This window comes from Chryseobacterium sp. 14P4.3.2 (assembly GCF_057799275.1).
In genome coordinates, this window is sequence record NZ_JBYOKO010000015.1 from 57,672 (window position 1) to 115,342 (window position 57,671).

51 protein-coding genes are annotated in these 57,671 nt (G+C 36.5%); 29 read left to right on the top strand and 22 right to left on the bottom strand.

The features are described from left to right. The first annotated feature begins 165 nt into the window (after window positions 1-165). A complete protein-coding gene (locus tag AC27VX_RS18825) occupies window positions 166-2,292 on the top strand; it encodes a type IA DNA topoisomerase (RefSeq protein ID WP_488697279.1) in 2,127 nt (708 codons plus the stop codon). A 219-nt stretch (window positions 2,293-2,511) separates the two neighbouring features. On the opposite strand, the gene AC27VX_RS18830 is transcribed toward AC27VX_RS18825, so the two are convergent. The 3 genes from AC27VX_RS18830 to AC27VX_RS18840 form a co-directional block, all read right to left on the bottom strand. Beyond that, window positions 2,512-5,121: a TonB-dependent receptor gene (locus AC27VX_RS18830; protein ID WP_300687233.1), complete on the bottom strand. Its 2,610-nt coding sequence runs from the start codon at window positions 5,119-5,121 to the stop codon at window positions 2,512-2,514. Window positions 5,122-5,755: 634 nt separating this feature from the next. Next, a complete protein-coding gene (locus AC27VX_RS18835; RefSeq protein ID WP_488697281.1) occupies window positions 5,756-6,181 on the bottom strand; it encodes a hypothetical protein in 426 nt (141 codons plus the stop codon). 19 nt (window positions 6,182-6,200) lie between these two features. Further along, window positions 6,201-7,070, bottom strand: coding sequence for a helix-turn-helix domain-containing protein (locus AC27VX_RS18840; RefSeq protein WP_300687236.1), 870 nt, complete (start codon window positions 7,068-7,070; stop codon window positions 6,201-6,203). A 103-nt stretch (window positions 7,071-7,173) separates the two neighbouring features. Between AC27VX_RS18840 and AC27VX_RS18845 the strand changes: the two genes are divergently transcribed. The 4 genes from AC27VX_RS18845 to AC27VX_RS18860 all read left to right on the top strand — a co-directional run bounded on the left by AC27VX_RS18845 (window position 7,174) and on the right by AC27VX_RS18860 (window position 11,167). Further along, complete coding sequence (locus tag AC27VX_RS18845) at window positions 7,174-8,580, top strand: aldehyde dehydrogenase family protein (protein WP_488697283.1); 1,407 nt, start codon at window positions 7,174-7,176, stop codon at window positions 8,578-8,580. Between the two features lie 18 nt (window positions 8,581-8,598). After that, window positions 8,599-10,149: a GMC family oxidoreductase gene (locus AC27VX_RS18850; protein ID WP_236855254.1), complete on the top strand. Its 1,551-nt coding sequence runs from the start codon at window positions 8,599-8,601 to the stop codon at window positions 10,147-10,149. A gap of 136 nt (window positions 10,150-10,285) precedes the next feature. Then, on the top strand, window positions 10,286-10,708 hold the full coding sequence (locus AC27VX_RS18855; RefSeq protein ID WP_236855253.1) for a PaaI family thioesterase: 423 nt from the start codon (window positions 10,286-10,288) through the stop codon (window positions 10,706-10,708). Window positions 10,709-10,822: 114 nt separating this feature from the next. Beyond that, window positions 10,823-11,167, top strand: a complete 345-nt coding sequence (locus tag AC27VX_RS18860; protein ID WP_236855252.1) for a phage holin family protein — start codon at window positions 10,823-10,825, stop codon at window positions 11,165-11,167. Window positions 11,168-11,272: 105 nt separating this feature from the next. Here AC27VX_RS18860 and AC27VX_RS18865 read toward each other — a convergent pair whose 3' ends face one another. Next, the gene (locus AC27VX_RS18865; RefSeq protein WP_488697286.1) at window positions 11,273-12,139 is read right to left on the bottom strand and encodes a T9SS type A sorting domain-containing protein; all 867 of its coding nucleotides are present in this window, start codon (window positions 12,137-12,139) and stop codon (window positions 11,273-11,275) included. Window positions 12,140-12,341: 202 nt separating this feature from the next. Between AC27VX_RS18865 and AC27VX_RS18870 the strand changes: the two genes are divergently transcribed. After that, a complete protein-coding gene (locus tag AC27VX_RS18870; RefSeq protein WP_488697288.1) occupies window positions 12,342-14,336 on the top strand; it encodes a S9 family peptidase in 1,995 nt (664 codons plus the stop codon). 117 nt (window positions 14,337-14,453) lie between these two features. After that, window positions 14,454-14,945, top strand: a complete 492-nt coding sequence (locus AC27VX_RS18875; protein WP_300687245.1) for a DNA-deoxyinosine glycosylase — start codon at window positions 14,454-14,456, stop codon at window positions 14,943-14,945. Between the two features lie 65 nt (window positions 14,946-15,010). On the opposite strand, the gene AC27VX_RS18880 is transcribed toward AC27VX_RS18875, so the two are convergent. The 7 genes from AC27VX_RS18880 to AC27VX_RS18910 form a co-directional block, all read right to left on the bottom strand. Beyond that, complete coding sequence (locus tag AC27VX_RS18880) at window positions 15,011-16,045, bottom strand: phosphotransferase enzyme family protein (RefSeq protein WP_488697290.1); 1,035 nt, start codon at window positions 16,043-16,045, stop codon at window positions 15,011-15,013. After that, window positions 16,036-16,944, bottom strand: a complete 909-nt coding sequence (locus AC27VX_RS18885; protein WP_488697292.1) for a nucleotidyltransferase family protein — start codon at window positions 16,942-16,944, stop codon at window positions 16,036-16,038. Before AC27VX_RS18885 ends, AC27VX_RS18880 begins: the two co-directional genes overlap by 10 nt. After that, window positions 16,934-18,331, bottom strand: a complete 1,398-nt coding sequence (locus AC27VX_RS18890) for a Gfo/Idh/MocA family protein (RefSeq protein ID WP_236855246.1) — start codon at window positions 18,329-18,331, stop codon at window positions 16,934-16,936. Before AC27VX_RS18890 ends, AC27VX_RS18885 begins: the two co-directional genes overlap by 11 nt. 191 nt (window positions 18,332-18,522) lie before the next feature. Continuing rightward, complete coding sequence (locus AC27VX_RS18895) at window positions 18,523-19,596, bottom strand: serine hydrolase domain-containing protein (protein ID WP_488697294.1); 1,074 nt, start codon at window positions 19,594-19,596, stop codon at window positions 18,523-18,525. Between the two features lie 233 nt (window positions 19,597-19,829). Next, on the bottom strand, window positions 19,830-21,365 hold the full coding sequence (locus AC27VX_RS18900) for a M61 family metallopeptidase (protein WP_488697296.1): 1,536 nt from the start codon (window positions 21,363-21,365) through the stop codon (window positions 19,830-19,832). A 57-nt stretch (window positions 21,366-21,422) separates the two neighbouring features. Beyond that, a complete protein-coding gene (locus AC27VX_RS18905; RefSeq protein WP_488697298.1) occupies window positions 21,423-21,935 on the bottom strand; it encodes an AIM24 family protein in 513 nt (170 codons plus the stop codon). Window positions 21,936-21,938: 3 nt separating this feature from the next. Then, window positions 21,939-22,115: a hypothetical protein gene (locus tag AC27VX_RS18910; RefSeq protein WP_488697300.1), complete on the bottom strand. Its 177-nt coding sequence runs from the start codon at window positions 22,113-22,115 to the stop codon at window positions 21,939-21,941. 594 nt (window positions 22,116-22,709) lie between these two features. Between AC27VX_RS18910 and queA the strand changes: the two genes are divergently transcribed. From queA to AC27VX_RS18935, 5 genes are all read left to right on the top strand, one after another. Beyond that, window positions 22,710-23,759 (top strand): tRNA preQ1(34) S-adenosylmethionine ribosyltransferase-isomerase QueA, encoded by a 1,050-nt coding sequence (gene queA / locus AC27VX_RS18915; RefSeq protein ID WP_236855239.1) that lies wholly within the window; start codon window positions 22,710-22,712, stop codon window positions 23,757-23,759. A gap of 113 nt (window positions 23,760-23,872) precedes the next feature. Continuing rightward, entirely contained in the window at window positions 23,873-24,907 is a 1,035-nt protein-coding gene (gene rlmN / locus AC27VX_RS18920; protein WP_236855237.1) for a dual-specificity RNA methyltransferase RlmN, read from the top strand. Window positions 24,908-24,981: 74 nt separating this feature from the next. Next, on the top strand, window positions 24,982-25,932 hold the full coding sequence (locus tag AC27VX_RS18925) for a sterol desaturase family protein (protein WP_488697303.1): 951 nt from the start codon (window positions 24,982-24,984) through the stop codon (window positions 25,930-25,932). A 172-nt stretch (window positions 25,933-26,104) separates the two neighbouring features. Next, window positions 26,105-26,980 (top strand): hypothetical protein, encoded by an 876-nt coding sequence (locus AC27VX_RS18930; protein ID WP_236855235.1) that lies wholly within the window; start codon window positions 26,105-26,107, stop codon window positions 26,978-26,980. A gap of 76 nt (window positions 26,981-27,056) precedes the next feature. Continuing rightward, a complete protein-coding gene (locus AC27VX_RS18935; protein WP_236855234.1) occupies window positions 27,057-28,034 on the top strand; it encodes a polyprenyl synthetase family protein in 978 nt (325 codons plus the stop codon). Window position 28,035: 1 nt separating this feature from the next. On the opposite strand, the gene AC27VX_RS18940 is transcribed toward AC27VX_RS18935, so the two are convergent. Further along, entirely contained in the window at window positions 28,036-28,329 is a 294-nt protein-coding gene (locus AC27VX_RS18940) for a hypothetical protein (protein ID WP_236855232.1), read from the bottom strand. 136 nt (window positions 28,330-28,465) lie between these two features. Between AC27VX_RS18940 and AC27VX_RS18945 the strand changes: the two genes are divergently transcribed. Further along, window positions 28,466-30,898, top strand: coding sequence for an alpha-ketoacid dehydrogenase subunit alpha/beta (locus AC27VX_RS18945; RefSeq protein WP_236855231.1), 2,433 nt, complete (start codon window positions 28,466-28,468; stop codon window positions 30,896-30,898). 133 nt (window positions 30,899-31,031) lie between these two features. Here AC27VX_RS18945 and AC27VX_RS18950 read toward each other — a convergent pair whose 3' ends face one another. The 3 genes from AC27VX_RS18950 to AC27VX_RS18960 all read right to left on the bottom strand — a co-directional run bounded on the left by AC27VX_RS18950 (window position 31,032) and on the right by AC27VX_RS18960 (window position 32,596). Beyond that, window positions 31,032-31,412 carry a carboxymuconolactone decarboxylase family protein gene (locus AC27VX_RS18950; RefSeq protein ID WP_488697306.1) on the bottom strand — a complete coding sequence of 127 codons (381 nt, stop codon included), beginning with the start codon at window positions 31,410-31,412 and terminating at the stop codon, window positions 31,032-31,034. 100 nt (window positions 31,413-31,512) lie between these two features. Further along, complete coding sequence (locus tag AC27VX_RS18955) at window positions 31,513-32,121, bottom strand: hypothetical protein (RefSeq protein WP_488697308.1); 609 nt, start codon at window positions 32,119-32,121, stop codon at window positions 31,513-31,515. 91 nt (window positions 32,122-32,212) lie between these two features. Next, complete coding sequence (locus AC27VX_RS18960) at window positions 32,213-32,596, bottom strand: winged helix-turn-helix transcriptional regulator (protein WP_236855228.1); 384 nt, start codon at window positions 32,594-32,596, stop codon at window positions 32,213-32,215. 166 nt (window positions 32,597-32,762) lie between these two features. On the opposite strand from AC27VX_RS18960, the gene AC27VX_RS18965 reads away from it, so the two are divergent. Continuing rightward, window positions 32,763-33,824: an NADH:flavin oxidoreductase gene (locus AC27VX_RS18965; RefSeq protein WP_236855227.1), complete on the top strand. Its 1,062-nt coding sequence runs from the start codon at window positions 32,763-32,765 to the stop codon at window positions 33,822-33,824. Window positions 33,825-34,009: 185 nt separating this feature from the next. On the opposite strand, the gene AC27VX_RS18970 is transcribed toward AC27VX_RS18965, so the two are convergent. Beyond that, window positions 34,010-34,171, bottom strand: coding sequence for a bacteriocin-like protein (locus AC27VX_RS18970; protein WP_236855226.1), 162 nt, complete (start codon window positions 34,169-34,171; stop codon window positions 34,010-34,012). Between the two features lie 198 nt (window positions 34,172-34,369). Further along, window positions 34,370-35,572, bottom strand: a complete 1,203-nt coding sequence (locus AC27VX_RS18975; RefSeq protein ID WP_236855225.1) for a C1 family peptidase — start codon at window positions 35,570-35,572, stop codon at window positions 34,370-34,372. A gap of 166 nt (window positions 35,573-35,738) precedes the next feature. Here AC27VX_RS18975 and AC27VX_RS18980 point away from each other — a divergent pair, with 166 nt between their 5' ends. The 11 genes from AC27VX_RS18980 (at window position 35,739) to AC27VX_RS19030 (ending at window position 50,193) form a co-directional block, all read left to right on the top strand. Beyond that, a complete protein-coding gene (locus AC27VX_RS18980; protein ID WP_236855224.1) occupies window positions 35,739-36,257 on the top strand; it encodes an RNA polymerase sigma factor in 519 nt (172 codons plus the stop codon). A 12-nt stretch (window positions 36,258-36,269) separates the two neighbouring features. Further along, window positions 36,270-38,651: a vWA domain-containing protein gene (locus tag AC27VX_RS18985; protein WP_488697311.1), complete on the top strand. Its 2,382-nt coding sequence runs from the start codon at window positions 36,270-36,272 to the stop codon at window positions 38,649-38,651. Between the two features lie 64 nt (window positions 38,652-38,715). Next, window positions 38,716-41,484 carry a hypothetical protein gene (locus AC27VX_RS18990; RefSeq protein ID WP_488697313.1) on the top strand — a complete coding sequence of 923 codons (2,769 nt, stop codon included), beginning with the start codon at window positions 38,716-38,718 and terminating at the stop codon, window positions 41,482-41,484. Window positions 41,485-41,487: 3 nt separating this feature from the next. Then, window positions 41,488-46,005 carry a TonB-dependent receptor plug domain-containing protein gene (locus AC27VX_RS18995; RefSeq protein ID WP_488697315.1) on the top strand — a complete coding sequence of 1,506 codons (4,518 nt, stop codon included), beginning with the start codon at window positions 41,488-41,490 and terminating at the stop codon, window positions 46,003-46,005. Between the two features lie 156 nt (window positions 46,006-46,161). After that, window positions 46,162-46,665 (top strand): GbsR/MarR family transcriptional regulator, encoded by a 504-nt coding sequence (locus tag AC27VX_RS19000; RefSeq protein WP_300685975.1) that lies wholly within the window; start codon window positions 46,162-46,164, stop codon window positions 46,663-46,665. A 76-nt stretch (window positions 46,666-46,741) separates the two neighbouring features. After that, window positions 46,742-47,086: a hypothetical protein gene (locus AC27VX_RS19005; protein ID WP_236855219.1), complete on the top strand. Its 345-nt coding sequence runs from the start codon at window positions 46,742-46,744 to the stop codon at window positions 47,084-47,086. A 7-nt stretch (window positions 47,087-47,093) separates the two neighbouring features. Then, window positions 47,094-47,495: a hypothetical protein gene (locus AC27VX_RS19010; protein ID WP_488697318.1), complete on the top strand. Its 402-nt coding sequence runs from the start codon at window positions 47,094-47,096 to the stop codon at window positions 47,493-47,495. A gap of 78 nt (window positions 47,496-47,573) precedes the next feature. Then, window positions 47,574-47,945 (top strand): hypothetical protein, encoded by a 372-nt coding sequence (locus AC27VX_RS19015; RefSeq protein WP_488697320.1) that lies wholly within the window; start codon window positions 47,574-47,576, stop codon window positions 47,943-47,945. A 108-nt stretch (window positions 47,946-48,053) separates the two neighbouring features. After that, the gene (locus tag AC27VX_RS19020) at window positions 48,054-48,530 is read left to right on the top strand and encodes an SRPBCC family protein (protein ID WP_488697322.1); all 477 of its coding nucleotides are present in this window, start codon (window positions 48,054-48,056) and stop codon (window positions 48,528-48,530) included. A gap of 17 nt (window positions 48,531-48,547) precedes the next feature. Beyond that, complete coding sequence (locus AC27VX_RS19025) at window positions 48,548-49,252, top strand: YqjF family protein (RefSeq protein ID WP_488697324.1); 705 nt, start codon at window positions 48,548-48,550, stop codon at window positions 49,250-49,252. A 41-nt stretch (window positions 49,253-49,293) separates the two neighbouring features. Continuing rightward, complete coding sequence (locus AC27VX_RS19030; RefSeq protein WP_300685970.1) at window positions 49,294-50,193, top strand: TIGR01777 family oxidoreductase; 900 nt, start codon at window positions 49,294-49,296, stop codon at window positions 50,191-50,193. Window positions 50,194-50,373: 180 nt separating this feature from the next. On the opposite strand, the gene AC27VX_RS19035 is transcribed toward AC27VX_RS19030, so the two are convergent. Continuing rightward, a complete protein-coding gene (locus AC27VX_RS19035) occupies window positions 50,374-51,255 on the bottom strand; it encodes a hypothetical protein (protein ID WP_300685969.1) in 882 nt (293 codons plus the stop codon). 92 nt (window positions 51,256-51,347) lie between these two features. Then, entirely contained in the window at window positions 51,348-51,722 is a 375-nt protein-coding gene (locus AC27VX_RS19040; protein ID WP_488697327.1) for a hypothetical protein, read from the bottom strand. A 233-nt stretch (window positions 51,723-51,955) separates the two neighbouring features. Here AC27VX_RS19040 and AC27VX_RS19045 point away from each other — a divergent pair, with 233 nt between their 5' ends. From AC27VX_RS19045 to AC27VX_RS19060, 4 genes are all read left to right on the top strand, one after another. Next, a complete protein-coding gene (locus AC27VX_RS19045) occupies window positions 51,956-52,219 on the top strand; it encodes a hypothetical protein (protein WP_236855210.1) in 264 nt (87 codons plus the stop codon). Between the two features lie 227 nt (window positions 52,220-52,446). Continuing rightward, complete coding sequence (lpdA, locus tag AC27VX_RS19050; protein ID WP_236855209.1) at window positions 52,447-53,835, top strand: dihydrolipoyl dehydrogenase; 1,389 nt, start codon at window positions 52,447-52,449, stop codon at window positions 53,833-53,835. A gap of 63 nt (window positions 53,836-53,898) precedes the next feature. Next, complete coding sequence (locus AC27VX_RS19055; RefSeq protein ID WP_236855207.1) at window positions 53,899-54,489, top strand: hypothetical protein; 591 nt, start codon at window positions 53,899-53,901, stop codon at window positions 54,487-54,489. Window positions 54,490-54,649: 160 nt separating this feature from the next. Continuing rightward, window positions 54,650-55,450, top strand: a complete 801-nt coding sequence (locus tag AC27VX_RS19060) for a patatin-like phospholipase family protein (protein WP_236855206.1) — start codon at window positions 54,650-54,652, stop codon at window positions 55,448-55,450. 89 nt (window positions 55,451-55,539) lie between these two features. On the opposite strand, the gene AC27VX_RS19065 is transcribed toward AC27VX_RS19060, so the two are convergent. The 3 genes from AC27VX_RS19065 to AC27VX_RS19075 form a co-directional block, all read right to left on the bottom strand. Further along, window positions 55,540-55,980 (bottom strand): hypothetical protein, encoded by a 441-nt coding sequence (locus AC27VX_RS19065; protein WP_236855205.1) that lies wholly within the window; start codon window positions 55,978-55,980, stop codon window positions 55,540-55,542. Between the two features lie 212 nt (window positions 55,981-56,192). After that, on the bottom strand, window positions 56,193-56,897 hold the full coding sequence (locus AC27VX_RS19070) for an ABC transporter ATP-binding protein (RefSeq protein ID WP_488697330.1): 705 nt from the start codon (window positions 56,895-56,897) through the stop codon (window positions 56,193-56,195). 80 nt (window positions 56,898-56,977) lie between these two features. Next, the gene (locus tag AC27VX_RS19075; protein ID WP_488697332.1) at window positions 56,978-57,544 is read right to left on the bottom strand and encodes a hypothetical protein; all 567 of its coding nucleotides are present in this window, start codon (window positions 57,542-57,544) and stop codon (window positions 56,978-56,980) included. Window positions 57,545-57,671 lie beyond the last annotated feature (127 nt).

Consider the following 57,671-nt stretch of genomic DNA (forward strand, 5'->3'; position numbering starts at 1 on the left):
CATAAACGGTGCAGAAAAAGTAATGTCTGTCAGCTCATAATTATTAATATTGCTGGCAGGCTTATGATATTCGTGCCTATAACTTATCAAAGATCAACTCCCAACTAAATTAGTTAAAGTCAAAAAAAATCCCGATTTTTGCAGCCCTACAATAAACCCGAGTTCATGAAATTATGTATTGCCGAGAAACCCAGTGTTGCCAGAGATATCGCCAAAGTATTAGGCGCTACCACGCCTAAACAGGGCTATATGGAAGGGAACGGCTATTGCGTGACATGGACGTTCGGACACCTTTGTACCCTGAAAGAACCTCACGACTACGGACCTCAGTACAAATCCTGGAATTTATTTCTGCTGCCTATTATTCCAAGCAGCTTCGGTATAAAGCTGATCCCGAATAAAGGCGTTGAAAATCAGTTTAAAGTGATTGAAAGATTAGTCGAAGAATGTGATGAGGTCATTAACTGCGGGGATGCCGGGCAGGAGGGAGAATTGATCCAGCGTTGGGTACTGCAGAAGGCAAAATGCAACAAGCCTATTCAGCGTTTGTGGATTTCCTCTTTGACGGAAGAAGCAATCAAAGAAGGTTTTGCCAGTTTAAAACCCGCGGAAGATTATAAAAATCTTTATCTGGCCGGAAATGCCAGAGCTATAGGAGACTGGTTATTGGGAATAAATGCCACAAGACTTTTTACTAAAAAATTTGGTGGTAATAAAGCTGTTCTTTCCATTGGAAGAGTTCAGACCCCCACATTAGCCATGCTGGTTCAGCGTCAGAAAGAAATTGATGCTTTTAACACAGAAGAATATTGGGAACTGAAAACGAAATACCGTGACGTTATTTTCAACGCAGCGATTGACCGTTTAAAAACCCTTGACCGTGCCGAAAAAGGACTGGAATACCTTAAAGTAAATCCTTTTGAAATTGTTTCTTTTGAAATTAAAGAAGGAAAAGAGAAAAATCCAAGACTTTTTGATCTTACCGGACTTCAGGTAGAAGCCAACAAAAAATATGGGTATTCAGCTGAAAATACGCTGAATTATATACAGAGTCTTTACGAAAAGAAACACGTAACCTATCCACGTGTTGATACTACCTATCTATCGGAAAGTTTATATCCGAAAATAGGAGGGATTCTTCAGAAGATGTATCCTTATCAGGATTTGATTGCACCATTGCTGGAAGCACCGATTCCTAAATCAAAGGCTGTTTTTGATGATGCAAAAGTAACCGATCACCATGCAATTATTCCTACCGAAATTCCACCGTCTCAAAACCTGAGCAGGGAAGAAAAGCTGATCTATGATCTTATTGCCAAACGCTTTATTGCTGTTTTCTATCCGGAATGTAAAATTTCAAATACTTTGGTGGAAGGGAAAGTGGGAACCATTCCTTTTAAAACCAGTGGAAGACAGATTCTGGAACCGGGATGGAGAGCCGTTTACGCAAAAGAGCCTAAAGAAGAATCTACAGATAAAGAAAAAGAAAAGGAAGAAGAGCAGACTATTCCTGAATTTATTGTAGGAGAAACAGGACCTCACGATCCCATGATCCATCAGGGAAAGACCACCCCGCCAAAACCTTATACGGAAGCAACCTTGCTGAGAGCAATGGAAACAGCCGGAAAACAGGTAGAAGACGAAGAACTGCGTGAAATGTTGAAGAATAACGGTATCGGAAGACCATCTACCCGTGCCAACATTATTGAGACCCTTTTCAAAAGAAAATACATCGAAAAGAAAAGGAAAAACCTGATCGCTACACAAACAGGAATCCAGCTTATTGATACTATTGAAGATGAGCTTTTAAAGAGCCCGGAACTTACAGGAGAATGGGAATCTAAACTTCGCAGAATTGAAAAAGGAGAGTATGAAGCCAATCTTTTTAAAGAGGAGCTGATCCAAATGGTGACAGAGCTTACTGACAAAGTAGTGTATGGGAAAGGAAAAGTGATCACCCTTCAGGAAGAAGAAAAAGAAGTGGTGAAGGAAAAGAAAAAAAGAGAACCCACACAGAAAAAAGAACTTCAGTCCTGGGAAGAAACAAAATGTCCGAAATGCAAAGAGCATAACCTGATCAAAGGTAAAACCGCTGTGGGCTGTTCCGATTTTAAAAACTGTGGCTTTAAAATCACTTTTGATATTTTCGGTAAAAAACTGTCTGATAAACAGCTTTTAGATTTGGTTTTAAAAGGAAAAACTTCAAAACTGAAAGGATTCAGCACCCATTCGGAAAGCATAACAGAAGGAGTATTGTCATTAACTGATGATTTTCAGGTACTGCTTTCGTAATGTTTTGACTCTAAAATCTGCTAAATAAGGAAGAGATTGTCATATCTAAATTCATTTGTCCATCACAGCTAATCATTGATACAGAAGAGTTTTTAAATGCCTAAGATATTGAAGTTTTAAACATTGTACATATAAAATATGAGTTGATACATTAGATCAACATAAGAAAACCCGCCATGAAAGGCGGGTTTGATTGTTTCAGTACTTATATGGATTCTATCAGAATCTCAACGTGGCTGCAATAGACCAGGTTCTTCCAAAGCCTAAAAATCCTGTATTCCCATCAGCAATTCCCTGATAGACTCTACCTGCGTCCTGGTATGTTCTTCCTGCATCCGGACCACTGGCAATCTTATCACTGGTGAAAATATTAGAACTTAGCTCAGAAATATAATATTTATTGAATAAATTGTAGACGTTAGCTCTTAATGTTAAAGATTTTTTCGCGTCAATCGTGAATTTATAAGTAGCACCTACATCAAATAAATGATAGCTTGGCAATCTTACAATCCCTTTTTCTCTTGCTGCTTCAGTAAGGAAGTTGATCGGGTTGAATTGTGCATATAGTTTGTCATAATATTCCCAGTTGGCATCAATGCTGAAAGCTTTGGTAATATTGTAGTCAGCACCAATGCTTGCTGTTGTTTGTGCAGCATCTCCTACCTTCAGATCCTTAATGTTGATCATTCCCGTTGCTCCGGAAACCTCCTGATTGTTCTGAATATCAATGATGTTGAAATTTGCATTTCCTTTGTATTTCCAGTTTCCTAATGATACCATTCCTCTAAGCCTAAGATTAGTAAGAGGTCTTGCTTTTGCTTCCAGCTCAATTCCCTGGTGAACCTGCCCTACATTCAGAGCATTGTAGAAATAAGCATTACCAAGTTTTAATTGGGAGAAGTTGGCAATATCTGCTGGAGTAGCATTGAATGTTCTTGAAATAAACCTGTCATCCCATTGTGTCCTGTAGGCGTTGACATTAATATCCAGATAACGCGATTTGAAACCATATCCCAGCTCCAGAGAGAAGATTCTCTCATTCTTTGCATCATTGTAGATGTTTTGGTTAGATGGAAATAACGCATTGAATAACGGCTGTCTTGAAATAACACCAGTATTGAAAAATACATTATGATGCTCGTCTATATTATAATTGGCACCACCCTTTACAATATAACCTGTTTTATGATACCATTTGGTTTCCTGGTTTCCAGGAGTATACAGCATATAGTCTCTTCTCTTGTAATATTGCTCGGAAACTGATCCCTGAACGGATGCACTTAATTTTTCAGAGCTATATTCAACCATTCCATAGATACCGGCCCATTTTACTAAACCTTCATTATAGATTGATACTTTCTGTGCATTATTGAGCTTCGTGAGAGGTTCCGGTTTTACGGTACGGTCTATATAATAACCCTTTGGAGCATTTACCGTATTAGGTACAAATAATGCATCTGAGCCCAGCATATCAGTAACGATGTCATAAAGAGCTCCTTTGTATGTTTTAAGGTCAATACCTCCGTTAAAGGTCCAGTTATTTTTTTTGTAATTAAGATCTGCAATTACTCCATACCAGTCATGAGAATTGATGCTTTGTTTTCTCACGATACCATTGGTACCGTTCAGAGTAGCTACATATTGTCCGTTGTAGTCACCAGGAGAACCTGCAGGAGCAGTAAAGGTTGATTTCTGGAAAGTATTTCCGTTATAATCTGTTACCATACCTCCTCTGTTATAACGGTAGATCATATCCCAGTTGATAGTTCCGTCTCCACCCGCACCATAATTCATGAAGTTCATGGTTTGTCCGCCGGCATTTTTAATGGAACCATTAAGTCCCGTACCACCGCCGCCACGTCCCCATGAGCCATAAACAACTGTGGATAGTTTCAGATTATCATTAATATTCCAGTCCCAGTTCAATGAGGCAATAGGCTTATGATAGAAGTTGGGGGCTAAATTGAATTCAGAACCATTCAGCATTCCTGTTTGTGGATTGTATCTTCTTCCGTAGCTGTCAAGCTGGCGTAAAGTGGCTACATTAGCTCCGGTTGCAGAAGATCTTCTTGTATCGTGTACCTGTGGTGCTCCGGTTGCAATCAAATTGAATGCATGCTTCTCATTCGGCTTAAATCCTGTAGAGAAAAACCATGAATACCCTTCTCCTTTGGTTCCGTTAATATAACCGTCACCCTGCCAGCGGGATAGTAATACCGTTGTTCCCCATTTGTTTTTTAACCCTGAAGAATACATTGCTGATAGTCTGGAGTAATTGTCGTTGCCCACTTCTCCTTTTATCATTGCTTTTTGCTCAGAATCGGTAGCTTTGGTTACAATATTGATGGTTCCCCCTACAGACGGAACTACAAATTTAGAGGCTCCCAAACCTCTTTGAATCTGAATAGAGCTCGCAATATCTGCTAACCCGGTCCAGTTAGACCAATATACAGTACCTCCCTGCATATCGTTAACAGGCTGTCCGTTGATGATAACCGCAATATTGGCGCCATCAAAACCTCTCATGTTAATTCTGCTATCTCCAAATCCGCCACCTACTTTGGTAACGTACACGGATGGAGTAGACTTCATAATTTCTGGGAACTCTCTATTTCCCAATTTCTCCTGAATTTCAGCTGCCTTAATGTTGGAAACTGCAACAGGGGTTTTTCTTTCTTTGGCGGTCTGGGAAAGGTTTCTTCCCACTAACATCACCTCATCAATGGATTTAGACTTTTCTAATGAATCCTTCGTACTCTGCCCGTAATATAAGGCTGCCGTTGGTAATACAAGCGCTATGAATAGTCGCTTTTTGAAAGTAATGCTCATGAAATAAACTAGCGTTTTTGATTTTAAGGCTGCAAAGATGGATATTTATTTTTGAATAGAGTATTAAATCTTTTTGAAGTGACTTAACAAACAATGTAATCAATGGGTAATACAGCGTTTTTTCAACTATATTAATTTATTTTAATCTATTCATTTAGATGCTATTGTGTCGGTAAATTAATAAAAAAACAAAGCATTAAAACTGATGAAATTTATTTTACAGGTATAGTTATCCCATTTTCTCAACCACATAGGATAATGAATTTGCGATGCCTGTGTGTCCAGCTTTAGAATTTCAGAAAAGGCTCTTTACAATTCTTTTGATTAATGTATTCCTATGTTTTCTCTCAGATCATAGATAATACAATAACTATTTCGAATGTTTGTCAGTAGGTGCTTGTGATGATATGCAAGATCTACATGATTATTCATGTGAATGCGTTCCAAATAAGAAATAAATTTTAATCCCTCAGTTAGAGTGATTTTTATGTCTTTTAATAATTGCTTTCTCCGGATTGAGCGTATGGCATTCAGGTTTTAGTGAAGACTTACCTTGATCTTAGAGTTCCTTTTTAGGATATAATTTGCGTACTTGTGCTTAGCCAATTATTAAAAAAGTTGAAACAGATTCAATTTACCGGAACAATTTATCATACCATCTGTCAATATCTGTTTTGATATCTTCATGGTATTTACATAAAATGATAGCCAGTTCCAGTTCTGACCTTTCAGATTTATAGGTATTCAGGGTAAGATATCCATAGAAGTTGCCATCCTGATCAACAATAGCGGGAGGGTAGGACGCATAGCTGCTCCATGGCGAATAAGTGCTGTAAGAGCTTCCATAATTTCCATAAGAATTCCAGATCGATTTTGAACTGAATGCATTCCCATAATCACTATACTTGTTCCAGACTGAGTTTTTATCAAAAGTATCACAATTTAAACATCCCAGATATTGATTCTGATCAGCGCCTCCATACAAATGAAGGGTTTGTGCCTGCAAAAGGCAGCATACCAGAGAGCTTACAATCGTGAAAACTTTTTTGATGTTCATCATGAAGGCTTCTTTTACAGATTTAATTTATTTTGAATTTTTTCGGAGATTTTCCGGTGATCTGAGTGAATTTTCTGTAAAAATATTCCAGCGTATTAAATCCGGATTCGAAACATATATTTTTAATCCCAATTTCCGGGTTACTGATCAATAACTGCTTAGCATGTTCTATTCTTAATTGGATAATATATTCTACAGGAGTACAGTTGTAAGAATGTTTAAACTTTTTAAACAGATTCGCTTCGCTCATTCCTGCAACCCCGGCCAGCTTTTTTATCGTAATAGGTTCTTTGTAGTTCTGTTTGATAAAATGAACCACCTCCTGAAGTCCGTTTTGCATATTTTCAGCTTTATCAGTTTGCAGCAGAATATGTTTGGCATTGGTCTTCATCAGTTCATAGATCAGTTCTTTAAGGCTTAAGCTTAAAAGAAAATCCGATGTTCCGGAGATACTTCCGTCTATTCTTCTGTTATAAAGATTCGTAAGGCTTCTCCATAAAGACTCATCCGAACTTACAAATTTTTTCACTGCATTCTCTTTCATCATAATTCCTGTTCTGTCCCAGTCAGGATGCCAGCTCTCAATAACTTCAGAAAAAACACTGTCAATATACTCCTGCTCTATATCCAATACCAGACACTTCGTAGGCTCCCGGAAAACAGGATGGATGTCTATGCTCAGCTCTTTATTGCAGGGCGGAATAAACACACTTCTCTCATTAAACTCAAAAGTTTCTTCCTCACTTCGAATAATCTTATTACCACTCAGCATAAGAGTGATCACAGGTTTTTCAAAAAAGAAAGGGAAATCATGGCATACTACGTTCGTTTCGAATACATTCAATTCTCCGAAAGGAATACTGAAAACAGTTCTTTCTTCGATCTTTTCCATTATAGCATAGAGTTTAGGTTAAAAAATATAGAGAATAAGCAAATGATTTATATCATGTTTTCGTCATTTTCGGGGTATGTAAAATACAAAATTATTTAGAACAATGGAAAATACATCATTCATAGAAAAAGCCAATACCGTAGATACTGCTTTTTTATCCTTAAACCCCTCTACTTTAGAGGTTATTGGTGAAGTTGCCAATACTTCCGTGGAAGAGATAGAAGCCAAAATCGGAAAAGCAAAAAAAGCCCAAAAGCTATGGTCAGCAAGGCCAGATGAGGAAAGAAAGGAAATCTTACTGAAAGTGGCGGAAGCCTTACAAAACAATTCAAAACATCTTGCAGAATGGATCACACGAGAACAGGGAAAACCTCTCAGCGGTCCGGGAGCCAATTTTGAAATGCAGGCTTGTGTAGGCTGGACGCAGGTTCCGGCCTCTCTGGATTTACCGGAAGAAATTGTTTTTGAAGACGAAACCAGAAAAGACATTCTATACAGAAACCCAATTGGCGTTGTAGCAGCCATTGCTCCATGGAACTGGCCCTTGATGATTGCGATCTGGCAGATCATTCCGTCTCTGAGAATGGGGAATGCCGTGATTATAAAACCCTCAGAATATACAACGTTCTGCAGTCTGGAAATGATCAGAGTGATCAATACTGTACTTCCGGAAGATCTATTACAGGTCGTTACCGGCAGAGGTGAAGTGGGAGGTTACCTTACCTCACATCCGGAAATCGGAAAAATCATGTTTACAGGCTCTATTGCCACAGGGAAAAAAGTAATTGAAGCTTCTGCTAAAAATATGGCACGCTTAACACTGGAGTGCGGCGGGAATGATGCAGGAATTATTGTACCGGGACTGGATGTGGCAAAGCATATAGAAAATCTTTTCTGGGGTGCCTTTCTAAATATGGGCCAGACTTGTGCCTGCCTGAAAAGACTCTATGTACATCAAGATGACTATGAAAAAGTCGTGAATGCACTGGCAGAATATTCTTCTCATATTCCAATGGGGAACGGAGCAGAGGAAACTTCTGTTTTGGGGCCTATACAGAATAAAATGCAGTACGATAAAATCCAGGATCTTATCCTTGATTCCGAAAACATAGGGGCAGATTTCCTATTTAAGGGACAGAAGCCGGATCTGGAGGGGTATTTCATTCCGGTAACCCTTGTTGGAAATGTTGATAATGGTGACAGAATCGTAGATGAAGAGCAATTCGGGCCGGTTCTGCCAATTATTAAATACAAAACGCTGGAAGAAGCGATCAGCAAAGCTAATGATTCGGAAAATGGATTGGGGGCCTCAGTATGGAGCGATGATCTTGACCAGGCACAGAAAGTGGCTGCTCAACTGGAAGCAGGAACGGTGTGGATCAATCAGCACGGTGCTATTAACCCTTTTGTACCCTTTGGGGGTGCAAAAAAATCCGGTTATGGAGTAGAGTTCGGAATCGAAGGCTTAAAAGCGGTAACGGTTCCTAAAGTAATCAGTATCAAAAAGTAACAAATCAAATTAAAACTCATGAAATACGATTTTATAGTTGTCGGATCCGGTTCGGCAGGAGCTGTAGTAGCCAATAGATTAAGTGAAAATGAAAATATAAATGTACTCCTGTTGGAAGCAGGACCGGATGATCAGGTATCTGAAGTTCAGGACCAGTCAGGCTGGCCTGCCATATGGAATACCGAAAGAGACTGGGCCTATCAAACCGTTGCGCAGGAAAGTGCGGGAGGAAATTCCCGGTATTGGCCTCGCGGTAAAACATTGGGAGGTTCAAGCTCTATCAATGGAATGATCTATATCAGAGGCCACCAGCAGGATTATGACCACTGGGCCTATAACGGATGTGTGGGCTGGGACTGGGAAAGTGTTTTGCCTTATTTTAAAAAATCAGAAACTCATGAAGACGGTGAAGATCAGGTGCATGGAGGGGAAGGACCGCTTTTTGTAAGCCGTATCAAGCATCCGAACGCAATTTCAATAAGTGCGATCGAAGCCTGTAAAGAACTGGGATACCCTTTAACAGATGATTTTAATAAAGAAATCTGGGGAGCCGGGCTTAATCATCTGAGCGTAGGAAAAGACGGCAAAAGATGCTCTACAGCAAAAGCATTTTTAGATCCTGTTAAATCCCGCCCGAATTTGGATATTCAAACCAATGCCATGGGGCAAAAGTTATTGTTTGAAGGAAACCAGTGTGTAGGAATTCAGTACCTAAGAAATGGAGAAGTACTGGAAGCAAGAGCAGATAAAGAAGTCATTGTATCCTGTGGAACTATAGAATCTGCCAAACTTCTGATGATTTCAGGGATTGGAGATAAAGAAGAGCTGGAATCAGTGGGTATTTCAGTAATAAAGGATTTGAAGGGAGTAGGTAAAAATCTTCAGGATCACCTTTTGACGAGCGTTATTTTTAAAGCTAAAAAAGAAATTCCAGCTCCGGAAGCCAATTTGCTGGAAGCACAGCTATTCTGGAAAAGCAGAGAAGAAATGGTTTTCCCTGATCTGCAGCCTTTGTTTATGGGACTTCCTTATTACAGTCCCGGATTCACAGGTCCTGAAAATGCGTTTACTTTCTGTGCCGGATTTATCAGACCTGCCAGTAAGGGATATATTAAACTGACCTCTTCCGATTCTTCTGCACCACCGGAAATTAATCCGATGTATCTTTCTGAAGAATCCGATCTTGAAGCCCTTTACCGCTGTGTAGAAATCTGTCGTGAAATGGGAAGGACAGAAGCGATGAAAGAATGGAATGACGGTGAAATTTATCCGGGGGAAGGTAAAACCAAAGAAGAAGTGATTGATTATATCAAAAAATCATGTTCTACCTATCATCATATGACCGGAACCTGTAAAATGGGTATAGACAGCCATTCCGTGGTTGATCCCAGGTTAAAAGTATATGGTGTAAAAGGACTCCGCGTAGCAGATGCTTCCATTATGCCGGATGTAGTTTCCGGAAATACCAATGCGCCCGCAATTATGATTGGAGAAAAAGCTGCTGATATGATTAAAGAAGATTATCATCTGAAAACTTCAACCGCCTCTGAAGAGTTATTGTTAGTTTGAGATAGCGTGTGAAAACGCAGATGAAGAGCCGTTTCCGTGACTTGTGAAACGGCTCTTTTGTATAATTTTTGCTTATATTTCCAAATATAATTGAGTGAAAATACTATAGCACTTACCTTTGTTTAAAAATAAATTCATGACACCAGAAAAAATAAAACTCATTACAGACAGCTTTGAACGCTCAGAAACCCTGAAGTTCTATAAAGCAGAATTACTGGAAGTAGAAACGGATTTTATCTCCATGAAAATTCCCAAAATGGAACTGATGACCCGAAAAGCAGGGATGTTCAATGGAGCTATGATTGCATCATTGGTGGATGTTTCTTCCGGATATGCCGCAGTAAGCCACTATCCCGAAGACTGTTATGTAGTAACCGTGGAGCTGAAAGTAAATTACCTCCGCCCTGCAATAGGAGATGCTCTTATTTCCAGATCGTATGTCATAAAAGGTGGAGCAAAGATCAGTGTAATAAGGACAGAAATTTATGTTTTGGATGAAAAAACATCTTCAGAAAGTCATGTTGCTACTTCTCTGGTTACAATGATGAAAATAAAATAAAGTCATGGTATTACCGAACAAATATCCATGAATAAAGGGTTTTGTGAAAAAAAAAATATTGAAATGGAATGGCTTTTGCTCAACAAACCCCATAAACATTAAAAAATTAACGAAATGAACTTAATTATCAGATTGTTTGTGACAGCCATAGTTGCATACCTTTTAACCAAAATTTTACCGGGAGTACATTTTGAAGCATTCTCTTCAGCAATCATTTTTGCCATTGTACTGGGGGTCCTGAATATATTTGTGAAACCTGTTTTAAGTCTTTTCGGACTTCCATTGACGATTATCACCTTAGGATTCTTTGCATTGGTGATCAATGCCGCGATTGTTCTGATTGCAGACTACTTCATAGACAGTATGGTTGTGGATGGCTTCTGGTGGGCATTTATCTTTAGTATACTATTATCTCTTGTCACTTCTCTGGCCAACTCAATGTTTTCAGATGGAGATTAGAAAAAAATAAATAATATTTTAAAAAGAAAGAGTTCTGTACTGTACAGAACTCTTTCTTTTTTATTAAATATAATCCCTCATTGCTGTAATAATGGATGTATTCTTTTATTTCTTAATGAATTTCAGTAAAACCAAATCGCCCTGTGCATCTTTAAGTTTTAGGAAATAATTTCCTGAAATAAGATGATTGATAGAGATTTCTTTTGTAAACTGATCCTTTGATACTGTTTTTCCGTTAACATCTATAATCTCGTATTCCTGGAAAGGCCTGTCTGTATTTACTTTTAAAATATCTGAAACAGGATTTGGATAAACCTTGATCAAAACATCTTTACCTTTGGGTAGAATTTCCTTACTTCCTAAAAACAAGCATGAAGGCGGAGTAGAGATAATTCCATCCGTAAAATCATAGTACAAAGTACTTCCCGCCGGGATCATACCGGTACTGATCGCTTGAGGAAAATTTTCATAAGGGAAGCAGTTATTAAAACTTACATTGGCATTTTCAAAATTTCTGTTGATCCTGTACCAGCCTTCGCATCCTGCAGGCTGCATTGTCACTCCCGGCCAAAAAGCATCTATTACAAATCCGTTAATTGAATTTGGGTTAACCATATCAATCATTACACAGCTTCCGGATGTCCATGTAGTAGGAGCTTTAAAATAAATATCCGCACTAGGAATACTTCCGGTATAATATTTTTTACTGATTACAGCTGAAGATGCCCCCTGTCCGTTAACGAGAAATGCCTTGATCTCTTTATTCTGGTTAATAGGAATTTCCACACTGTTGGTTGCTGAACTTGAACTTAGTGTTGGTGTGCTTCCGTCAGTCGTATAATAAATCGTTCCGTTTCCCGTAATAGTGGCCTGATAAGAAGTATTATAATGATTGGCATAAGGACTTATCGTTATCTGCGAAAAAAACAATGATGATAAAAAGAATGACACAAGAAGAGAGATTTTTTTCATGAAAATGGGTATTAGTTTAGTTTTTATAAAATTATAAAAATTTACCAGAGCATAAATCATTTATTTCATTTTTAGAAAACTTAAATGTTAATTCTTTCGTTCATTTTATTTTAATAGTTAACTTTGGCAATCTTTGAATTTAATAAAAGGATTTATGAAATCACTCGCATCTCATAGCTCCGTTAAAAATGAATAGCAACATATGAAACTTAAGTACAGTCTGCTGGCTCTGGCAGCTCCGCTTTTAATGAACGCACAACAACTAATGACGCCTGAAATTCTTTGGACTTTGAAAAAAGTAGGAGTACAGGCAGTTTCACCGGATCAGGCTTCCCTTATTTATAAAGTTGGACAGGTAGATCTGAAAACAGAGAAAACAAAAAGTGAGAACTATTTTCTAAATGTTCTTAATAATCAGTCCTCTAAAATCGATTTCGGCAAAAAAGCGCTGATTCAGTGGGATAAGAACGGTATTTATGCGCAGGAAGGGGACAAGATCTATCTTTCTAAAGATACCGGAAAAACCTGGACAGAATTTTATACAATCGGAGAAGCTGACAATATCGTTATCTCTCCGGATGGTAAAAAAATAGCGTTCAGCAAGCAGGTTTTGGTAGAAAAATTAATGGGAAAAGATAAATATGCTGATACTCCTAAAACCACTGCTCAGGTATATACAGATCTGAACCACAGACATTGGGATTACTACAACGAAGGAAAATACAACCATGTATTTGTAGTGAATATTTCCGATAAAGCAGATGCAGCCAAGGATCTTTTGGAAGGAAAAACATGGGATTCACCTCAGAGACCTTTCGGGGGTGCTGAAGATTTTATCTGGAGCCCGGATTCTGCACAGCTTTTATACGTTACAAAACCTAAAAGCGGTAAAGAATACTCAACCAGTACAAATACAGACATCTTTGCTTATGATATGGCTTCAGGAACTACTAAAAACCTGACAGAATCAAACAAAGGCTATGATGTTAACCCTAAGTTCAGCCCGGATGGGAAATCTTTGGTGTGGCAAAGTATGGCAAGAGACGGCTATGAGGCGGATAAAAATGATGTGAAAATCATGGATTGGAAGTCTGGGAAAACAACAAATCTTACTTCCGCCTGGGATGAAAGTGTTTCAGGAGATGTTCTTTGGGGAGCAGATTCAAAAACAATCTACTTCACTGCTGCATACAGAGGAACAAAACAACTTTTCTCTTTAGATTCAAAATCTTCAAAAGTACAGCAGATTACCAAAGGAGACTTTGACGTTAATGAAATCTTTACAGATAATAAATCTTCCCTTGTAGTAGGAAGAACAGATGTAAACCATGCTACAGAACTATTCTCTGTGAACCTTAAAAATGGAGAAATGAAGCAGGTGACCGAAGCTAACAAAGATGCTTATGCTAAATTAGCCCAGGGGAAATCTGAACTGAAAATGGTAAAAACCTCAGACGGGAAAGAAATGGGAGTATGGTTCCACTATCCGCCCAACTTTGATCCGAACAAAAAATATCCTACGTTGGTATACTGCCAGGGAGGTCCACAGTCTGCACTGACACAATATTTCAGCGTAAGATGGAACTTTGCCCTGATGACCGCAAACGGTTATATCGTAGTAGCTCCAAACAGAAGAGGTATGCCGGGATGGGGTACGAAATGGAATGAAGATATTTCTAAAGACTGGGGAGGGCAGCCAATGAGAGATTATCTATCTGCAACAGATTATGCTAAAACATTACCATACGTAGATGGAGAAAGAGTAGCTGCTGTAGGAGCAAGTTATGGAGGATACAGCGTATTTATGCTGGCAGGAATTCATGAAAACAGATTCAAAACATTCATTGCACACGACGGATTATTTGATATGAAATCGTGGTACCTTACTACAGAAGAACTTTGGTTTGCCAACTGGGATCTAGGTTCACCGTGGGAAAAACCATTGCCCAAAGCATATACAGAATTTAACCCAAGTAACTTCGTAGAAAAGTGGAATAAGCCGATTATGATCGTTCAGGGAGGAATAGATTTCCGTGTACCGTACGAACAGGGGCAGGAAGCTTTTCAGGCTGCAAAACTAAGAGGACTGAAATCTAAACTGGTGTATTTCCCGAACGAAAATCACTGGGTACTTCATCCACAAAACGGATTGGTATGGCAGAGAGAATTCTTCGACTGGCTGAAGGAAACACTTTAATAATTAATGGAGAATTAAAAATTAATATTAATTCTAATATCAATAGAAACGGGCTTTGGCCCGTTTTTTTATGATTAAAAATTCAAATGGCTTTAACCAAAATTTATATATTTGAATATGCAAAACCGGATTTCTTCATTTTCTGCAATTATTGATGATCAATCTGAAATTTTGATCTTAGGATCCATTCCCGGAGTGAAATCGCTGGAAATGCAGCAATATTACGCCCATCCGCAAAACAAATTCTGGAAGATCATTTTTGAACTGCTGAAGGAAGATTTTACCGAAGATTATACGCAAAGAATTGAAACCATAAAGAAACATCATATTGCCCTCTGGGATGTCATTGACTCCTGTGAAAGAAAAGGAAGCCTGGATTCAGAAATTAAAAATGAAGAAGCCAATCAGATTGCAGAATTACTGGAAAACCACCCAAATATCAAAGTGGTTTTTTGTAATGGCGGAAAATCTTATAAAAATTTGCAGAAACTCTTGGGAAAAAATTACAGGCTGCCAGTTATTTTATTGCCCTCAACGAGCCCGCTTCATACAGTTTCCTTTGAAAAAAAGATTGAAGAATGGAAAAGGATTATTGAGTTTCTTGTATGAGAGCGTTAGAATATTGTTATTTTAAAATATTTAAAATAACTAAAGTGTTAAAAATATTTTGTAGTTTATTTACTTCCAAGATATTCTCTCAACCCTTTCAACAGGTGAAGCTGATTCTTAGTCCGGTCCAAATTATGTTCAGAATATTTTGTAGAATAATAAGTACTCCCATTCAGGTAATCGGTTAAAAAACGAAGCTCCTGAATATAAATGGCGACTTGTGCGGCATAATCAAGGTTTTGAGATTCTGATGGCGTCAATTTTTCCTTTAGATAGAATAAAAAGCCTTCTTTTACAACCTTATACATTTCTGGGTTGAAATTGTTTTCGGCACTTCCGTCATCTTCATGGGTTGTATTGGTATAGGACTGGATCATCGTTCCAAAATCATATAAAATAGTAGAAATCATCATGGTGTCCAGATCAATTACAGCTAACGGATGATGATTTTGATCGAAGAGAATATTACTTATTTTTACATCTGCATGGATGATTCGTTTCGGGATTTGATTGCTTTTCTCCATTTCTATCCAATGATCCGGTAAGGACAGAAGTTGGTTGGTGATTTCTATTTCAGCCTTTGCATTTTTTCTTAAATGAGGAGCTGCATCTTTTAGTGATTTTTTGTAATCTGCTACTCTTTTCTCAAAATTGAGAAAATCAGGAAGGGTATCTTCAATAGCAGGCAGTTTTTCAGTATTTACGATGGTAAGAAAATAACTGAAGGTTTTAGCTGCTTCAAAAGCGGTCTCTAAAGATGGAGCGGTAAGGAATGTAATACTGTTTTCCACGAAGCTTAGCATACGCCATGACTGTCCATTTGAATCTTTTACCAGAAGTTGATGGGTAAGGGAGGGGATAGGTTCTATAATTTGAAATTGATAATTATTTGACCTGAGAAGCTCATTAATCATTACATGATTCTTGATGACTACCTCCGGCTGTTTAAATACATTTTGATTGATCTTTTGCAGGATAAACTTTTCTTTCCGGTCAAGATCTTCCAAAAGGTAAGTCGTATTAATCAGTCCCTCAGTGATAGGAGAGAGGTTGTAATTATTTGAACCTATAAACTGGATAATAATATCATTTATTTCCATACATTTTCCGGATATCTGTTTTTTTGAATCTCTGCGGTCAGAAAATCTTTAATATTCTTTTTATCATCAGCATAAGTGACGCCCATCCATTTTGAAGGTGAGGACTTTACCAAAACCTTTACTTTTTTTTCATCCATCATTCTTTGTACAGCAGAAGGAATATAAAATTCCTGTGCAGGACTGGGGTCAGACTCTATAAAATCATAGAAATAGGCTTCTAATGAACAGAAAATACGGGGATGAAAAATGAAAAAATTCATTGATACCAATGTATCAGGTGATATTTCTATGTTTTTTTCATTCTCTGTATAAATGATAGAGCTGTTGATCTTTCGGATAGAAGTCTGCTCATCTACCGTGATCAGATAATTTTCATCATCCAGTGTACAGATTCCTCTTGCTACCGCCCCATGACCGCTTAATGTGGTTTCCACGGGATAAGCAATCATGCCAAACTGCGACTCGGAAATATGATGATAGTCAATTTCATGAGCCGCAATCTGATACGCTGCTTTACCATAAAAATCATCAGCATTGATCATCACGAAGGGTTCCTGTATGGTGTATTTGGCACAAAGAACAGCGTGACCGGTTCCCCATGGCTTTTCACGTTCAGAATAATCAAATCCCTGCACCGGAATACTGTTGATTTCCTGATAGATCCATTGCAGTTCAAACTCTTTTGTTTCAGATATGGTATTGAGCCGTTCAATATAACTCTGAGGAATTAGTTTATTGACAATAATAACAATTTTATTAAAGCCGGCTTCCAGAGCATCAAAAATAGAATATTCCATAATCGGAGAACCATTGCTGAGTATTCCGTCTACCTGCTTAAGGCCTTTGTAACGACTGCCCAATCCTCCTGCTAATATAAGTAAGGTCTTCTTAGAACTCATCGGTCATTCCAAATACAGGTTTACGGGTTTTCCATTTTCCATTGGTAAAATCAGGGATGTCAACTACCTGGCCGCCTTTGGCAATAGACTCTTCGCTCAATGGAGTGATAGAATACCACAAAGCAAGGTCATATACATCCATCGGAAATTCTATATTTCGTTTGATACACTCAATGAATGTATTCATCACAAAGAAATCCATTCCACCATGTCCTGCGCCGGCAGCGGTAGTCTCAAACTTTTTCCACATTGGATGATCATATTCTTTCATCCATTTTTCAGTATTATCCCAACGGTGGGTATGGTTCATTGTTTTTTCAAAATAGATGTGCCCCTGGTTGAAATCTCCCCAGCCGAAATCCTGCCACAATCCTTCAGTTCCCTGTACACGGAATCCTAAATCATAAGGTCTCTGTAAGCTGGTGTCGTGGGTTAAAAGTATTGTTTCTCCATTGGCACAGGCAATCTGTGTTGTGACAATATCTCCCTGGTTGAATTTTACTTTTGCACTTGGGTGATTTTCCCCTCCCTTAGGATGTTCTACAATATATTTATGCAGTCCCACCGATTTTGAAGAAAATGAAGATAATCTCGTTAAACGGTTTCCCCGGTTGATATCCATCATCATCGCAACCGGGCCCAGTCCATGAGTAGGATAAAGCTCCCCGTTACGTTTTACATAATGTTCGGTTCTCCATTTTGCCTCACTGAAACCTTTCTCACCAAATTCAGTTCCTGAATTGTAAGGCGTAACTCCGTCATTGAAAAGAACCCCTCTCAGATCATGCTGATAACCGCCCCTTCCATGAACCAGCTCTCCGAACATTCCTTTACGTACCATATTCAGAATAGCCATAATATCTCTTCTGTAGCAGACATTTTCCATCATGAAAATAGGAACCTTGGTTTCCTCATATACCTTCACAAACTCCCAGCAGTCCTGGAGCTTTATAGCTCCTGAAACCTCCATTCCCACAATCTTTTTAGCACGCATTGCCTCAACGCCCTGAGTAAGATGCCATTCCCATGGAGTAGCGATCACAACGGCATCTATTGCTTTTGATTTTAAAAGATTGCGATAGTCGTATTCACCATTTGAAAACTCCTGGGCAGCGGTTTTATTATTGTCTTTTAATATTTTTTGAGAGGCTGCAAGCATTCTTTTATCAGGGTCCGCAAAAGCTATGATCTCTACATCACTGCGTTTCGCCAGCAATTTTACGTGTTCCTGTCCGCGAAGCCCTACTCCAATAAAGCCGACACGGACTTTTTTATCAGTTTTAAAATCATTGGAATAGGCAAATAAAGAATTGGGTAAAACCAAAGCTCCAAAGCTTGCCAAAGTTGCAGTTTTTATAAAACTTCTGCGGGAAGTACTGTTCTCCATCTATTTTTTTCTTAAATATATTAAAACTTTTGGAGAGAGAATTGAAAGTTGAAGATGGAAATTCGAAAATTAAAAATGGCGAGTGATGAGCTTTTTTTTAAATATAATTACAGACCATTCATTTAAAATTTGTAAATGATAACCAAAAACTCATCACTCTCAACTTTCCATTTTCAATTCTTAACTCTTAACTATTTACCGTAGTACGCCATAATCAACTTCTCCCGCATTGTATTCAGATATTTGATGTCTTTTGTATTGGAGAGAATAATTAAAGTAAGGTTTTTATCTGTTAAGTGAACCCAGTTGGCACTATGCCCATAGCCTTCACCCTGACGTTCTACAAATATTGTATTGACTGATCCGAACTGTTTTGGATATACCCAGAAACCAAGAGCTGTATCTTCAAGGTTCTTATCGGGAGTAAGCATGGTTTGCAATGTATTTTTGCTGAATAAAGTAGGGCTGAAAATGGCCTGGTCAAAAATAAGAAGATCTTTAGGAGTGGAATACATTGCTCCGGCCGAATAAAAATTGTCAATATAAGTATTGGTAGGAGTATGAAGAGCAAAAGCATCTTTTTCGTCAGCACAATAGCCTTCATCAATGTTTTTAATAATATCATTATGATGCAGAAATCCGGTGTTCTGCATATTGAGCGGAATTAGGATCTGCTCTTTGAGAACCTGTTCAAAAGGCTGATGATATATTTTTTCAATAATCTTTCCGAGAAGTATGAAGTCACCATTGTTGTAGCTGAACTTCGTGCCGGGCTTGTCAACCAGTTTTTCAGAGAGGTAAGTCGTAATAAAATCATCCAGATCCCAGATGGTATTATCATAAGCCTGGTGAATAAGTTCGGGTGAGCTGAGGTCTTTGTTATCTCTGCCGCTGCTGTAGGTAAGAAGGTTTCTTATTGTTGCCTTTGTTGCGGCTTCACCTTTGTATTCTGGATAATAAGTGGAAATAGTAGCATCCAAATTAATTTTTCCCCGTTCGTAAAGCTGCATGATCAGAGCGGCAGTAAACGTTTTGGTAAGTGAGAAAATAGGAAACATGGTTTCATCGGAAAAAGGAATGTCATAATGTCGGTTTGATAAACCTTTATAAGTAAGTAATTCAACCTTTCCGCTTTTGGCGACCAATACAGAACCGTTGAAATTATCCTTTTTTACACATGAATCGATCACTTGTCTGACTTTTTGAATCTGTGGATAAGCAAGGTGAATCATCATTAATAGCAATCCTGAAAGTGTTTTTTTCATAGATAATGTATTTTGAATATAACGCTGAATTACTTCTTATTAAAGATAATCAATAATTGTATTATTTACGTTAAGGATAAGGCTTTATAGTTTAATTAAACTTGGAAGAGAGAAGATAGAAGAGGAAAACTACTGTAGTGAGTGGTCTTCCTCTTTTATCTATTTAAAGACAATTTCATTTATTCCTTTTATAATAAAATGCCTGTAAATTCAGGAATGATATGACATAAGATTTATTGACCTAACCATGCTTTCCTTAAAGCTAACTGTTTTGAATCAGGGTTAGGTAAAAGACTAACTTTTCCTGTAGATTCATCATAGTTGAAACCAGCTTTTGTAAGATATTCTTTCAGAGGAACAGGTTGAGTACCTTCTATAAAATCTTTAAAAAATGTACGTATTTCCGGGTAAGTCATTTTTGCAATTTCATCAAAAAGCTCATCATCATTGAAGTATTTACCTTTTCCGTATTTCTTCATCAACATCTGCATTAGATTCTGAGTACCTATTTTCCCATCAGAAAGTTCTCTTAATCTGATATCTAAACATAAGCCTAGTAAGGCTCCTTTTTGATAGAAATTCATATACTGATCCTGTCTTTCCATTGCATTCTTACTCAGATCCGTAAAAGACAGTTTGTTGTCAAACTCTTTCATGCCTTTTATTTTTTCTTCCAGGCTTTTTTCAAAGTCGTCCAGACTGATCATTTTTTGTTTTATAGGCATATGGATGGTGGCATATTCCGTCATACCTTCATATAACCACAGATGTTTGGACATAACAGGATTGAGAAAATCATAATGCTGAATTTCTTCTGAATGGATGTTAAGAGGAGTGATGATATGGAAAAACTCATGAGAAGCCACTCTGCTCAAAGCATCAGGGAGAAAATTCATATTTCCGGCACTGTACAGGCATATTGTAGATTTGGAATGTTCCAGGCCGTCTCCCATATATCCTCTTTCATTTGAAGATTCATAATAGATCAGGAAAGCATATTTATTTACCGGTAAGGTTCCTCCCAGATAAGCCTGCTGGTTTTTTAAAATAGTTTCCAGCTCCCGGGCTATTTTCTGTGAATAATGACGTTCTTTTTTATCGTAAAATGATACTAGTACTTCGGTATGGCCTATTTTAATCCATGTCGTATCAGGAACACAATATAAAACGGGAGAGTCCACGAGTTCCCGGTAATCTTTTGCCCAAACAATATCTGTATTTTCATTTTTCTTTTTATAATCCAATGCAGAAGAAGCATAAAAGTCTTTGTTTTTTGTAACCTTAATTTGGTAAGGAACATCTTTTATTTCTTCAAAATATCCTACTAAAGAATTATAATTGATAACGGAAACACTATCTTTTTTAAACATACTGCCGGGAGATTTTGCCCCTTGGGTATCCTGTTTTAAAGAGTTCCATCCACCTGCTACCTGATATGATATTTTGCTGACATGCTTAAGGTCCTCTACCAGCCAGCTGTTTTTATCCAAACGTTCCGTAGCTATTTTTTTGCCATTTTTATCAGTCGCAGTGAAGTTCGAAATATATTGCCCAAAATCCATAGCCTGATAAAATCCAGGGACCAGTTTGGGAATAATAAACTTCCCTTGTTTAAGATTATTCCTGGGCGGAGTAAAAGAAACAGATACCTCATTATCTGACATATGAAGAAGATCTATATTGTATTCGTACTTTTTCTTTGAGGTCTGGGCAATGATTATATTGGGAAATATAATGATTACAAAGAATAGTTTTGCAAGTGTTTTCATATCATTATGATTTCATGTACTCTGTATATTCAAAATTACTTTTAATAATTGTCTACTTTATTTTTCCATATAATAGACTTCTTCATAAGGCTGTATTAAGACCCATCCATGTCCGGAAAACTTCATTTGAAACTCTTCACCGCTTCCTCTTCCGATAAGGCTTTTGAAAGAAACATTGGTTTTCAGCTCAGGATTCAGGTTTCCGGACCATGCCACTGTTGCGTTGGGATCTGTGAAAACCTGACTGTCCGGAGTAACCAGCAAAGTCAAAGGATCTCCGTGTGTCGTTATGGCAATATGCCCCGTTCCCGAAAGTTTCACCTGGAAAAGACCGCCAGACATCATACCTGCAATGCTTTTAAGCATGGTAATATCACTTTTTACACTTTGTTCATGCGCTAAGACATCATTTCCGTTCACGCATACCGATTCATTATTCAAATAAAGAATACGTACTTTTTTCCCGGAGTCTGCTACATACAGTTTTCCTGTTCCTTCTGCTTTCATCAGCTTGCTTCCTTCACCACTGATGGCTTTCTTCAAAAGATTTCCAATACCTCCGGAGAGCATTCCCTATCTTTCGAAGCTGATATTTCCAACATAGCTTACCATACTGCCTCTCTTTGTCCATACCGCCTGGTTATTCAGATTGATTTCCAAAAGATGTTTGGTTTCCAGCTCAAAGTAGTCTCTTTGCTGAGGATTTTCTTTCGTCTCGTTGATGAATGCTTCTATAGAATATTTACTCATGCTTATATTTTTTTATCCGTTGTTTTTATAGTGTTGCTGTCTTATTTTGTCGAGTTTACCCCCTCTTTTGTTACATTTAATATTCAGATTTACCAACTAAATACTTTTTAAACCGGACAAGTTCTGCTAAAAATACTTAGCTGTTTTTTCATTGATGATGGTTTAGGATCATGTATTCATTGACTATTAACTGCAGAAATTATAGTTCTTCTATACGATGTTGAAGCCTTATAAGGTATGTTTTCACCTTCTTAAGTGCTTTATTATGGTTATTTATATAATAATTTTCAGTTTTTAAATGGAAACCAAAGTATTATAGATCTATCCTTTTCAAACTATCATATCCAGTTGAAAGTAGTAATGATATGTTCACCAGAATGCAGATTATTAAATAAATAGATTTTGCAGATAGGTAGGATACCGAAATTTAATTTTTGCCAAAATAGCCTTTCTGACGTGTTAAATACCCCATAAAATGAGCGTTTTGAATTTGATTGTAAATAATACTTGACAAAGGGGTGTTCAATGTCGTATATTTGCACTCCGAAAATTACACCAAGTAATTTCAATAATTTTTAAACCGTAATTTAAAAAATGAAAACATCAGATTTTAATTTTGATCTTCCTGCGGAATTATTAGCAGAGCACCCATCAGAGCACAGAGATGAAGCAAGATTAATGGTTCTTGATAGAAAAACACAAACTATCGAGCACAAATTATTCAAAGATGTGGTGGATTATTTTGATGAAGAGGATTTGTTCATCTTCAACAATACTAAGGTTTTCCCTGCACGTCTTTATGGAAATAAAGAAAAGACAGGTGCTAAAATTGAAGTTTTCCTTTTAAGAGAACTTGATAAAGAAACCAGAGTATGGGATGTGTTGGTAGATCCGGCAAGAAAAATCAGAATTGGTAACAAATTATTCTTCACTGAAGACGAATCTTTGGTAGCTGAGGTTATTGATAACACTACTTCAAGAGGAAGAACACTTAGATTCTTATTCGATGGTTCTTACGACGAATTCAGAACAAAACTAAAAGAATTGGGAGAAACTCCACTTCCAAAATATATCAAAAGAGCAGTAGAGCCGGAAGATGCAGAAAGATATCAGACGATCTATGCTAAAATAGAAGGAGCAGTTGCTGCACCTACAGCAGGTCTTCACTTCTCAAGACATTTGATGAAAAGATTAGAGATCAAAGGAATCAATTTTGCTGAAGTTACTCTTCACGTAGGATTGGGAACCTTCAACCCAATTGAGGTAGAAGATCTTTCTAAGCACAAAATGGAGTCTGAAGAGATCATCATTGATGAGAAAAATGCTGATATCATCAATAAAGCTGTAGATTCTCACAGAAGAGTATGTGCTGTAGGTACTACTACAATGAGAGCTTTAGAAACATCTGTTTCTTCAAATAAAAAGATCTCTGCTTTCAACGGATGGACTAATAAATTTATTTATCCACCTCACGATTTCGGAGTGGCGAACTCAATGATCACTAACTTCCACACACCGAAGTCTACATTATTGATGATGATTGCTGCATTTGCAGGAAGAGACTTCGTAATGCATGCTTATGAAGAAGCCGTAAAAGAAAAGTATAAATTCTATTCTTACGGTGATGCAATGTTAATTCTATAAATTATGTAGTAATGTAGAATGTACAAAGTAGATGTGTTTTTTTAATTGCTTTTAAATTAACAGAATACATTCAGAATATTACTTTGTACATTTTACATTATACTTTTACAACAATGAAAGATATTCGTATATTATCACTAGACCAGCTTAAAGACTACTTTGAATCTTTGGGGGAAAAGCCGTTTCGTGCGAAACAGGTCTATGACTGGCTATGGAGTAAAAACCTCCATTCGATCGATGAAATGACGAATCTTTCGAAGTCTCTTCGTGAAAAAATTTCGGAAGAATATACCATTAACCCTGTTTCCGTAGATCTTCTTCAAAAAAGCTCAGACGGAACCATTAAAAACGGTGTGAAGCTTCATGACGGATTAATGGTGGAATCTGTTCTGATTCCAACAGAAACAAGAACTACAGCTTGTGTATCTTCACAGGTAGGCTGCTCGTTAAACTGCGAATTCTGCGCTACAGCAAAACTGAAAAGGATGAGAAACCTTGAAGTTGCTGAAATTGTAGATCAGGTTGCGTTGATTGACAGCCAAAGTAGAATGTATTTTGACAGACCCCTTTCCAATATTGTATTTATGGGAATGGGAGAACCGATGATGAACTACAAAAATGTAGTGGAAGCCATCAAAAAGATTACCCAGCCGGAAGGATTGGGAATGTCTCCAAGAAGAATTACCGTTTCTACATCCGGAATTCCAAAGATGATTAAAATGCTTGCCGATGATGAGCTGCGTGTAAAACTGGCACTGTCTCTTCACTCTGCTATCGAGTCAAAGCGTAATGAAATTATGCCTTTCTCAGACAAATTTCCATTGACGGATATTATGGAATCTCTTCAGTATTGGTATCAAAAAACCGGTTCTGTAGTTACTTTTGAATATTGTGTTTGGAAAGGTATCAATGACGGAGACGAAGACATTAAAGCTTTAATCAAATACTGTAAACAGATTCCTTCTAAAGTAAATCTCATCCAGTACAACCCGATTGGAGATGGAAAGTATGACCAATGCAACAAACAGGCGGAAGAAAACTATATCCGGCAGCTTGAAAATGCAGGTATTACAGTAATGGTAAGAAGAAGCCGTGGAGGTGATATTGATGCTGCCTGCGGACAGTTAGCCAACAAAGCAACAGATTAAAATTTCCTTAAAAAAATCCCAAAATCGCCCTGTAAAATAGCTCAAAGTCCTAACTTTGCACAAATTATTTTGTGATGATGGATTTTATAATGAGCGAGAACGGGCTGGAAAATGTTTATGCATGGTCTATTCCATTGCATGCAACGGTTATTTTAGCTGAAATGATTTACAGCCACGTTTCAGAGGCTAAGCTGTATAGTGGGAAAGACCTTGTTACGAATGTTTATCTGGCATTGATGAACTTTGGTCTGGACCTCATCATGAAGGCGTTTGCAATGGGAGTAATGTTCTTCTTTTATACTCACAGACTTTTTTCATGGGACCTTAGCATCTGGTATCTGTTAGCCTGTTTTATAATTACAGACTTTGCTTACTATGTACTGCATTATGTGGACCACCGATCCAGAGCATTCTGGGCCGTTCATATTACCCATCACAGCTCAGAATATTTTAACCTGACAACAGGATTCAGAAGTCCTGTATTGCAGCCGCTTTACAGATATTTATACTTTTCGCCCCTGGCATTTTTAGGGTTTAATCCCTGGCATATTATGGTAGCTTATGCTATCGGGCAGGTTTATGGAACATGGGTACACACGCAAACCGTAAAGACTATGGGGTTTCTGGAATATATTTTGGTAACTCCTTCCCACCATCGTGTACATCATGCCTGTAACGTGAAATACCTGGATAAAAATATGGGTATGTGCCTGATTATCTGGGATAAGATATTTGGAACCTTTCAGAAAGAAGACCCCAATATTCCGGTCAAGTATGGTATCTATCCCAAAATGCCGGACAACAGACCGGATACCGTTCTTTTTTATGAATGGAGAAAAATCTGGAAAGATCTTAAACAGCCGGGATTAAAATTCACGGACAGAATCAATTATATTTTTAATTCTCCGGGATGGAGACATGACGGAACGGGAAAGACGGTAAGGCAATACCAGAAAGAGTATTTCGCAAGACAGGCTGGAAAGAAAGAACAACAGGAAAATCAGAAAGAGCAGAAAACTGCTTAACTTCTTTTTTATATCAATAGAAATCTAAGGAAAAACGGGCTTTTTAGCCCGTTTTTCTGTTGTATAAATAAAAAAACAAGAAAAAGTCCGCAAATAAGTTGATTCTTGCTTATCAGTTTTCATAATCCTAACCTCTTACCCCTACCTCAATCAAAAGCCCTATTTTTGTTTTATGAAAAAATTTCTTCTGATTATCACTCTTATCATTGCTCAGTCTGCATTTTCACAGCAGACCGATTTTCTGAAAATAAAAAAATACAGAGTCAGCCATTTAGACGACAGAATTCAGGAAACTTCCGGTCTTAATTTTTTGAATGGAAGACTTTTTACATTCAATGACAGCGGGAATGCACCGGAACTGTTTGAAATCAACAGAACATCGGGTGAGATCGTCAATGTTTTAAAAGTTAATGGTAAAAATAAAGACTGGGAAGCCCTCACCAGTGATGGCACTCATTTTTATATAGGAGATTTTGGAAATAACGGAGGGAGGAGAAAAGATCTTGAAATTTATAAAGTACTTTTTCAAAATGACAGTCTGCAGAATAGCAGTATCAGAAAAATTCAGTTTCAGTATCCGGAACAGGAAGACTACACTTCCGGGTATCTGCACACGGATTTTGACGGGGAGGCGATGGTATTTGCCCACGGAAAACTTCATCTTTTTACGAAAGAATGGACTTCAAAGGCAACGACACATTATGTGATTGATCCTGAAAAATATGAGAAACAAGATGCTGTAAAGATAGAATCTTATAGAACCAATTTTGTGGTCACAGACGCCTCTTATTTTGAAAATAAACTCTATCTGGTGGGATACACAAAGAAAACAGAGGTTTTTCTGGATGTGTTCACAGAAACGGAAGAAGGTATATTCTTCAAAGAAGCTCCCAAGCACTATTATCTTGGAAGTGCATTGTCAATAGGTCAGATCGAGGGAATTGCCGTAGATGAAACCGGAATCTATATTTCAGGAGAAAAGTTCAAATCTCCCTTAGGAAGTACAAAACCGTCATTCTATTTTATTCCAAAAGATCAACTCAAATAGTAATTTTATCTTAAAATTGAACTAAAAAAATTATCTTTGTGAGAATTAATAATTATTCACCCAGCATTCGCAGATTGTGGCAAATACAGTAGAAGAGATTAAACGACCGATCAATGATGAAATGAAACTTTTTGAACAGAAGTTTTATGAATCAATGCAGAGTAAAGTAGCTTTATTAGATAAAGTAACCCGTTTTATTGTGACCACCAAAGGAAAACAGATGCGTCCTATGTTTGTATTTCTTTGTGCTAAACTGGTAGGAGAGGTGACGGAAAAAACATATCGTGGCGCTTCCATGATAGAACTCATCCATACAGCAACTTTAGTACATGATGATGTGGTGGATGAAAGTTTCAAGAGGCGTAATTTCTTTTCTATCAATGCTTTGTGGAAGAATAAGATTGCGGTTTTGGTAGGGGATTACCTTTTGTCCAAATCGGTACTGTTATCTACAGATCATAAAGACTATGATCTGTTGGGTGTGATTTCAAGAACAATTCGTGAGATGTCTGAAGGTGAGCTTCTTCAATTGGAAAAGGCCAGAAAATTAGATATTACAGAAGATGTTTATTATGAAATCATTCGTCAGAAAACAGCTACCTTAATTGCGGCATGCTGTGAAATAGGAGTGCTTTCCAACACTACAGATGAAGCGCTTGCCAAAAAAATGCAGGACTTCGGTACTTATACAGGAATGGCTTTTCAGATCAAAGATGACCTTTTTGATTATCTAAGCTCCAATGTAATTGGTAAACCTGTAGGAATAGATATTAAAGAACAAAAAATGACCCTTCCTTTGATTCATACTTTGAAAATAGCTGAAGAAAAGGACAGGAAATATTATTTCGATACAATAAAACGCTATAATAATAATCCCAAAAGAGTTAAAGAACTTATTGAATTTGTTAAAAACTCAGGAGGATTGGAATATGCAATTACGGTGATGAAAGACTTCCAGCAGAAAGCCAAGGATATTCTTAATGAATTTCCGGATTCTGAAGCAAGAACATCGTTACATATTATGCTTGATTATGTAATTGAAAGAAAATTTTAAATTAAATAATTTTAAGGGTTACAATAATAACGGCTAGAACTATACAAAATAAAGCGATTAAAAATAAATAATCCGCAATAGTCTCAAATGTGTATTCCCGCTTTCCATGGCTTGTTCTGATAGCCAGAAACGAGAAGAAGCAGCTGCACGCGAAAAGGATACAGGCAAACCCTGCAAATTCATCCAGATACGTACTCTGACTTATTCTAGCGATTTTCAAAGAGGTTATAATAATCAATGAAAATCCTAAAAGATTGCTTGAAGCATTCAAAATATGAGGTGACTTTTTTTCCATCTGTACAATTTTTTTCAAAATAAAGCACAATTTTTATTATTATCAAATTTTTAAAAAAGATTATTAAAAATTAAAATTAATTTAAAAAGTGTATATTAGCAAAATACTTGAAGAATAAAAACTTTTTTACTTAGCTATGCAAACAACCTATATTGAAACACAGCAAATATCCTTTCAAGATTTTAAAAATCAAATACTTGATGACTACAAGTTAGGAAGAATTTCTCGGGAAATGTCTTATCTTGGAAGAAGAGAAGTACTAACGGGGAAAGCTAAATTTGGAATTTTTGGGGACGGTAAGGAACTTCCTCAGCTGGCAATGGCAAAAGTTTTCAGAAATGGAGACTTCCGTTCAGGATATTACAGAGACCAGACTTTTGCATTGGCAATAGATGCTCTTACAGTAGAAAGTTTCTTTGCACAAATGTATGCAGATACTAGTGTGGAAAGAGAACCTGCTTCCGCAGGAAGACAAATGAACGGGCACTTTGCAACAAGAAGTTTAAATGAAGACGGAAGCTGGAAAGATTTAACAGCACAGAAAAATATTTCCTCCGATATTTCTCCTACAGCGGGTCAGATGCCAAGATTATTAGGATTGGCTCAGGCTTCTACAATTTATAAAAGTGTAAAATTCGAAGGTTCTGAAAAGTTCTCAAGAGAAGGTAACGAAATTGCTTTCGGAACGATTGGAGATGCTTCTACCGCAGAAGGTCATTTCTGGGAAACATTGAATGCTGCATGTGCACTTCAGGTTCCTATGATTGTTTCAATCTGGGATGACGGATATGGAATTTCGGTTCCTACAAAAAATCAGAGAGCAAAAGCTGATATCAGTGAAATGCTAAGCGGTTTTCAGAGAAAAGAGAATGAGAATCAGGGATGTGAGATTATTCAGGTAAAAGCCTGGGATTATCCTGCTCTATTGGATGCGTATGCTAAAGCAGAACATTTTGCAAGAACTGAAAGCGTTCCTGTAGTTGTTCATGTAATAGATGTTACCCAGCCTCAGGGGCACTCTACATCAGGATCTCACGAAAGATATAAAAATGAAGAACGTCTTGCCTGGGAAGCTGAGTTTGACGGATTGGCAAAATTCAAAGAATGGATTCTTAATTATTCCATTGAAATTGACGGGAAAGAGGAAGTTATTGCAACTACTGAAGAGCTGACTGCAATTGATGATGAAGCCAAAAAGATTGCAAAAACCGGACAAAAAATTGCCTGGGAAAATTATCAGAAATCAATTACAGAACTTACTCAGTCTATTGTACCTTTAGTGGAAAATCTTAAAGGACAGAATGCTGAAGTTGAACAATTTATCACTCAGTTTAATAAATTGGTTTCTAAAGCTAAAAAAGATGTATTCCATTTGGTAAGAAAATCTTTACTGGCAACCAGAGGAACAAATTCTCCGGAAAGAAATCAGCTGATTCAGAAATACAATGAGGTAGCAGAGATCGAAAAAGATAACTATTCTTCTCATTTATATTCTCAGTCTGAGTGGAAGGCAGAAAATATCAAAGAAATCAAGCCGGTATACTCTGAAAGTTCTGAAGATGTAGACGGAAGAGTGGTGATCAGAAACAATTTTGACAAAATTTTTGAAAAATACCCGGAAACATTAATCTTTGGTGAAGATGCCGGAAATATCGGTGACGTAAACCAGGGGTTGGAAGGAATGCAGGAGAAATACGGTGCATTACGTATCGCAGATACCGGAATTCGTGAAGCTACAATTCTTGGACAGGGGATTGGAATGGCAATGAGAGGACTAAGACCCATTGCTGAAATCCAATATCTGGACTATGTTCTTTACTGTTTACAGGGAATGAGTGATGATCTGGCAACAGTACAATACAGAACCAAAGGAGGTCAGAAAGCTCCGTTGATCATCAGAACAAGAGGTCACAGATTAGAAGGAATCTGGCATTCAGGTTCGCCAATGGCAGGAATTCTAAACCTTTCAAAAGGTATTTTAGTATTGGTTCCCAGAAACCTTACAAAAGCAGCAGGATTCTACAATACAATGCTTCAGACAGACGAACCTGCAATCATTGTAGAATGCCTGAACGGATACAGACTGAAAGAAAAACAGCCTGATAACCTGGGTGAATTCACTGTTCCTGTAGGTAAAATTGAAGTAACTAAAGAAGGTAAAGACGTTACATTAGTAACTTACGGTTCTACATGGAGAATTGTAACCGAAGCAGCTAACGAACTTGAGAAATTAGGTATTTCTGCAGAAGTGATTGATATCCAGTCATTGATTCCTTTCGATTTATCTCACGAAATTGCTGAAAGTGTTAAGAAAACGAACAGGCTAGTAGTGATTGACGAAGATGTGGAAGGTGGAACTACAGGATTTATCTTACAGCAGATCTTAGAAAAGCAGAAAGCATTCAGACATCTGGATTCAGATCCGTTGACGATCTCCGCAAATGATCACAGACCAGCGTATGCAAGTGATGGTGATTATTTCAGTAAGCCGTCTACAGACGATATGGTAGAAAAGATCTACGCTATGTTTAACGAAACAAATCCTCAGAAATATCCTGCGATATTCTAATAAGGATTAAGTATAAATACAAGAACCGCTTTCATAATCTGGAAGCGGTTCTTATTTTTATAATAATGAAATCAGCTGTACAAAGCTTTCTTGAAAATCATTCTTCTTCAGCCAATGTAATCTGCAGCTTATTTCAAGTATTCATTAAGGTAATATTGGCCGTTAATTCCACGATTTCCCTTTCTGTAAAATGCTCCTTAAGCTTTTCTTTAATTTCATACCAATCATTGCTGTTGCTGATAACGGCTTCAGCCCAACCTAAAACGAGCTTTTGTTGATGATCGAAGACTTGGGTATGTTTCCAGTCGGGAAGCCTGTTAATGATGTCCCATTCAAAACCAAAGTTGGAGAGTTCTTTCACATGATAAATGCAGCAATACGCGCACCCGTTGATTTGAGATATCCGTAACTCCACCAGAGCAATCAGTTTTTCATCAATACCGGATTTTCGTATGCTGGTATGGACCTTATACAGGTGGCCAATGGTTTCTTTAGCAATTTCTTTGTAATTCATAATGAAAATTTTCTTACAAAGTTGAAGGAGAAATCGCTCAGAAACTACATACTTAATTTTTGGTTCTATACTTACCTTTTGAAAGTATCCTTACAGAATGCTAGTAAAATTGTTTTATACTTTCAATGGTTTTTGTCTCTTGATCAACAAATAAATAGACCCATCCGGCATCATGGAAAAGGTCGGAATTTTTAATTTCTATTTGCCCTAAAAAGAACAGAGGTTTGTCGTTTTTTATTAACCAGTCTGGGTTCTGGATCCATTTGGGAGGTTTAGTCTGATATTTGAAAAGCTCGGCATAACGTTGTTTAATGTACTGTTTCTGTTCAGTTTTTGAAAGTGTTTTGTCTTTAGGTAAAATGTATTTTTCAATAAATTCTGTTCCGGCATTTATGTACTTTGGGCTTGTACAGAGTAGAAGATCATACTCATCAGAATACTTTGCTGATGGAGTGACTTCAATTCCGGTTTTTGTAAGAAATAAACTGACAGTTCCCTGAGCATTTAACTTGCCGGAGACACTTTTATAATTCTGTTCAGCTAAATATAAAAATGGAGTAGTATCCTGCAGATATGTTCCACGCCAATTAGGCTTAGGATCTGAAAGCAGCTTTTCTAAATCCTTATTGGTATAAAGCTGTTGCTCAAAGTCTTTTTCAGATATTTTACCTCCAACAAAATCTCTTAAAATCTGTATTTCGTTTTCCATTTTCCAATGTTGTTTACCCGTAAAATTATCGTTACTCAAATATAAAATGGGTTCTTATTTATCCTGTTACTGTTTGTTAAAATAAATCTGGTTAAACATTGACAGCCTTTTGCGTCTCCTTTTTCACTATGCTGCAATCCTCAGAATATAATCCTTTTACCTGATATTTTGCTTCCCATTCTTCCAGTAAATATAAGATAGGTAAGAGTGCCAGCCCTTTTTCTGTAAGAGAATATTCTACTCTGGGAGGAAGTTCCTTAAATTCTTCACGGATAATCAGACCATCGGCTTCCATTTCACGCAGTTGATCCGTTAAAACTTTTCTGGAAATTACATTAATTCGGACTGCCAATTCTCCAAAACGTAACTTCCGGTCCTTAATAACCAGTACAATAATAGGTTTCCATTTGCTTCCCAGGGCGGCCATTGCCTTGCCCAGAGGACAGCTGTATTGCATCAATTCGTTCTTTTTCATACAGAGATATTTATTTTTTAAAGGCATATGGAACAACGCTTCATACGTTACTTTAATGTTACTAATGTAAGTTACTGCGAAGTTACCACTATTTTTTTAATGAAAGATACAAAAACGAACTATTATTAGTTACTTTGTGTAACAATTATAAAATGCAATATTAAATATGAGCACATCATCATTATTTAAACCGTTTCAGTATAAGAATTTAGAGCTTAAAAATAGAATTGTAATGGCTCCTATGACCAGAGCACAGTCAGACAATGGAGTTCCTACACAGAATATAGCAGACTACTACGGAAGAAGAGCCGCTTCGGAAGTAGGATTGATCCTGTCAGAAGGGACTGTTATCAACAGACCTGGATCAAAAAATTTACAGAATATTCCGGATTTTTACGGAACAGAAGCTTTAAACGGCTGGAAAAATGTCATTGATACTGTACATCAGAATGGCGGGAAAATGGGCCCTCAGATCTGGCATGTAGGTGATACCAGAACGTCAGAAGATTACCCGTTGACCTCTATGGAAAAAGCTTCAGCAATGACTATTGAAGATATTCAGGATACCATTGCTCAGTTTGCGGCATCGGCAAAATCTGCAAAAGATCTTGGTTTTGACTGTCTTGAAATTCATGGTGCTCACGGATATCTTATCGACCAGTTTTTCTGGGAAGTAACCAATACAAGAACAGACGAATATGGCGGTAAAACGTTGAAAGAAAGAAGCAGATTTGCTGTTGACGTAGTTAAAGCCATCAGAGCAGCAGTAGGAGAGGACTTTACCATTATCATTCGTCTTTCACAATGGAAACAACAGGATTATAAAACTAAATTGGCCTTTACTCCTAATGAAATGGAAGATTGGTTATTACCTTTAAAAGAAGCCGGAGTAGACATTTTCCATTGCTCACAACGTCGTTTCTGGGAACCGGAATTTGAAGGCTCAGATCTAAACTTTGCAGGATGGGCTAAAAAAATTACCGGACAGCCAACTATTACAGTAGGATCTGTAGGATTAAACGGGGATTTCCTTAATTCCTTTGCCGGTGAGGGAACAGAAAAAAAAGACCTTACAGACCTGATCAGAAGACTTGATAATGAGGAATTTGATCTCGTTGCAGTAGGAAGAGCTATTCTACAGGATTACCAATGGGTAAAAAAAATCAAAGAAGGAAATACAGAAGAACTTCTTGATTTTTCAGCAGCAAGTATGGGCGTATTATTCTAATGTGAATGGGAAAGAATGAATCAGCTTCATAGTTAATTTTTTACAGCATATTGTATTCACAGGCGAAGTAAAATTGACGATTCACCATTCATATTAATCATCATAATTCACTTTATTTTATATTTAATTTTCACCTATTTATTAAAAACCGGTCTTCAGAATTTCTGAAGACCGGTTTTGTCATTTTAAAATCTACATCCGAGTTCTGCCGGTTCACAGGACCAATAAGCAGGAAATCCATCTTCAGCTTTATGACGGCAAGCAATTTGTCCGCCTTCGCAGGAAGGAGCATTTCCACCATTGATTTTTCTCAATTCTGATTTTGCTAATTTCTTTAGATTTTTCATTTTTAATAATTTGTTGGTTGTTACAAATGTAATATTTTTTTGAAATACGGCAATACTTTGCACTGAAATGTGAATATATGTAGTTGCCAGAAAATAATTACAAAAGCAAACGCGCTCCCGGAATTTCCGGGAGCGCGTTTTTAACAGATTTAAATATCTAAAACCATCATAATATAAATGGTAGAAGTGATTTATTTTTTACAGACCAATGTTCTTCGTTGGTTTCAACTGCTTAAGGATGCTCTTTGGAATTGCATTCTTGTGAACCAGAATAGCGGTTGATTTGTATTCAACATAAGGTCTTGTTACATACAGGTATCCTGCGAAGTCATTCGTTACTCCCCATGAATTTTTTACCATATAATATTCTTTGCCAGTCTGGTCTTTTGCCAAACCTACAATATGCATACCGTGGTCATCAGTGGTAGAAAGATTGTTAAGAGCTTTCTGACGCATATCTTCAGAAATGGTTTTATCCTTTTTAGGCTCTGTAAACAAAGTCTGCTTATTCTCAGCATTGATTTGATCTAAATCCATATCCGGAACATAAGCCACCCCGTTTTTGTAAGAGAAATAAGGCTCTGAAACATCAGTAGCCCAACCTACAGAATATCCTTTAGCCACTGCATTGTCAATAATTGCAGTAAGGTCTTTCATCGGAACGTTCCAGTCAGAATCATGGCTCCAGTTATCAGGAATAGGCACTACAAATTTCTGATAATAAGGATAATCTTTATAAGAAGATAATTCTACATAATCATCAGCATTGATTCCCACCACTTCTTTAGCAAAAGTTTTAGGAGTATAGTTCTTTCCTTCATAAGTGAAGGTAGAAGGTACTTTTCCCAGATATTCATCAAGAATAGCATCTACAGAATTCATCCAGTTATCAGAAAGTTTTCCTTTGGAAGATGCCTGAACAAGGCTGTCAAGAGCCGTTTTCAGTTTTCCCTGCATTTCCTTGAAGTTATTGGTTGTTTGTCCGGCTTTTAATCCCGTATAAACATCCTGAGGTACCGCACCGTACTTTTTGTACATATTGATAACGTCATGAAGTTCTCCTCCGTCACCCCAGCTGATAGCACCTCCATTCAATACATAAAGCTTTGCTTTATCATGATAAGAATTTCTCGCTGTAAAGATTTCGGCCAGATCTACAGGTTTTTTGCCCATTCTCTGCATTTCAGATTCAAGGAAAGAGTTTCCTGAGTAGCTCCAGCAGGTTCCTGATGAACCTTGGTTTTTTACAGAAGTTGCACCAACGTCTTTTAACGTTGTGAACTGAAAATTAGCATTTTGTGAGTGGTTGTTTTTTAACTTATTGATTAAGTCATCTTGGGCAAACATCATACTTCCTGCAGACAAAACAAAAAGTAATGATGCAATTTTCGAATTTTTCATTACTATAAAAAGATTATTTGTATTAATAGTCGTTAATATTAAAGATTTGTTACAAGGGGAAAAGTTAAATCAGAAATTAAAAAAAAGTGCTATTTTACTGAAAAAGTTTCCCATGTTTCCAACCTGTTCAAAAGTTTCTGCATCTATAATGGTATAACTCCTGACTATGGAAAAAGAATTATTAATAGAATGCCAGCGCAGTGACCGCAATGCACAGCGGAAGATCTACGAGAAAATGGCCGGTAGGATGTACTCTGTCTGCAGACGTTATCTGAAAAATGACGAAGATATAGAAGAAGTATTAGCCGATACATTTTACAAAATCTTCACGAAAATCAGCCAGCTTCAGAATCCTGATACTTTTGAATCCTGGGCCAAAAAAATTGCCGTAAACGAATGTCTGCAGAAATTACGAAGTAATAAAGCCCTGTTTATTTCCCTGGAAGATCATTTTATGGATTCCTTAGAAGGAAATACGGAATATCTTTCGTTTGAAAAAGATATTCTGAGCCTGCTGAATTTCCTTCCGGAAGGATGCAGAGCTATTTTCAACCTATTTGCCATTGAAGGCTATCCGCATAAGGAAATAGCAACGATGCTTTCCATTAGCGAAGGAACTTCAAAATCCCAGCTCAATTTTGCACGTAAAAAGCTGCAGGAACTCTTAGTGAATCAAAACATTTAAACTTTTACATCAATGGAAAATAATCATATAGATCAGCAATTCAATGAAGCTTCAAAGTTTTCAGAAGAACCAACTGTTTTCCCTGGTTTTGAAAAAGTATGGGAAAGCATTGAACAAAAATTAGATAAAAAAGAAGAGAAAAAGAAAACTATTCCTTTCTGGCTGCCTTACAGTATTGCAGCGAGTGTAATCATTGGCCTTGGAGCTTTTTACTTTGTGAATAAAAAGGATTCTACAGAACTTTTAAAGCCTGTAATAGCAGATAATACAAGTGTAAATGGCCATGTTACAAGTACAGATATTATAAAAATAGATAGCATTACGAAACAGAATATTCAGAAAGTTAAAAAGAAAACGGAGCCTATTATAGAAAAATTGGCAGTTAATAAGAGATTTGTTCCCGCTCCGTTAAGAATTCCTGCTCCTCAGCCTGTAGCTCCACAGCCTATTGTTGAACGTGATTTTGAAACTCCTGATTATCAGGAGAGAAAAATTGAAGAAGTTGTCATTGTGGGGTATAATAAGACAAGCGCTAAGTCTTCAACAGCAGCGAACACCATCGTAAATAATGTACCGCAGCCTACCGTTTATAGCTCATTACAAGGAACTGTAGCAGGAATACAAATAACAGCTTCTACCGTAGGAGGTAGAAATAAGAATGCGATCAATAGTATAAATTCAGGTTACTTTAATAATAGTGAAATAGCCATCAGAGGAATATCTTCTGATAAACTGAAAAATATTCCTTTATATATCATTAATGGAAAAATTGAATCCGCTGACTACTTTCGAAGTTTAGATCCCGACAAAATTAAAAGTCTGAATATCTTAAAAGGAGATCCAGCTACAGCAATATACGGAAGTAAGGCTGCACACGGAGTAATTATAGTAAAGACCCAAAAGCTTTCAAGGAAAGAAAGGAAAAAGATGGAAAAGCTTCAGGAAGAAATCAATAAGCAGAAACAAATTTCACCTGTAGGCAATAATGAAAGTTATGATACCTTTGTTGAAAACCCTTTTGAACTGACCCGCAGTCAGCCGTTATCTACATTTTCTATTGATGTTGATAATGCTTCTTATTCCAATATAAGAAGAATGATTAATAATGGGCAAACTGTCAATAAAGATGCCGTAAGGATCGAAGAGATGGTTAATTACTTTAAATATAATTATCCTCAGCCAAAAAATGGAATGCCATTTTCAATATCTACAGAGTATAATGAAGCTCCGTGGAATCCCAACCATAAACTATTGAAAATAGGACTTCAGGGTAAAAATCTTTCCATGGATCAGCTTCCCGCATCGAATCTTGTTTTCCTTATTGATGTTTCGGGTTCTATGAATGAAGAAAATAAGCTGCCGTTGCTGAAATCTTCTTTGAAAGTTCTGTTAAACCAGCTTCGGCCTAAAGATAAAGTAGGAATTGTAGTATACGCAGGAAGTGCCGGAATGGTGCTGCCATCTACCTCAGCGGGAGAGAAAGAAAAGATTATGCAGGCACTGAACAATCTTCAGGGAGGAGGAAGTACAGCAGGTGGAGAAGGCATTGAGCTGGCCTATAAAATGGCTCAGGAAAATTTTGTAAATAATGGAAATAATCGTGTTATCATTGCAACGGACGGAGATTTCAACGTAGGAGCCTCTGCCACATCAGATCTTAAAACACTTATTGAGGATAAAAGAAAATTCGGAGTTTTCTTAACCTGTTTAGGCTTTGGAATGGGCAATTATAAAGACAATACCCTGGAAACCCTTGCGGATAAAGGAAACGGTAACTATGCTTATATTGATAATATGCAGGAAGCCAATAAATTTCTTGGGAAAGAATTTGCAGGAAGTATGTATGCAATTGCCAAAGATGTGAAAATTCAGATTGAATTCAATCCGGAGTATGTACAATCGTATCGTCTGATTGGCTATGAAAACAGAAAACTGAGAAACGAAGATTTTGTAAATGATAAAATTGATGCCGGAGAATTGGGAATCGGTCATACCGTCACAGCTTTGTATGAGATTATTCCGGCCAATATAAAATCTGACTTTACCCCAAAAGGCAATAACTTGAAATATATTCAAAATACTCATTCAAAAGAATTTGGAGATGAACTGGCTACCATAAAATTCAGATATAAAAAGCCTGATGAGGATAAAAGTCGGGAGATTACTGAGAGTATTAGAAATGTTGATTACAAGCTGTCTTCAGCAAGTCCTGATTTTAAATTTGCTTCTTCAGTAGCATGGTTTGGATTGGTATTAAGAAATTCTCAACTGATTATGAAAAAGAATCTTTCGGATATTGAGAATCTGGCCAGGCAGGGTAAAAATAAGGATGAAGAAGGCTATCGCTCAGAATTTCTCAGACTGATAGATACTTATAAAACACTTCAAAAATAATCTTTAAAAAAAGAAATTTCCCCGGAAATTTCTTTTTTTATATTTTTAAGCATACTAATCACCAATGAAAAAGAATTATTTGCTGTTATTGCCTTTTACCATTACCATATTAAAGGCACAAAATTCACAACTTTATTATTCAGGAAAATTTTTAACGACAAAAGATAAGGAACAGAATTTTTTAAAAGTACAGAATAAGAATAGTGGGATTTATGAACTGACTGATGAAAAAGGATTTGCGATCATTGCTGCTAAACCTTATGATACTCTGGTGTGGAATCAAGGGAAAAATATGTATGTTGTTCCCTCTTATCAATTGAGAGAATTAAAGAATATACTGGAAGACCAGACGGAAAAGAAGCTGGTGGAAAATATTTATAGTAAAACCTACGACAGTCTGACTTCAAAAGAAACCAGCGATCATTTTAGCATAGAAAAAACAAAAGCAACTCTAAGTAAAAGATCGGACAAAGACTTTTATAAAATAAGAATAGTGAAGCAGAGAAATGACAGTGTTTATACTCTGAAAAATATTAATCAAAGAACCTTCGTGCTGAATGGAAGCTTTACCACTTCTTTTGATGTTAAAAGCAGAAATGCTATTCCCCACATCCAAAATAAGTACGTACAAGGAAGATCAGAAAACGGATCTCTGATCTGGAGGGGGCCTGAAACCAATGAAATGTTCAGTTTTGGGCCAGATGTTTCTATATTGGGATTTAATGGTGTGCCCTACGAGTACGATCAGAACGGAAGATTAGTTCATTGGGTTAATGGGCTTCAACACGCACGGAATTATAACAACAACCTTTTTAAAACAACCGTAGGATACAACAATCAGCTTAATGTTAATGCTTTTATAAAAGATGGATATAAAGAGAAAGTTCGCCTTTCATTGAATCTTGGTCAGCAGAAAAACCAGATGTATTTTATAGATCAATACGATATTGCTTCCAGTTTTAAAGCTAAGCTGAATACAGAATTTAAGGGATATTTGATAGATGTCGCTTTTAATTATGAAGAAGATAAAGCAACAAATACCAATAGAATAGGATTATTCAACAGAGCTTATCAGAACTCGCTGCTGACTCCGGTTTCTTTTTCCAATAATCAGCAGATCTTATTAAGTAATGGTTCACAAAGAAGTTACAGCAAATACGCTGATAACCCGTTATACCTTTTTACGCAGGATAGCAAATACCATTATCAGAGTGATCAAAGACAGTTTAGCCTGAATGCAGTCAAAACATGGGACGATTTTAAACTGAACCTCAGCCAGTCTTATGAAAACAACAATGTCGGGAATGTAGATCAGTATAAACCTACCACATATGGTTTTAGTAATGGATTACGGAATGAAAGGACACAAAATAACAGTTTGTATTATTCTAATATTCTCGGAACTTATACATTGGGAGATTATCATTTTAAAAATGTTTTCAGTCTGAATTTTATTTTAAATGACAGACGATCGGATGTTTCTCATAGTTTGACGGCTAGAGAATACCTTTATCAGAGAACTTCACAGGATCATATTTTTAATTATAATATGGAAATCCGAAACTATGATTTTGAAACAGGTCTTAATATTGGTAACTCATTTTATATCTCCAATACCTCTCTTAAAAATAATTACTGGCTTCCGAAAGCAAATGTTTATTTAAAGTTTAGTGACATTTTTGACTGGAATAATTTCAGCTTCAAAATGTTGGGAAGCTACACCCAACTAAGCTCGGAGCCGGAAATCACAAGATCATATGCTTCTTATGCCACCACTTTGCTGAAATCAGAAAATTACTATCGGTATTTCCCAATACAGGAAGTTGAAAGTTTCCAAGGCTTATCTAATATCAATACCCGGGAATGGAAAGTTGGTGGAAAATTGAATTTGGGTTATAATATAAGTCTGGAAGGAGAGTATTTCAACAAAAAGATAACTGATGATCTGTTTCCCGTATATGAAGAAAATCAGTTGAAGCTAAAGAATATGGCTGATCATACTTATAGCGGCTATGAATTCAATTTCGCATATGATCGGTTACGTTTGGGGTATGAGTTTTATACAGTCAACAAAATTTCATTTTTCAAATACAGAGATATTGTTGACAGGATTTCTCCGGAGTATCAGAATCTTGCTCTTTCAGGTTTTAAGGATATCTACAAAACGCTGGCTGAAGGGCAGGCCCTTGGAGCTGTAATGGGTAGTTATTTTGAGCGGAATGCACATGGGCAAATAATTATTGATAACTCAGGATTCCCCGAAAAGGCGGCAGGAATGAAGATCATTGCAGATCCTACACCAGATTTCGTTATGAAGTTTAATCATAACCTAACCTATAAAAACTTTTCTTTGGATATCAACTGGGAATGGAAAAAAGGAGGTCAGTTGTGGAACGGAACCCAGGCTGTTCTCGATTATTATGGGCGTTCATACGAATCCGGAGAAGAAAGGAATATCAAAAATTATGTTTTCCAGGGAGTTCATGCTAATGGAACTATCAATCAGATTCCTGTAGATTTTTATGATACTAACCGGAATATTCAGGAAAACAGATGGTCGAGATACGGCTATTTGGGAATCGCAGAAAATTATATCCAGAAAGCAGATTATATAAGAATTAATAATATTTCACTGTCAGTCAATTTTCCTATTAACAATCGAAAGCAGTTTCTAAAACTTAGTTTTTATGTAAATAATATACTGCTTTGGCAGGCTAATAAAGGGGTAGACCCCAATCAGAGTTTTTATGATGCAGACTATGGAAGAGGATTGGATTTTTTCAACCTTCCTTCCTTTAAAACATTTGGCAGCATTGTTTCATTCAAATTTTAACCTATGAATCTTAACCTTAAATCATATATCATCCTGTTAAACGTACTGCTTTCAACTGTGGTTTTTAAAGCTCAGCAATCTTTTCGGGACTTTGAAAAAGAGAAAACATATATTCAGACCAACCATGTTTTTTATAAACCGGGAGAAGGAATGTATTTTAAAATATACGTTATAAAAGGAGAAAATAACCTTCCGGCAGAAGACAGCAGAATTGTTAACCTGGAAATTATTGAGCCTAACGGGAGCATTTTAAAAAAATTAAAATACGAGATTACTAATGGATATGCCCAGGGATATTTCTACTTTGATGAAGATATGAAAGGCGGTATTTATAAGTTCCGGGCATATACGAATTGGATGCAGAACGAAGATGGGAAAAATGCTTTTGAAAAAGAAATTAATCTCCAAAAAATCGTGTCTCCCAGAATTCTAATGAAGCTTGATTTTCCTAAAAAGGGCTATGGACCCGGGGATGAAGTGTCAGCAAACTTTTCTATGCGAAGCCTGAGTAACCTGCCAATCCCTTTTTATGAAGCTGAGTATACGGTGATGCATAACGGAGAAATGGTTTCAGAAGGGAAATTCACCACCGATAAAGAAGGTAAAAAACTTTTGAAATTTAAGCTTCCGGAATCTTTGAAATCATCTGATGCACTCTTGAATATTAAAGTGAATTTTGATGGATTTACAGAATCTGTTTTCAGAAATATTCCTGTTGTTCTGAATAATCTGGACGTAAAATTGATGCCCGAAGGAGGAACCTTCATCAACGGAATAGAACAGAATATTGCCTTTAAGATTCTTGACGAATTTGAAAAACCCGTAGATGCAGTATTAGGTATTTACAATCAGGACAATGAAAAAATAAAAGAAGTTCCGGCTTATAATTTCGGGATGGGAAATTTTCTTTTTACCCCAAAAAAAGGTGAGAACTATTATGCAAAGGTTATAAAGCCGGAAAATATAGCCGGAACTTATCTTTTACCTTCTGCTCAGGATGATGGAGTGATTCTGAACATCAAAAAGGAAAATAAAAACCTGATATTGACAATTGTATCTACTCAGGAAAAGAGTATCATACTAAAAGGAAGATTCCGTGGAAAAGAAGTCTTTGGCAAAGTGCTTTTGCTAAAAAAGGGAACCAGTCAATTTGATTTACCTGAAAAAGACTTTCCAGTTGGAATCTGTAGCTTTACGGTATTGGAAAATGACGCTCCTGTGGCAGAACGTATTGTTTTTACCAATAAAAGTACTCAGCTAAAGATTAAAGTAAAGCCAGTGAAGCAATATTATCTGCCCAGAGAAAAAGTAGAGCTGGACATCGAAACCATTGATGAAAATAACAAGCCCGTTACTGCTAATCTTGGACTCAGTGTAGTGGATGATAAACTATGGACCTATGCTGATGATAAGCAAAATAATATCGTTTCATGGTTTCTCATAGATTCCGAATTGAAAGGAAAAATTGAAAAACCACAGTTCTATTTTGACTCTAAAGAAGACAAAGCCGAGAAAAGTCTGGATCTTGTTATGCTGACAAATGGATACAGGTACTTTGAACTTACTCGCGAAGTCATTAAAACAAACAAGTACCAATATCTTCCCGAAAAAAAGAATACCGTCTATGGAATAGTAGAGGATGAAAATAAAAAACCTGTGGCATCAGATGTTTTTCTTGTAGATGTTTCTGGTAGCAGGATTCTTAAACAGGTAACTGCAGAAAATGGGAAGTTTTATTTTTCAGATTTAGATGGAAACAGTTCGTATAAGATCATTGCTAAATCTTTCCAACCTAAAAATAAAGTGACGGTAAGGTTTTTATCCTATAATTTGGACATTAACCCTTTAATAAAACAAAAGCTTACAAATATAAATGTAGAGGAGATCATAAAGGAAGCTGAGCTAAAAGAAGAATCAAAGACAGAAAACAGACACAATATCCAGCAGCTGAATCAGCTCAACAAAGGAAGATATGACACAATAAAAAATCAACGTATTGAAGAAGTAGTTGTTACGGGATATTCTATGGTGAGTAAAGATAAAAATGCAACAGCATCCGTCACTATAACGTCTCCTTCAGAAATTCAGAACCCAAACGTAGCCTCATTATTAAGCGGAAAAGTAGCAGGATTGATAATAACACCTGCTGGGCAGGCAGGTGCTAATACACAGATAAGAATCAGAGGTGAAGGTTCAGTGGCCAATAAAACCCCACTATTTATTGTTGACGGAATTCCTGTAGAAAATTTTAATGCCATCATAAATCCAAATGACATCAGCAGTATTACAGTTCTTAAAGATGCTGCTGCTACGGCCGTTTACGGAAGCAGAGCCGTGAATGGAGTAGTGATTGTGAATTCTTTTAGGAATAGTACCTCACAAATCCAGTTTGATATCACTCCGAAATCCTATTTTGCAGTACAAGAAATTCCTTATGCTCGTCTTATATTATATTCTGCAGCAAGGAAATTTGCTTACCCCGAATATAAAACAACCAATACTTCCTATCGCTTTGATTACAGAGAATCACTTTATTGGAATCCTGTAGTAGAAACCGACAAGAATGGAAAGGCAAAAGTTGAATTTTATAACTCCGATGCCACTTCCACATTCAGGATCATGACAGAAGGGGTCTCCGCATCAGGACTGTTGGGTAAAGACGAAACTACTTATTCAGCGCAGAGCCTCATCTCATTGGATGCTAAAATCCCACAGTATCTGACAAGAACAGATCAGGTGACGATTCCTGTTGTCATTAAAAATAATTCTCCGGAAACTAAAATAATGAAGATGAATGTGATTGTTCCGAATGATGTAAAACTGATAGAAGCAGACAGTCTTATTACCTTGAAACCCCTGGAATCAGGAAGATTATTTGTCAGAATACAGACGGATGAGGTCGTGAATTCTAATATTCAGTTTACGGTGAGATCAGGTGATTTCAGAGAAACGATGATACTTCCGTTTAAAGTAGAAGAGAAAGGTTTTCCTCATCACTATTCTATTATCAATAATAAAACTGAAGATCTGAAAATCAATATTCCAGAGTATATCAACGGAAGTCTCCATTCGTCTTATTATATATATCAGAATAGAGCCTTACAGATGTTTGAAGATCTCGAAAGATTGAAAAGAGAACCTTACGGATGTTTTGAGCAGCTTTCTTCAACGGTTTATCCTAATATTTTCATTTTGGATTATTTAAAATCAATAAAAAAAATAGATACTAATACCGAGAATCTGGTGATTAAGAATATGAAAAAAGGATTTCAGAAAATGTTGAGTTACAAAAACAAGGACGGAGGTTTCGGGTATTTTAATAGCACAGCATCAGATATAACACTTTCTGCATTCGCATTATTGGTGTTTACAGATCTAAAAAAGCATGTAACCACAGATCCTAAACTGATAGAGGGACTTTCCGGATTTATTTTGTCAAAGAAAAATGCAAACGGATTATTTGAGGTAAGAAAAGAATATGAATCGAAAAACACCTATTCTGAGCATTCCTGGTCCAGAAATATGTACATTATTTATGCTTTGTCTAAACTAGGCTTCAAGAATGAACTTGAAGATTCTTTTAAAGTAGTGATGAAAAGGGCTTTGGCTACTAAAGATTCTTATCAATTGGCTTTGCTTGCCAATGCTTCTGCCAACCTCGGAAAGCATCAGGAATATGATAATCTGATGACCATTCTGAATAAACAATATGAAACCCAAAGTATAAAACCTGAAATTACTTTTACCGGTTCGGGAGGCTTTTCTGCTGTTGCAGAAACACTTTCATTATACATTATGGCCCTTCAGAAAGATGGTAAGATTAACCAGTTAAAAATAGCTGAAGTTGTAGATAAACTGATTGGTTATAACGGATATTACGGGTTTGGTTCTACACAGGCAACAAGTCTGGCAATTCAGGCACTCACTGATTTTTACTCAAAAAATGAAAAATTGTATGGAAATGAAAGCCCGGTGATTATTATCAACAAAGCCAATGTATTCTCTGATATAAGTATTTCTTCGGCCTATAAATCAGGAGAAAACGAGATCGGTGTACATTATCCATCCCAGAAAGGACTTCCTTATAAACTGGAATATCAATATTACACATTACAGGCTCCAGAAAGTAAAGTGATCCCCCTGACACTGGAAACAAAGCTTAAATCTAAGCTTGCCAGGGTAGGAGAGACCAACAGAATGACCATTACCATTACAAATAAGATAAACGGTCAGCTGCCAATGACTATAGCCAAGATTGGTATTCCTGCAGGGCTCACATTGCAAAATGCTTTCCTGAAAGATCTGATTGATAAGAAGCAGATTTCTTACTACGAGATTTTTGACAATTATCTGGTACTGTATTGGGAGCATATGGATGCTGAGGAAGCAAAAACGATCAATCTTGATCTCAAAGTAGAATTTTCCGGAACCTATACCGGAAAGTCCAGCAATGCCTATTTATATTATATGCCTGAAGAAAAATACTGGAACCAGGGAATTTCAGTCAGCATTGAACCCTGAAAATTTCTGAAATTCATTAAATATTATACTTTAAAACATAATCAAAACAGGCTTTCTCAGGAAGGTCTGTTTTATTTTGAAAATAAACTTTCAAAAATTATTGAAAATTCAAAAAATATAATTACATTTGTTTCAGAAATCTAAAAGACATCTACAATGCAACTTTCAGAAGCAAAAGAAAAATATATTCAGACCTGGGGAACCTTTGCTACCAATTGGGGAATCAACCGGACAATGGCACAGGTACATGCTCTGCTTTTGGCAAGTGGCAAGCCGCTTTCTACCGATGAGGTGATGGAACAACTGGAGATATCAAGAGGAAATGCCAATATGAATCTTCGTGCTTTGATAGACTGGGGAATTGTAAGAAAAGAATTTATAAAAGGAGATCGGAAAGAATATTTTGTAGCAGAAAAAGATGTATGGTATCTCTTCAAACAGATTACCAAAGAACGCAGAAAAAGAGAAATTGAACCTGTTATCTCTTTCCTTGAAGACTTAAAGAATATTGAAGATAATGATTCAGAAGAAGCAAAGGAATTTATCAAGCTTATGAATGATTTCAGCTCTGTCACTGGAAAGATCAACAATATTATGGATCTGGCGATAAAAAGTGATGATCATTGGTTGGTAGGGAAGATTACCAACTTATTGAAATAAAGAATAGAATAGGATGATAATCCTTTTTTATTTGAATTTAATTTTCAAAAATTACTGAAAATATAATATTTATAAAATGTTCAATATTGTTTCGTATTTACTTTTCCTCAGTATCAGTTCGTATATCACAATTGATGTGGGAAGAAGGTGTTACCAGGCAGGAAAAGCTTATCTGAAATATCTGCTTCATGATGAAAATCTTTGTCTTACGATCAACAGGGTACTTCTGGGAGGTTATTACCTGTTGAATTTGGGCTATATCGCAGCAAGCCTGAGTACCTGGACGAAAATCAATACGATGCAGGAGGTCATAGGTATAACAGCAGTACGCATAGGAAGCATTTTATTGATTCTTTGTGCATTGCATTATGTGAACATTTTCATCCTTTACTTTTTGAGAAAAAAAATAACCTTAAAATAATACTATCATGACAACTGCAATTTTAACTACGACGTACAATTTTTCTGCGTACATGATCTACCTGCCACTTGTAATCATGCTTACTGTTTTGGTTTCTCAGTTTCTGTTTAAAAACTCAAAGACCTTTATGATTGATATTTTTCATCAGAAGGAACATATCGCTATGGCTACAAACTCACTTTTTAAAATAGGATTCTATCTGTTGAATATAGGTTTTGCTCTATGCATTATTGAGTTTGCCCAAATTGAAACAGTAGAAAGGCTGGTGGTAGCTTTAAGTAAAAAAATAGGAGGCTTTTCAATTTATCTCGGAGTGATGATGCTTTTGAACCTGTTCTTATTCCTGAAAGGTCGTAAACATGCTTTGAAAAAAGAAATACCAATCAAATATGAAAACTTTGATATTTAAAATCTGGATGTATTTTACTTTCAGATCTAAAAACAAACGAACCAGAGGCGATTTTCTTACCTTTTAAAATCAATCATAATGAAAACATTTGCAAAATATGACTTTTATATTCAGTTGTTTTTTTTGATAATAGGACCTCTTGGGGCTATAGTGAGTGGCTCGGAAGGATGGATGATGTTTTACTTTATCGTAGGAATTCCTCAACTGATCAGTTTTATAATCAAAATTTATCTTAAAGTAAAAATATCACCCCTTTTTCTGATCTATGGAATGACAATAATGCCCGTGTGGATTTCCGTACTCCTACTGCAAATAATAGGAATTGATCATAAAATAATGGAAATACCAGGGTGTCTTGTCATAATGGCATTTTTCTACAGTCCTTTTATGGCTTTATTCTATGTGATCGAAAGTCATAATCTATATAAATCCTTAAACACAGACCAATGATAAATAAACTGTCCGAAATTTATTTAACCCGAGACAGAAATAAGAATTTCTGATAACCTCCCTATTCCGGCTCCAGGCCACCTAAACTGATAAAAAATTTTAAAAGAAATGTCAACAATCTATTTAAACACCCTTATCAAAGCAGATATTCACTATGTTTTTGATCTGGCAAGAAATATTGATCTGCATCAGCAGTCAACTGCAAAAACAAATGAAAAAGCAATCGCCGGACGTACCTCAGGCCTGATTGAAGAAAATGAAAGCGTAACCTGGAGAGCAAAACATCTGGGAGTGTATCAGAATCTCACTACAAAAATTGTCAGCATGGAGGCTCCCAATCAATTTACAGATGAAATGCAGAAAGGAGCTTTTAAATCGCTCAAGCATCAGCACATTTTTAAATCTGTAAACGGAAAAACGCTGATGACCGATGTCTTTGAATTTGAATCTCCATTTGGACTCATAGGAAAGCTTTTTAATGCTCTTTTTCTTACGGATTATCTTAGAAAATTCCTGTTACAAAGAAATGAATTAATAAAAGCCATTGCAGAATCTTCTACTCATGAGGGTATAGCAATTTTTTAATCTAAAAAACAAGTATTATGAATTTTTTACGGGCAGAATGGCGAAAATTAGCCATTGCCAATTACGAAATTGATCCTCGATTATTAATGAAATACCTTCCTGAAGGTACAGAGATTGATTTTTATAAAGGAAAATGCTACGTCAGTTTAGTGGGATTCATGTTTTTGAATACGAAACTGTTAGGCTTTCCTATTCCTTTTCACCGGAATTTTGAAGAGGTCAATCTAAGATTTTATGTAAAGAAAAAAGAAAATGAAAGATGGAAAAGAGGAGTGGTATTTATCAAGGAAATAGTTCCGAAACCTGCATTAAGTCTGGTAGCAAACTCTGTATACAAAGAAAATTATCATACCATGCCGATGAAGAATAGTATTATGGAGAAGGATGAGGAGCTGCTGATCAAATACTCATGGAAGGATAAAAGCTGGTATTCTATTCAGATCACAGCTGAAAAGAAAGCTCAGGCAATGAAAGCAGATTCAGAATTTGAATTTATCACAGAACATTACTGGGGTTTTACCAAAACAAAAAGCACAACTTCAGAATATGAAGTCTGCCATCCGAAATGGGATTGCTATTTCGTAAAAGACCATCAGTTGGATATTGATTTTCAGAAGATCTATGGAAATGATTTTGATTGTCTGAACCGTCAGGAACCTGTTTCAGTAATGCTGGCAGAAGGTTCTGAAATTCAGGTGAAAAAAAAGAAACATATAGTGTAAAACAGGAAATTTCTATTCTCAAACCTTCAAATTATTAAACAATGAAAATAATCATAGCCGGAGGAACCGGATTTCTTGGCGGAAACCTTGAAAAATACTTTACAGAAAAAGGAAATCAGGTATATATTCTGACCAGAAAACCGATGCGTAAAAATGAAATCTCCTGGAATGCAGAAACCATAGGAGATTGGAAAAAGACCCTTGAAAATGCAGATGTGCTGATCAATCTCACCGGAAAATCTGTGGATTGCCGGTATCATGATAAAAACAAACAGGAAATTTTCTCTTCAAGAATCAACAGTACTAAAGTTTTGCAGGAAGCAGTAAATGAATGTTTAAACCCGCCAAAGATCTGGATGAATGCCAGCTCAGCAACCATTTATGTACATTCCGAAAAACATCTGAATACAGAAGAAAACGGAATTATCGGAGACGACTTTTCAATGAATATATGCAAAAGCTGGGAGAACGAATTTTTTAAAACCGAAAATCAGGGCATAAGAAAAGCAGCTCTTCGTACTTCTATTGTTCTTGGAAATAACGGAGGTGCTTTTCCAAAACTGAAAATGATTACCAAACTGGGCTTAGGAGGAAAACAAGGAAGAGGAGACCAGATGGTAAGCTGGATTCATATCAGTGATTTCTGTAAAGCGATAGAATGGATTATTCAAAATGAACATATTTCAGGGCCTATCAATGTAACTGCTCCTGAACCTTTATCAAACGGATCTATGATGCAGAAATTAAGAAAAGCATTAAAAAGATCTTTTGGGCTGGATGCTCCGGTTTGGCAGCTGGAAATAGCTTCCCTGTTTCTGGGAACAGAAACAGAACTGCTCTTAAAAAGCCGTAATGTTTACCCTGAAAAACTGATAAAGAGCGGATTCCGGTTTTCTTATCTGGATTTTGATAAAGCCCTTGTTAACCTGCTGAACCCCTAAGTTTGTAAAAAATTCGAAGAATACCGAAATCAGTAAAGACCATTTTCATATGCTCATAGCCCAAAGGCTGCCTGCTCTTGTCGTTATGTTTTATTTGCTCAGTGCTGTTTTCGCCGTTTTTAATTAAAGAAAAAGAGCAGAAGAAATCTGCTCTTTGGTAAATGTATTTTTTATATGACGTTAATATTTTCTTGCTAACAGAACATTCAGCAGGAATGTTCCTGTCCAGTTACTGTTATTGGCTCCATTACTTCCTATAAAGTCAATACGTGCAACAGACACCGTAAGCCTCGTTCTTCCTGCAGCCCCGTTATTGGCAAGACTTACAAAAGAGGCGGTAAATACATCAGGAAAACTTGAATTATTTCCTGCAGTAAGGATGGGATACATATTGGCTACATTAAACGGGGTCCCCTGATATTCATAAACAAGAGTCATTCTGCTGGCATTGGAATAGCCTGCTGTATGTGCATTGTCCACTGAGGTTTTACTGATGATCCACCACCTGTCGGGGGCAATACCGGTATCATAAGTAGCATTGGCATGGTTGGTCCAGTCCGTAACCGGGGAAGTTCCCAGCCCATGAGGCGGAATAGAAAGCTGTGTTCCGTATATTTCTACATTACTCGGTTTAGGAAGAACCGTAAAAGACAAATCCCATGTTCCCGCAGTCGTATTGCTGTTGTTGACAACCTCAGCATATGCTCCTGTAGGAATCAGAAAAGATGAAACCGGAGTATTGTCAATTCTTAATGTATTGCCACTGGATGCCTGAAGGGTAATTCCGAAAGCAGAAATATTTTTAATCTTATAAATTCTTCCCGTATAACTTGTTGTCCCGGTTCCGACGACAGGGAGGGTGAATGTAGCATTAGCTGCTCCATTGTAGGTAATGTAGTGATCCGTTGCCTGAATCGTATAGGCTGGGGTGGTCACTTCACTGTAGCCTGCTCTTAATGAGCCGTTGACAGCAAGTGTACTGTTGGGAGTAGTGGTATTAATACCTACTTGTGCATTTATGAATACACCTCCAAATAAAAGAATTGAAATGTACTTTCTCATTTTATTTTGTTTAAATGGTTTATTGTGAAATTATAAAAAAGCGTAAGTTTTGTGTAAATCTACTCTCTGTGATATTTTTTTATTTGTAAACTTTATATCAATCTGCAGGGTACTTCTAAATCTTCAGTAAGATAATAACTGCAGCACAAACGATGATAACCATCAGCAATAATAAGGTCATGCTCACCCCTTACCAGTAAGATGGGAGAAAGCTTTTTGTTTTTCTCTACCTTTTTTAGATTTTCCTTCACATGAATGTTTGTTTCTGGAAGCAAAGGGAGCCTGCTGGCTCTTAGGATATCTTTAGATTTTTTGGAGATGGTAGCGACTTTTTTTAATTTTCCAACAAGCTTTTGTGCCTGATCGGGTTCAAAAAGAAGCTCAAGATAATCAAGAGCGGCCGGGAAATCATGATCTTCAGGTTCTTTTAACCAGATTTTATCTCGGGTAAGTAAATTTTTTTTCATGAGTGCTTATATAGAGGTGAAATAAGTAATAAAAGTATGAAAAAATAGTTCATAATCAATACTTTAAATGTTAAAATTGTATGTTGTGAATTTCTTTTTTAAAGATTGTAAATGGAAGAAAGATCTCTTTTTTTATGAATATTGGTACGATATGTGTACATTGAGATATAAACCAGAATGAATTTAATTGATAATAAATATTTGATTGAAATCATTCAAAAAATATGAACATTATGAAAAAGTTATTTATTTCAACATTACTGTTATTAGGTTTATCCGCGAATGTTTTTGCTCAGAAACATCCACCGGTTCCGCCACACCCGTCAAAGAGCGAGTTGGTTAATATTAAAATGCAGGAGCTTACCAAAAAGTATAATACTGAGAAAAAACTGATCCTTAATCATCCGCTTGCTACCAAACAGATGAAAAGAGACCAGATGAAGGCTTTAAATAACAGATATCAAACTGAAAAACGATTGCTTCAAAAGGCTAAATAATACAGAATTATTGCGGGTATTAAAATTAGAAAAGACAATTTTATCATTTGTAATTTTAAAGAATTTTCAAAATAAAATAAATAATATTGAAAGAGAGTGCGTATCGTGCTCTCTTCTCTTGTTTTAAATTAAATAAAAACACCTTGTTGTTGCATTTTAAGATCGGTTGGCAGAAACATAAAACATCCAATATTTTTCCTTAAATTCGCATAAAAATTTTTAAAGTAATGAATTACGATATTATTGTCATTGGAAGTGGTCCTGGTGGATATGTTACTGCGATCAGAGCAGCACAGTTGGGTTTCAAAACCGCAATTATCGAGAAAGAAAACTTAGGAGGAATTTGCTTGAACTGGGGATGTATTCCAACTAAAGCTTTATTGAAATCAGCTCAGGTTTTTCATTATATCAACCATGCTGAAGATTATGGATTGAATAAAGTGGAGGCAAGCTTTGAATTCCCGAATGTGATCCAGAGAAGCCGTGGAGTTGCCAGCAAAATGAGCAAAGGAATCGAATTCTTAATGAAAAAGAATAAGATTGACGTAATTCTTGGTACTGCAAAAGTACAGAAAGGTAAAAAAGTTTCTGTTACAGATAAAGAAGGAAAAGTAACTGAATATTCAGGAAGCCACATTATCATTGCTACAGGAGCTCGTTCAAGAGAATTGCCAAACTTACCGCAGGATGGTAAAAAAGTAATCGGATACAGACAGGCATTGTCTCTTCCTGAGCAGCCAAAATCTATGATTGTTGTAGGTTCTGGAGCTATTGGAGTAGAATTTGCTGATTTCTATAATACCATGGGAACAAAAGTAACTGTTGTTGAATTTATGCCAAATATCGTTCCTGTAGAGGATGAGGAAGTTTCTAAGCACTTAGAAAAATCTCTGAAAAAATCAGGAATTGAAATTATGACCAATGCGTCTGTAGAAAGCGTTGATACAAGTGGCGAAGGTGTAAAAGCTAACGTGAAAACGGCTAACGGAAACATCACGCTGGAGGCTGATATGTTATTATCTGCTGTAGGTATTGCTGCAAACATCGAGAACATCGGACTGGAAGAAGTAGGTATTCAGACAGATAAAGGAAGAGTACTGGTAAACGAGTGGTATGAAACTTCTGCACCGGGTTACTATGCAATCGGAGATATCATTCCTACTCAGGCATTAGCTCACGTTGCTTCTGCTGAAGGAATTACTTGTGTAGAAAAAATCAAAGGAATGCACGTTGAGAAGATCGACTATGGCAATATCCCTGGATGTACTTACTGTCACCCTGAAGTAGCTTCTGTAGGTCTTACTGAGAAGCAGGCTAAAGAAAAAGGATACGAAATCAAAGTTGGTAAATTCCCTCTTTCTGCAAGTGGTAAAGCAACTGCTAACGGGAATACAGACGGGTTTATCAAAGTAATTTTCGATGCTAAATATGGTGAATGGTTAGGATGCCACATGATTGGAGAAGGAGTAACGGATATGGTAGCTGAGGCTGTTGTAGCAAGAAAACTTGAAACTACAGGTCATGAGATTATCAAGTCTATCCACCCGCACCCAACTGTTTCAGAAGCCATCATGGAAGCAGCAGCAGCAGCTTATGGTGAAGTGATCCACATTTAATTAAATGTAAAGAAATATAAATAATGAAAGCTCAGATTTATCTGAGCTTTTTTAAATATTATTATGAAAAAAATTATCTTTTTATTCGCATTCTTTTGTTTTATGCTAGGTTTTTCTCAGGAAAATGTAGATAAAGGATATTTTCCGGTAAAATATATCCTGAAAAGCTCAAGTGATACAATAAAAGCTAAAGTCAGGAATATAGGTAAGTTTACAAACAAAAAGTATTCTTTTGCTACCATTGTATTCAAAATGAAAATACGTGATAATGCCGGAAATGAGACCTGGATACAACCAAGTGATGTAAAATACATCAAAATTACTGACGAGAATAATATAAATCATGAATATTATGCTTCTTCAGATAAACTGCCAAAAGATCAAGGTTTAGTTGAAATAATATATGAAGGAAATAATATAAATTGGTATAGAAGTTTTTATAACTCGGCTCTTAGTATCGGTCTTGAAATCAGAGAGCATGTTATTGATAAAAGTAAAAAAAAGATTTATGGTTTTACTGACCTGTCTAAAAGTGTTTTTAAAAAGATATTTAAGGACTATCCTGATTTGATTGAAAAACTTGAATCAGCAAAAACAGAGAAAGATTGTATCAATCTTCTACAGCTATATGATGCTAAGATTGATAAAATTTAATTACATATAAACCACATATTCTACCTGTGGTTTTTTTTAGTTCTTGTAAATCCACTCTTCATATTTAATGATAAATTTATTTATGTTAAAAATAATGTAAAATCAGCGTATTTAGAAAAAATAATCCGATTATATCGTCTTGTTTTCTTACATTTATTCTATGAATTTTGAGAAAGTCGGACTTGTTTTATCAGGAGGTGGTACCAAAGGAATCGCCCATGCAGGAGTATTAAAATTCTTGAATGAAAAAGGAGTAGCCGTAGATATCCTTTCTTGTTGCAGTGCAGGATCTATTGTAGGATGCCTTCATGCCATCGGAAAGACTCCGGAAGAAATCCTTGATTTTTTCAATTCGGTTTATTTTTTCAACTGGAAACATTTTGCATTTAACCAGCCGGGGCTGGTATCTTCCATCATTTTCAGAAACTATCTAAAACCTATTTTTCATGATATGAAACTGGGAGATCTGGATATTGAAGTGAAAATTGTAGCCACAGAACTGGTTTCGGGGACTCAGAAGATTTTCGATAAAGATTTCGAAATTGTAGATGCTATTATTGCTTCTTGCTCTATTCCCGGTATCACAACTCCTTATATTATAGGAGATGAAATGTACTGTGATGGGGGAGTCCTGAATAATTTCCCTGCCGATATTATCAGAGAGACCTGTGATAAGCTGATTGGGGTATTTGTTTCCCCTCCCAATGATGCAAAGATTAAAGACCTGAACTCAATCAAAGCCATTGTTTCCCGTTCTTACGACCTTCTTTCCTACAGGATTGAAAAAGTGAAGTTTGATTATTGTGACTGGTTTATTTCCTCTCAGGAATTATCTACTTACGGAACTTTTGAACGGGGAAAAGACCGTTTGGAACAGATTTTTAATATCGGTTACAAAGCTGCGGATGAAAGTTATGAAGGCAGTGGTTTCCTTACAGAATTAAAACAAGCCGGAACATAAAAAAATCCTGTATCAATACAGGATTCTATTCTTTATTACAATCAGTTTACTGAAAGATTTTTGATACGGTTGGTGGGTATTATTATATTCTATTTTTTAACCACATATCCGTCCTGACGTACAATTTCGTTATCGTTAACATCGCTTACAACTAATGTGTATGGTGCTTTCTTCGCAGAATCTGTCAGATAATTTCTCCAGATCTGGTATGTATGACCTTCATTACTGAAAGAGAAATAATAATTACCTCCTGACCCGTCCGGGATCAGTTCTCCGTCACCTATGATCATGCTTGGTTTGCTGGTGATATTGGCATTGGCATTCCAGGCCTGGTAAAGGTATTTTCCGTTGGGCTGCTTATCAATTCGTATCTTGAACTTTTTGGTTTTAATAATTACGGTCTTTGGTACTTTTTGAAAAGTAGAAGAAGTAATAAAACGGTCCGGTGTTGAATCATGCGGAACTTCTTTGGCATATGCTAAAGAAAACTGAGCTAAGCAGAAGGTTCCTAATAAAAGATGCTTGATCATATTAATCGGTTATTGGTTTAACATTGAAAGCTAATCAAATATGGAGCCATTATAAAATCAGTGCTTTAACTGACTTATATTCAATTTATTGAGATTATAGGTGTTCCGGGTTATCGCTGATTCAACAGATTTCGAAGGTCTTTTATAAAATATTAAAAAAGAATAACAAAGGGTATAGAAAACCATTTCTTTGTTATTCTGTGTAAAACTTTTTATTTTGTACCAGCTGTATAGCTTGCAAAAGCCTCTTCCAGGCTTTCAAACCTTCCCTTAAATTCATCAATAGGGCAGTCCTGAAGAATATTTCCCTGATGAATAAGAATAACCCTTGAGCAAAGCGCTTCCACTTCCTGCATAATGTGAGTAGATAATAAAACCGTTTTTTGCTGGCCAATTTCTTTGATCACATTTCTGATTTCTATAATCTGATTGGGATCCAGCCCATTGGTAGGTTCATCCAGAATCAAAAGGTCTGGTTCATGAATAATGGCCTGTGCCAATCCTACACGCTGTTTATATCCTTTGGAAAGCTGACCGATTTTCTTTGATTTTTCAGGAGTGATTCCTACCAGTTCAATCACCTCATCTACTCTGGATTCTGAGATTTTGTGAATATTAGCTACAAACTGAAGGTATTCTTTTATATACATTTCCAGATACAATGGATTGTTTTCGGGAAGAAATCCAATTTTCTTCTTGCTTTCAATCTCATGATCGGAAATATTTAAACCGTTAAAGATGATTTCTCCCTGATCAATTTTCAACGCTCCTACAATGGATTTCATCAGGGTAGATTTTCCGGCTCCGTTTGGGCCCAGAAGACCGATGATTTCATTTTTATCAATAGATATGTTGATGGTGTCAAGAGCAGTTTGTTCACCAAATTTTTTGGTTAGATTGATTATCTGAAGCGGCATAATTTTTAATGTCTTTCTGCAAAAATAAAATAAAAAAACTCATCCGCTGGAATGAGTTTCGTAATATTTATAAATTATAATTATTTTCTTGATTTTTTTCCATTTCCAACACCGGATCCTGAATTACTACCAGAGGAAGTATTAGAGCCTGATTTGGCGGGTACATTATGATTAATGGCGGCCGGCTTATCATACAATGCCGATTTTCCGTTTGTTTTTCCGAATAATTTGTCAACCTGTTTTTGGTTTAAAAACTGTGATTTACCAACATATTTTCGGTTTTTATTAATGATCTGGATAAACTGTACCGTTTGCTGGCCGTAGTTTTTCTCGTAGTGAAGTTCAATAATATCATTAGGAAGTTCCAGGACTATATTTTCATCAGGAACAGATATAAAGCCATCCATAATTAGCTTATAAAGTCCAGATACATCTCCATTCAGATTTTGAAATGAAAAAGATCTGATCGTATTCAGGTTACTGGTATTCAGATCCTGGTAATTGATAGTAAATTTGTCTTCCTTTTTATATAAACCAACAGAATTATCTTTACCGATTTCCACCAAACTTTCATTTTTCAAGACTTTAATCTGCGAGAAAACTGAAATACTGAACATACATGTAATAAGTAGAATTATTTTTCTCATGGAATGAATTTTAATGTTTTATAAATTTGGTGCACATAAACTTACTAATAAAAATGCTAAAAAGCAATTTTATTCGTTGTGGCAAAAATAGCATTTTTTTTTAATATTTATAAGAGAGTATCAGCTA

Excerpts from the sequence above, each read along its gene's own strand:
- AC27VX_RS18825 (WP_488697279.1), top strand. The coding sequence starts at position 166 with ATGAAATTATGTATTGCCGAGAAACCCAGTGTTGCCAGAGATATCGCC.
- AC27VX_RS18830 (WP_300687233.1), bottom strand. The coding sequence starts at position 5,121 with ATGAGCATTACTTTCAAAAAGCGACTATTCATAGCGCTTGTATTACCA.
- AC27VX_RS18835 (WP_488697281.1), bottom strand. The coding sequence starts at position 6,181 with ATGATGAACATCAAAAAAGTTTTCACGATTGTAAGCTCTCTGGTATGC.
- AC27VX_RS18840 (WP_300687236.1), bottom strand. The coding sequence starts at position 7,070 with ATGGAAAAGATCGAAGAAAGAACTGTTTTCAGTATTCCTTTCGGAGAA.
- AC27VX_RS18845 (WP_488697283.1), top strand. The coding sequence starts at position 7,174 with ATGGAAAATACATCATTCATAGAAAAAGCCAATACCGTAGATACTGCT.
- AC27VX_RS18850 (WP_236855254.1), top strand. The coding sequence starts at position 8,599 with ATGAAATACGATTTTATAGTTGTCGGATCCGGTTCGGCAGGAGCTGTA.
- AC27VX_RS18855 (WP_236855253.1), top strand. The coding sequence starts at position 10,286 with ATGACACCAGAAAAAATAAAACTCATTACAGACAGCTTTGAACGCTCA.
- AC27VX_RS18860 (WP_236855252.1), top strand. The coding sequence starts at position 10,823 with ATGAACTTAATTATCAGATTGTTTGTGACAGCCATAGTTGCATACCTT.
- AC27VX_RS18865 (WP_488697286.1), bottom strand. The coding sequence starts at position 12,139 with ATGAAAAAAATCTCTCTTCTTGTGTCATTCTTTTTATCATCATTGTTT.
- AC27VX_RS18870 (WP_488697288.1), top strand. The coding sequence starts at position 12,342 with ATGAAACTTAAGTACAGTCTGCTGGCTCTGGCAGCTCCGCTTTTAATG.
- AC27VX_RS18875 (WP_300687245.1), top strand. The coding sequence starts at position 14,454 with ATGCAAAACCGGATTTCTTCATTTTCTGCAATTATTGATGATCAATCT.
- AC27VX_RS18880 (WP_488697290.1), bottom strand. The coding sequence starts at position 16,045 with ATGGAAATAAATGATATTATTATCCAGTTTATAGGTTCAAATAATTAC.
- AC27VX_RS18885 (WP_488697292.1), bottom strand. The coding sequence starts at position 16,944 with ATGAGTTCTAAGAAGACCTTACTTATATTAGCAGGAGGATTGGGCAGT.
- AC27VX_RS18890 (WP_236855246.1), bottom strand. The coding sequence starts at position 18,331 with ATGGAGAACAGTACTTCCCGCAGAAGTTTTATAAAAACTGCAACTTTG.
- AC27VX_RS18895 (WP_488697294.1), bottom strand. The coding sequence starts at position 19,596 with ATGAAAAAAACACTTTCAGGATTGCTATTAATGATGATTCACCTTGCT.
- AC27VX_RS18900 (WP_488697296.1), bottom strand. The coding sequence starts at position 21,365 with ATGAAAACACTTGCAAAACTATTCTTTGTAATCATTATATTTCCCAAT.
- AC27VX_RS18905 (WP_488697298.1), bottom strand. The coding sequence starts at position 21,935 with ATGCTCTCCGGAGGTATTGGAAATCTTTTGAAGAAAGCCATCAGTGGT.
- AC27VX_RS18910 (WP_488697300.1), bottom strand. The coding sequence starts at position 22,115 with ATGAGTAAATATTCTATAGAAGCATTCATCAACGAGACGAAAGAAAAT.
- queA (WP_236855239.1), top strand. The coding sequence starts at position 22,710 with ATGAAAACATCAGATTTTAATTTTGATCTTCCTGCGGAATTATTAGCA.
- rlmN (WP_236855237.1), top strand. The coding sequence starts at position 23,873 with ATGAAAGATATTCGTATATTATCACTAGACCAGCTTAAAGACTACTTT.
- AC27VX_RS18925 (WP_488697303.1), top strand. The coding sequence starts at position 24,982 with ATGATGGATTTTATAATGAGCGAGAACGGGCTGGAAAATGTTTATGCA.
- AC27VX_RS18930 (WP_236855235.1), top strand. The coding sequence starts at position 26,105 with ATGAAAAAATTTCTTCTGATTATCACTCTTATCATTGCTCAGTCTGCA.
- AC27VX_RS18940 (WP_236855232.1), bottom strand. The coding sequence starts at position 28,329 with ATGGAAAAAAAGTCACCTCATATTTTGAATGCTTCAAGCAATCTTTTA.
- AC27VX_RS18945 (WP_236855231.1), top strand. The coding sequence starts at position 28,466 with ATGCAAACAACCTATATTGAAACACAGCAAATATCCTTTCAAGATTTT.
- AC27VX_RS18950 (WP_488697306.1), bottom strand. The coding sequence starts at position 31,412 with ATGAATTACAAAGAAATTGCTAAAGAAACCATTGGCCACCTGTATAAG.
- AC27VX_RS18955 (WP_488697308.1), bottom strand. The coding sequence starts at position 32,121 with ATGGAAAACGAAATACAGATTTTAAGAGATTTTGTTGGAGGTAAAATA.
- AC27VX_RS18960 (WP_236855228.1), bottom strand. The coding sequence starts at position 32,596 with ATGAAAAAGAACGAATTGATGCAATACAGCTGTCCTCTGGGCAAGGCA.
- AC27VX_RS18965 (WP_236855227.1), top strand. The coding sequence starts at position 32,763 with ATGAGCACATCATCATTATTTAAACCGTTTCAGTATAAGAATTTAGAG.
- AC27VX_RS18970 (WP_236855226.1), bottom strand. The coding sequence starts at position 34,171 with ATGAAAAATCTAAAGAAATTAGCAAAATCAGAATTGAGAAAAATCAAT.
- AC27VX_RS18975 (WP_236855225.1), bottom strand. The coding sequence starts at position 35,572 with ATGAAAAATTCGAAAATTGCATCATTACTTTTTGTTTTGTCTGCAGGA.
- AC27VX_RS18980 (WP_236855224.1), top strand. The coding sequence starts at position 35,739 with ATGGAAAAAGAATTATTAATAGAATGCCAGCGCAGTGACCGCAATGCA.
- AC27VX_RS18985 (WP_488697311.1), top strand. The coding sequence starts at position 36,270 with ATGGAAAATAATCATATAGATCAGCAATTCAATGAAGCTTCAAAGTTT.
- AC27VX_RS18990 (WP_488697313.1), top strand. The coding sequence starts at position 38,716 with ATGAAAAAGAATTATTTGCTGTTATTGCCTTTTACCATTACCATATTA.
- AC27VX_RS18995 (WP_488697315.1), top strand. The coding sequence starts at position 41,488 with ATGAATCTTAACCTTAAATCATATATCATCCTGTTAAACGTACTGCTT.
- AC27VX_RS19000 (WP_300685975.1), top strand. The coding sequence starts at position 46,162 with ATGCAACTTTCAGAAGCAAAAGAAAAATATATTCAGACCTGGGGAACC.
- AC27VX_RS19005 (WP_236855219.1), top strand. The coding sequence starts at position 46,742 with ATGTTCAATATTGTTTCGTATTTACTTTTCCTCAGTATCAGTTCGTAT.
- AC27VX_RS19010 (WP_488697318.1), top strand. The coding sequence starts at position 47,094 with ATGACAACTGCAATTTTAACTACGACGTACAATTTTTCTGCGTACATG.
- AC27VX_RS19015 (WP_488697320.1), top strand. The coding sequence starts at position 47,574 with ATGAAAACATTTGCAAAATATGACTTTTATATTCAGTTGTTTTTTTTG.
- AC27VX_RS19020 (WP_488697322.1), top strand. The coding sequence starts at position 48,054 with ATGTCAACAATCTATTTAAACACCCTTATCAAAGCAGATATTCACTAT.
- AC27VX_RS19025 (WP_488697324.1), top strand. The coding sequence starts at position 48,548 with ATGAATTTTTTACGGGCAGAATGGCGAAAATTAGCCATTGCCAATTAC.
- AC27VX_RS19030 (WP_300685970.1), top strand. The coding sequence starts at position 49,294 with ATGAAAATAATCATAGCCGGAGGAACCGGATTTCTTGGCGGAAACCTT.
- AC27VX_RS19035 (WP_300685969.1), bottom strand. The coding sequence starts at position 51,255 with ATGAGAAAGTACATTTCAATTCTTTTATTTGGAGGTGTATTCATAAAT.
- AC27VX_RS19040 (WP_488697327.1), bottom strand. The coding sequence starts at position 51,722 with ATGAAAAAAAATTTACTTACCCGAGATAAAATCTGGTTAAAAGAACCT.
- AC27VX_RS19045 (WP_236855210.1), top strand. The coding sequence starts at position 51,956 with ATGAAAAAGTTATTTATTTCAACATTACTGTTATTAGGTTTATCCGCG.
- lpdA (WP_236855209.1), top strand. The coding sequence starts at position 52,447 with ATGAATTACGATATTATTGTCATTGGAAGTGGTCCTGGTGGATATGTT.
- AC27VX_RS19055 (WP_236855207.1), top strand. The coding sequence starts at position 53,899 with ATGAAAAAAATTATCTTTTTATTCGCATTCTTTTGTTTTATGCTAGGT.
- AC27VX_RS19060 (WP_236855206.1), top strand. The coding sequence starts at position 54,650 with ATGAATTTTGAGAAAGTCGGACTTGTTTTATCAGGAGGTGGTACCAAA.
- AC27VX_RS19065 (WP_236855205.1), bottom strand. The coding sequence starts at position 55,980 with ATGATCAAGCATCTTTTATTAGGAACCTTCTGCTTAGCTCAGTTTTCT.
- AC27VX_RS19070 (WP_488697330.1), bottom strand. The coding sequence starts at position 56,897 with ATGCCGCTTCAGATAATCAATCTAACCAAAAAATTTGGTGAACAAACT.
- AC27VX_RS19075 (WP_488697332.1), bottom strand. The coding sequence starts at position 57,544 with ATGAGAAAAATAATTCTACTTATTACATGTATGTTCAGTATTTCAGTT.